Source organism: Streptomyces sp. NPDC003035 (assembly GCF_042888285.1).
In the GTDB taxonomy this organism is placed as follows: domain Bacteria; phylum Actinomycetota; class Actinomycetes; order Streptomycetales; family Streptomycetaceae; genus Streptomyces.
The window spans coordinates 113,656-155,628 of record NZ_JBIAPJ010000005.1 but is presented as its reverse complement, the minus strand read 5'-3'; the positions used below and the strand labels follow the sequence as shown (position 1 = coordinate 155,628).

Annotated in this window: 56 protein-coding genes (1 of these 56 only partly in view); 40 read left to right on the top strand and 16 right to left on the bottom strand. The window is 68.9% G+C overall.

The genetic code is table 11. The features are described from left to right. Positions 1–132 precede the first annotated feature (132 nt). The 5 genes from ACFYV5_RS17360 to ACFYV5_RS17340 form a co-directional block, all read right to left on the bottom strand. Positions 133–735, bottom strand: coding sequence for a phage tail protein (locus ACFYV5_RS17360; protein ID WP_355105077.1), 603 nt, complete (start codon positions 733–735; stop codon positions 133–135). A gap of 126 nt (positions 736–861) precedes the next feature. Beyond that, positions 862–1,269 (bottom strand): hypothetical protein, encoded by a 408-nt coding sequence (locus ACFYV5_RS17355; RefSeq protein WP_355105079.1) that lies wholly within the window; start codon positions 1,267–1,269, stop codon positions 862–864. A 736-nt stretch (positions 1,270–2,005) separates the two neighbouring features. Continuing rightward, the gene (locus tag ACFYV5_RS17350; protein ID WP_355105081.1) at positions 2,006–2,212 is read right to left on the bottom strand and encodes a hypothetical protein; all 207 of its coding nucleotides are present in this window, start codon (positions 2,210–2,212) and stop codon (positions 2,006–2,008) included. Beyond that, positions 2,206–2,925, bottom strand: coding sequence for a hypothetical protein (locus ACFYV5_RS17345; RefSeq protein ID WP_355105083.1), 720 nt, complete (start codon positions 2,923–2,925; stop codon positions 2,206–2,208). Before ACFYV5_RS17345 ends, ACFYV5_RS17350 begins: the two co-directional genes overlap by 7 nt. Beyond that, positions 2,918–3,250 carry a WhiB family transcriptional regulator gene (locus ACFYV5_RS17340; protein WP_355105085.1) on the bottom strand — a complete coding sequence of 111 codons (333 nt, stop codon included), beginning with the start codon at positions 3,248–3,250 and terminating at the stop codon, positions 2,918–2,920. The genes ACFYV5_RS17345 and ACFYV5_RS17340 overlap by 8 nt, the downstream gene beginning before the upstream one ends. A gap of 229 nt (positions 3,251–3,479) precedes the next feature. Here ACFYV5_RS17340 and ACFYV5_RS17335 point away from each other — a divergent pair, with 229 nt between their 5' ends. The 5 genes from ACFYV5_RS17335 to tuf all read left to right on the top strand — a co-directional run bounded on the left by ACFYV5_RS17335 (position 3,480) and on the right by tuf (position 9,077). After that, positions 3,480–3,929, top strand: a complete 450-nt coding sequence (locus ACFYV5_RS17335; RefSeq protein ID WP_355105087.1) for a helix-turn-helix transcriptional regulator — start codon at positions 3,480–3,482, stop codon at positions 3,927–3,929. Between the two features lie 790 nt (positions 3,930–4,719). Beyond that, positions 4,720–5,091: a 30S ribosomal protein S12 gene (gene rpsL, locus ACFYV5_RS17330; protein WP_003948652.1), complete on the top strand. Its 372-nt coding sequence runs from the start codon at positions 4,720–4,722 to the stop codon at positions 5,089–5,091. Positions 5,092–5,093: 2 nt separating this feature from the next. Beyond that, positions 5,094–5,564, top strand: a complete 471-nt coding sequence (gene rpsG / locus ACFYV5_RS17325; RefSeq protein ID WP_003966970.1) for a 30S ribosomal protein S7 — start codon at positions 5,094–5,096, stop codon at positions 5,562–5,564. A gap of 39 nt (positions 5,565–5,603) precedes the next feature. Beyond that, on the top strand, positions 5,604–7,733 hold the full coding sequence (fusA, locus tag ACFYV5_RS17320; protein ID WP_355105089.1) for an elongation factor G: 2,130 nt from the start codon (positions 5,604–5,606) through the stop codon (positions 7,731–7,733). A gap of 150 nt (positions 7,734–7,883) precedes the next feature. Beyond that, positions 7,884–9,077, top strand: coding sequence for an elongation factor Tu (gene tuf, locus ACFYV5_RS17315; RefSeq protein WP_355105091.1), 1,194 nt, complete (start codon positions 7,884–7,886; stop codon positions 9,075–9,077). A gap of 94 nt (positions 9,078–9,171) precedes the next feature. On the opposite strand, the gene ACFYV5_RS17310 is transcribed toward tuf, so the two are convergent. The 5 genes from ACFYV5_RS17310 to ACFYV5_RS17290 all read right to left on the bottom strand — a co-directional run bounded on the left by ACFYV5_RS17310 (position 9,172) and on the right by ACFYV5_RS17290 (position 14,761). After that, positions 9,172–11,127, bottom strand: coding sequence for a PIG-L family deacetylase (locus tag ACFYV5_RS17310; protein WP_389169119.1), 1,956 nt, complete (start codon positions 11,125–11,127; stop codon positions 9,172–9,174). A 366-nt stretch (positions 11,128–11,493) separates the two neighbouring features. Beyond that, positions 11,494–12,330: an RNA repair domain-containing protein gene (locus ACFYV5_RS17305; protein ID WP_389169117.1), complete on the bottom strand. Its 837-nt coding sequence runs from the start codon at positions 12,328–12,330 to the stop codon at positions 11,494–11,496. 50 nt (positions 12,331–12,380) lie between these two features. Beyond that, complete coding sequence (locus tag ACFYV5_RS17300) at positions 12,381–13,229, bottom strand: hypothetical protein (RefSeq protein ID WP_389169115.1); 849 nt, start codon at positions 13,227–13,229, stop codon at positions 12,381–12,383. Positions 13,230–13,270: 41 nt separating this feature from the next. Beyond that, positions 13,271–14,098 carry a helix-turn-helix domain-containing protein gene (locus tag ACFYV5_RS17295; RefSeq protein ID WP_389169114.1) on the bottom strand — a complete coding sequence of 276 codons (828 nt, stop codon included), beginning with the start codon at positions 14,096–14,098 and terminating at the stop codon, positions 13,271–13,273. A 204-nt stretch (positions 14,099–14,302) separates the two neighbouring features. Beyond that, on the bottom strand, positions 14,303–14,761 hold the full coding sequence (locus ACFYV5_RS17290; RefSeq protein WP_389169112.1) for an ATP-binding protein: 459 nt from the start codon (positions 14,759–14,761) through the stop codon (positions 14,303–14,305). 140 nt (positions 14,762–14,901) lie between these two features. On the opposite strand from ACFYV5_RS17290, the gene ACFYV5_RS17285 reads away from it, so the two are divergent. From ACFYV5_RS17285 to ACFYV5_RS17270, 4 genes are all read left to right on the top strand, one after another. Next, a complete protein-coding gene (locus ACFYV5_RS17285; protein WP_389169110.1) occupies positions 14,902–15,768 on the top strand; it encodes a helix-turn-helix domain-containing protein in 867 nt (288 codons plus the stop codon). Beyond that, on the top strand, positions 15,765–15,956 hold the full coding sequence (locus tag ACFYV5_RS17280; protein WP_389169108.1) for a DUF397 domain-containing protein: 192 nt from the start codon (positions 15,765–15,767) through the stop codon (positions 15,954–15,956). Before ACFYV5_RS17285 ends, ACFYV5_RS17280 begins: the two co-directional genes overlap by 4 nt. A gap of 103 nt (positions 15,957–16,059) precedes the next feature. Beyond that, positions 16,060–17,184 carry a hypothetical protein gene (locus ACFYV5_RS17275; RefSeq protein WP_389169106.1) on the top strand — a complete coding sequence of 375 codons (1,125 nt, stop codon included), beginning with the start codon at positions 16,060–16,062 and terminating at the stop codon, positions 17,182–17,184. Positions 17,185–17,218: 34 nt separating this feature from the next. Continuing rightward, positions 17,219–18,133, top strand: coding sequence for a hypothetical protein (locus ACFYV5_RS17270; protein WP_389169104.1), 915 nt, complete (start codon positions 17,219–17,221; stop codon positions 18,131–18,133). Here ACFYV5_RS17270 and ACFYV5_RS17265 read toward each other — a convergent pair. From ACFYV5_RS17265 to ACFYV5_RS17245, 5 genes are all read right to left on the bottom strand, one after another. Then, positions 18,114–18,851, bottom strand: a complete 738-nt coding sequence (locus tag ACFYV5_RS17265) for a toxin glutamine deamidase domain-containing protein (RefSeq protein WP_389169102.1) — start codon at positions 18,849–18,851, stop codon at positions 18,114–18,116. The genes ACFYV5_RS17270 and ACFYV5_RS17265 overlap by 20 nt on opposite strands. A 17-nt stretch (positions 18,852–18,868) precedes the next feature. After that, a complete protein-coding gene (locus ACFYV5_RS17260; protein ID WP_389169947.1) occupies positions 18,869–19,888 on the bottom strand; it encodes an ADP-ribosylglycohydrolase family protein in 1,020 nt (339 codons plus the stop codon). A 455-nt stretch (positions 19,889–20,343) separates the two neighbouring features. Beyond that, positions 20,344–22,632 carry a putative T7SS-secreted protein gene (locus ACFYV5_RS17255; RefSeq protein WP_389169100.1) on the bottom strand — a complete coding sequence of 763 codons (2,289 nt, stop codon included), beginning with the start codon at positions 22,630–22,632 and terminating at the stop codon, positions 20,344–20,346. Next, positions 22,632–23,333 carry a hypothetical protein gene (locus ACFYV5_RS17250; protein ID WP_389169098.1) on the bottom strand — a complete coding sequence of 234 codons (702 nt, stop codon included), beginning with the start codon at positions 23,331–23,333 and terminating at the stop codon, positions 22,632–22,634. Before ACFYV5_RS17250 ends, ACFYV5_RS17255 begins: the two co-directional genes overlap by 1 nt. Next, positions 23,330–23,743, bottom strand: coding sequence for an SseB family protein (locus tag ACFYV5_RS17245; RefSeq protein WP_389169097.1), 414 nt, complete (start codon positions 23,741–23,743; stop codon positions 23,330–23,332). The genes ACFYV5_RS17250 and ACFYV5_RS17245 overlap by 4 nt, the downstream gene beginning before the upstream one ends. 830 nt (positions 23,744–24,573) lie before the next feature. On the opposite strand from ACFYV5_RS17245, the gene rpsJ reads away from it, so the two are divergent. From rpsJ to truA, 31 genes are all read left to right on the top strand, one after another. Next, on the top strand, positions 24,574–24,882 hold the full coding sequence (rpsJ, locus tag ACFYV5_RS17240) for a 30S ribosomal protein S10 (protein WP_003948644.1): 309 nt from the start codon (positions 24,574–24,576) through the stop codon (positions 24,880–24,882). Positions 24,883–24,895: 13 nt separating this feature from the next. After that, on the top strand, positions 24,896–25,540 hold the full coding sequence (gene rplC / locus ACFYV5_RS17235; protein ID WP_260229398.1) for a 50S ribosomal protein L3: 645 nt from the start codon (positions 24,896–24,898) through the stop codon (positions 25,538–25,540). 4 nt (positions 25,541–25,544) lie between these two features. Beyond that, entirely contained in the window at positions 25,545–26,195 is a 651-nt protein-coding gene (gene rplD / locus ACFYV5_RS17230) for a 50S ribosomal protein L4 (protein WP_355105119.1), read from the top strand. Then, positions 26,195–26,518 (top strand): 50S ribosomal protein L23, encoded by a 324-nt coding sequence (gene rplW / locus ACFYV5_RS17225; protein WP_355105121.1) that lies wholly within the window; start codon positions 26,195–26,197, stop codon positions 26,516–26,518. Before rplD ends, rplW begins: the two co-directional genes overlap by 1 nt. Positions 26,519–26,557: 39 nt before the next feature. Continuing rightward, positions 26,558–27,394: a 50S ribosomal protein L2 gene (gene rplB, locus ACFYV5_RS17220; protein ID WP_355105123.1), complete on the top strand. Its 837-nt coding sequence runs from the start codon at positions 26,558–26,560 to the stop codon at positions 27,392–27,394. 12 nt (positions 27,395–27,406) lie between these two features. Beyond that, a complete protein-coding gene (rpsS, locus tag ACFYV5_RS17215; RefSeq protein ID WP_015035577.1) occupies positions 27,407–27,688 on the top strand; it encodes a 30S ribosomal protein S19 in 282 nt (93 codons plus the stop codon). Between the two features lie 43 nt (positions 27,689–27,731). Then, a complete protein-coding gene (gene rplV, locus ACFYV5_RS17210) occupies positions 27,732–28,079 on the top strand; it encodes a 50S ribosomal protein L22 (RefSeq protein WP_058848120.1) in 348 nt (115 codons plus the stop codon). Next, on the top strand, positions 28,079–28,927 hold the full coding sequence (gene rpsC, locus ACFYV5_RS17205; protein ID WP_017239578.1) for a 30S ribosomal protein S3: 849 nt from the start codon (positions 28,079–28,081) through the stop codon (positions 28,925–28,927). The genes rplV and rpsC overlap by 1 nt, the downstream gene beginning before the upstream one ends. A gap of 5 nt (positions 28,928–28,932) precedes the next feature. Continuing rightward, a complete protein-coding gene (gene rplP, locus ACFYV5_RS17200; RefSeq protein ID WP_015035580.1) occupies positions 28,933–29,352 on the top strand; it encodes a 50S ribosomal protein L16 in 420 nt (139 codons plus the stop codon). Further along, complete coding sequence (rpmC, locus tag ACFYV5_RS17195; protein ID WP_028797851.1) at positions 29,352–29,576, top strand: 50S ribosomal protein L29; 225 nt, start codon at positions 29,352–29,354, stop codon at positions 29,574–29,576. Before rplP ends, rpmC begins: the two co-directional genes overlap by 1 nt. After that, positions 29,576–29,857 (top strand): 30S ribosomal protein S17, encoded by a 282-nt coding sequence (gene rpsQ / locus ACFYV5_RS17190; protein WP_352188389.1) that lies wholly within the window; start codon positions 29,576–29,578, stop codon positions 29,855–29,857. The genes rpmC and rpsQ overlap by 1 nt, the downstream gene beginning before the upstream one ends. A 100-nt stretch (positions 29,858–29,957) precedes the next feature. Further along, positions 29,958–30,326, top strand: a complete 369-nt coding sequence (gene rplN / locus ACFYV5_RS17185; protein ID WP_003956455.1) for a 50S ribosomal protein L14 — start codon at positions 29,958–29,960, stop codon at positions 30,324–30,326. A 2-nt stretch (positions 30,327–30,328) separates the two neighbouring features. Further along, positions 30,329–30,640: a 50S ribosomal protein L24 gene (gene rplX, locus ACFYV5_RS17180; protein WP_015035583.1), complete on the top strand. Its 312-nt coding sequence runs from the start codon at positions 30,329–30,331 to the stop codon at positions 30,638–30,640. Then, the gene (rplE, locus tag ACFYV5_RS17175) at positions 30,640–31,197 is read left to right on the top strand and encodes a 50S ribosomal protein L5 (RefSeq protein WP_260229393.1); all 558 of its coding nucleotides are present in this window, start codon (positions 30,640–30,642) and stop codon (positions 31,195–31,197) included. The genes rplX and rplE overlap by 1 nt, the downstream gene beginning before the upstream one ends. 5 nt (positions 31,198–31,202) lie before the next feature. Continuing rightward, on the top strand, positions 31,203–31,388 hold the full coding sequence (locus tag ACFYV5_RS17170) for a type Z 30S ribosomal protein S14 (protein ID WP_003948630.1): 186 nt from the start codon (positions 31,203–31,205) through the stop codon (positions 31,386–31,388). 211 nt (positions 31,389–31,599) lie between these two features. Beyond that, positions 31,600–31,998 (top strand): 30S ribosomal protein S8, encoded by a 399-nt coding sequence (gene rpsH / locus ACFYV5_RS17165; RefSeq protein WP_006347222.1) that lies wholly within the window; start codon positions 31,600–31,602, stop codon positions 31,996–31,998. A gap of 20 nt (positions 31,999–32,018) precedes the next feature. After that, a complete protein-coding gene (gene rplF / locus ACFYV5_RS17160; protein WP_355105129.1) occupies positions 32,019–32,558 on the top strand; it encodes a 50S ribosomal protein L6 in 540 nt (179 codons plus the stop codon). Between the two features lie 3 nt (positions 32,559–32,561). Then, positions 32,562–32,945, top strand: a complete 384-nt coding sequence (gene rplR, locus ACFYV5_RS17155) for a 50S ribosomal protein L18 (protein ID WP_351793016.1) — start codon at positions 32,562–32,564, stop codon at positions 32,943–32,945. A 45-nt stretch (positions 32,946–32,990) separates the two neighbouring features. Then, a complete protein-coding gene (rpsE, locus tag ACFYV5_RS17150) occupies positions 32,991–33,593 on the top strand; it encodes a 30S ribosomal protein S5 (RefSeq protein WP_017239585.1) in 603 nt (200 codons plus the stop codon). Further along, on the top strand, positions 33,593–33,775 hold the full coding sequence (gene rpmD / locus ACFYV5_RS17145; protein ID WP_005313525.1) for a 50S ribosomal protein L30: 183 nt from the start codon (positions 33,593–33,595) through the stop codon (positions 33,773–33,775). The genes rpsE and rpmD overlap by 1 nt, the downstream gene beginning before the upstream one ends. Before the next feature lies 1 nt (position 33,776). Then, on the top strand, positions 33,777–34,232 hold the full coding sequence (rplO, locus tag ACFYV5_RS17140) for a 50S ribosomal protein L15 (protein ID WP_355105132.1): 456 nt from the start codon (positions 33,777–33,779) through the stop codon (positions 34,230–34,232). 211 nt (positions 34,233–34,443) lie between these two features. Next, on the top strand, positions 34,444–35,763 hold the full coding sequence (gene secY, locus ACFYV5_RS17135; RefSeq protein WP_355105134.1) for a preprotein translocase subunit SecY: 1,320 nt from the start codon (positions 34,444–34,446) through the stop codon (positions 35,761–35,763). Next, the gene (locus tag ACFYV5_RS17130; protein WP_355105136.1) at positions 35,763–36,410 is read left to right on the top strand and encodes an adenylate kinase; all 648 of its coding nucleotides are present in this window, start codon (positions 35,763–35,765) and stop codon (positions 36,408–36,410) included. The genes secY and ACFYV5_RS17130 overlap by 1 nt, the downstream gene beginning before the upstream one ends. A 96-nt stretch (positions 36,411–36,506) precedes the next feature. Continuing rightward, positions 36,507–37,343 carry a type I methionyl aminopeptidase gene (gene map / locus ACFYV5_RS17125; protein WP_389169091.1) on the top strand — a complete coding sequence of 279 codons (837 nt, stop codon included), beginning with the start codon at positions 36,507–36,509 and terminating at the stop codon, positions 37,341–37,343. Between the two features lie 173 nt (positions 37,344–37,516). Beyond that, positions 37,517–37,738 (top strand): translation initiation factor IF-1, encoded by a 222-nt coding sequence (infA, locus tag ACFYV5_RS17120; RefSeq protein WP_003956442.1) that lies wholly within the window; start codon positions 37,517–37,519, stop codon positions 37,736–37,738. A 62-nt stretch (positions 37,739–37,800) separates the two neighbouring features. Next, positions 37,801–37,914, top strand: a complete 114-nt coding sequence (gene rpmJ / locus ACFYV5_RS17115) for a 50S ribosomal protein L36 (RefSeq protein WP_003956441.1) — start codon at positions 37,801–37,803, stop codon at positions 37,912–37,914. Between the two features lie 184 nt (positions 37,915–38,098). After that, on the top strand, positions 38,099–38,479 hold the full coding sequence (gene rpsM, locus ACFYV5_RS17110) for a 30S ribosomal protein S13 (protein ID WP_355105138.1): 381 nt from the start codon (positions 38,099–38,101) through the stop codon (positions 38,477–38,479). A 66-nt stretch (positions 38,480–38,545) separates the two neighbouring features. Beyond that, a complete protein-coding gene (gene rpsK, locus ACFYV5_RS17105) occupies positions 38,546–38,950 on the top strand; it encodes a 30S ribosomal protein S11 (protein ID WP_003956432.1) in 405 nt (134 codons plus the stop codon). A 146-nt stretch (positions 38,951–39,096) separates the two neighbouring features. After that, positions 39,097–40,119 (top strand): DNA-directed RNA polymerase subunit alpha, encoded by a 1,023-nt coding sequence (locus ACFYV5_RS17100; RefSeq protein WP_003966937.1) that lies wholly within the window; start codon positions 39,097–39,099, stop codon positions 40,117–40,119. A gap of 135 nt (positions 40,120–40,254) precedes the next feature. Further along, positions 40,255–40,737 (top strand): 50S ribosomal protein L17, encoded by a 483-nt coding sequence (gene rplQ, locus ACFYV5_RS17095; protein ID WP_389169088.1) that lies wholly within the window; start codon positions 40,255–40,257, stop codon positions 40,735–40,737. 195 nt (positions 40,738–40,932) lie between these two features. Further along, positions 40,933–41,790, top strand: a complete 858-nt coding sequence (gene truA, locus ACFYV5_RS17090; protein WP_389169086.1) for a tRNA pseudouridine(38-40) synthase TruA — start codon at positions 40,933–40,935, stop codon at positions 41,788–41,790. Here the strand turns inward: truA and ACFYV5_RS17085 are convergent. Further along, positions 41,761–41,973, bottom strand: the final stretch of a protein-coding gene (locus tag ACFYV5_RS17085) for a hypothetical protein (RefSeq protein WP_389169084.1). It continues 714 nt past the right edge of the window; the window shows 213 of its 927 coding nt (coding positions 715–927); its start codon lies off the right edge, out of view — the gene reads right to left on this strand; it ends in the stop codon at positions 41,761–41,763. The genes truA and ACFYV5_RS17085 overlap by 30 nt on opposite strands.

Here is a 41,973-nt window from a genome sequence, read left to right as displayed (position 1 = left end):
CCCCTGGGGTGGGGGGGCGGGGGGTTTCCCGTCTCCGGGGTGTTTTTTTTTTTTTTTTTTTGTTTGTTTTTTTTTTGGGGGGGGGGGGGGGGGGGGGGGGGGGGGGCCCCCCCCGCCCCGGGTGGAGAGGGATCAGACGGTCGCGGAGTACTGGTTGTCCTTCATGATGAAGGTGGCCAGCGGCTTGCCGTCGCCGTTCGACATGGCGGAGAAGGTGACGCCCAGCTGGGACGCCGCCTTACGGGCCAGCTTGATGTCGTCGGAGGCGGTGACCTGACCGCGCGGGATGATGAAGCGGTACGTGACCGCGGTGGTGCCACCGGCCTTGACGTCGGTGAACTCCAGGCCGAGGGCGCGCACGTCGGCGTACGGACGCTCGGCGATCTCGTAGCGGTAGGTGTCGACCGCCGGGGTCGGCTCCAGCGCGACCTTGCCGCCGCCCATGAAGAACGGCAGCGTGTCCTCGTTGAACTGCAGCATCGAGAACTTCAGCGACAGGTCACGAGCCGAGTAGATGTAGTGGACCGGAGAGACCGACTGCCACGAGTCGATGGCCTCCAGCTTGTCCTTCTTCGAGAAGGTGACGCCGTCACCGGTGGTGAAGCCGAGGTCCGTCCAGTCCTTCCAGTCGGTGGCGGAGTCGGTACCGAACGCCGGCACCGCGGTGCCGACCTTGGCGACGAAGAGCTTGCCTACGCCTGCGACGCGGATCTCGGCCGAGTTGTTTCCTGCCATGGTGGGTTTCTCCTTGGGATGGGGTGAGGGCGCCGCCCCGGGCATCTGGCCCGGGTACGGCAAAGGCCCCGCCAGTTGGCGAGGCCTGGTCTGTGGGGTGAGCGTCCGTCAGGGAGCCGGACCGGATCAGAAGACGCTCAGGGAGAGCTGGATCACGCAGAGGTAGCGGTTGGCGCCGCGGTAGAGGTAGTCGGGCAGCCAGCGCGGCCCGTCCATCTCCTCCACGTCGTGCACCTGGTTGACGCCGATCTGCTTGCCGATGGTGGCGAGCAGCGAGCGCCGGGCCGCGTTGGCGAGGACGTGGGCCGCGTTCTTGGTCGGCCCGTACACCTCGAACTCGATCAGCGGCTTGTCGACGTGCAGATCACCGATCCAGGCACCGCCGCGGCGGTTCACCAGGACGGCGCTCTGCGTGCCGTCGAAGCCGGCCGGCGCCTGCACGGCGACCGTGACGCCGGCCAGGGCCGGGTCGGCCTTGAGGACGTCGACGACCAGCTTCTCGACGTCTGGGAAAGCACTCGGGGGAGTGGTCATGACGGTTCTCCTCGAAGAGGGATGGCGGGAGGGGGTGCCGCCCGGGGCGCTCGACGCGGGCGAGGGGGAAGGGGGCGCGGAGCGCTCCCGGACGGCGAACGGCGAAGCCTGTGGCCCGTGTTGCGGGCACAGCTCCGCCGCTGCACCAACTGTGACAGAGAGCGTGCGCGCACGCAACTAATTCGGGGACCGGGTTCTGGACGGGCCCGGGCGGGGCCCGCGCCGCGGGTCCGGCACGGTTTGGCGGCCGGAGGGTTCCCGAGGTGTGCGATGACTGGGCGACGGGCGGTGCGCCATGGCCCGGTCCGTCCGAGGGAGCGCCGCTGCGGGGGCGGTGGGTCGGCGTGCAGCGCGCCACGCCACGCCAGGGCCGACGGCCTGCGCCGCGGCAGGGCCCGCCCGAGAGTGTGCGTCGCCTCGGGGCGGCGGGCCGTACGCCGACGGCGGGCGTGCACGCGCGCGCTCCTCGCGAACGACGGCCCGCGCGCGTCGCGCGGGCTCGCGAAGTCCCCGCCGGTCTCCCCGACCTCGCCCACCCTCCGGCCGCGCGCCCTCCGCCCGCGCCCGTGCCTCCTCGAACCGGCCCGTCGCGATCAGCGCGCGGACGCGCCCGCGCGCGACGGCTGCGGTACGTGTGGAGCGCCGGGTTGCTCGGCCGCGCTGACGTCCCGCGCTCCCGGTACGACAGAACGCCCCCTGTCCGGAGAGGACAGGGGGCGTTCCTGGTGGCAGGGGATCAGACGGAGAGACCTGGGCGGCGGCGGGCCGCACGCTCCGCGGCGAAGACGTCCTCCAGACGGAAGAGTTGGGCGCGGCCCGCCTTGCCGGCCGCCCGCAGATGGCCCAGCTGGACCCACTTGCGGATCGTCGCCGGCGCGACGCCGGCCTCCTCGGCCGCGAGCGGGCCCGGGATCAGCGCCGGCAGGGACAGGGACTTCAGCACGGGGTCTCCTCCATCGCGGCTTCGAGTTCCTCGGTACGGCAGCCCGCCGCATCCGCCAGTTCGCCCCACTCCGCTTCCGGCCACAGGTGGCGGTACGCCGGGTCGTCCTGGCAGCCGCAGTCCTCCACCGTGCAGGTGCAGGCCGGGTTCACACAGAGCACGGCCCGCCGGTCCGGGAAGGCCCGCAGCGACACCGAGTCGCACCAGGGGCAGCGCCCCGACACCCGTACGACCGGCTCCGTGTCGCCGAGCGTGCGGGCACAGCGCCGCGCCATCCGGCGCAGCTCGTCGCGCACGTGCCGGGCCAGATCGGGGTCGGCCGCGACGTCGTCGAGCAGCGCGACGATCCGCCGGAGCCGCTCGATCACCTGCGCCCTCGCCGGCCGGGGCAGGCCGAGCCGCGCCCGTACCGCCTCCTCCAGCTCCACCACGCCGTCGGTGATGTCACGGATGGCGTCGGAGATGTGCAGCCGGATCGGCGCGGCGCCGTGGCCAGGGACGACCAGGCCGTGCCGCTGCTGGAGGAGGAGGGCCTCGCGGCGCTCCTCACGGATGAGCTCGTCCCGGGCCGGGGAGGGCGCGGCGGGCGCGGTGCCGACGGGGGAGCGGCGGCCGGGCGCCAGCTCCTCGGAGAGCTCGGGGAACTGGCGGACCAGCGAGGCCGTCCACAGGGCGATGTCCGTGAGGACGCTGTCGATGGCGCGGTCAGACACGGACGCTCCCAGCGGAGGATGAGGCGGCGGGGGCGGCGGAGGCGGTGCCGGGCGCGGGGAGCGGCGTCGTACGAGACGCGGTGCCCACCCCCGTACGCGATTCCGGGACCGGGCGGCCGTTGCGCCACAGGCGGCCCGCGCAGACGCCGTCGAAGAAGCTCTCCGCCGGTGCGACCGCCTCCTCGCACTCGCGGCGGACGAGACAGTTCGTGCAGGCGCGCAGCGCCGGGGCCGCCTGCTTCGCGCGGCGGGCGAAGACGACGGCCGGGGAGAGGTCGGCGCATGCGGCGGCGGCCTGCCAGGCGGGGGAGTCGAGTGGAAGCAACGTGTACTCCAGGTCCGGGGCCCATGGGCGCCCGCGGGGCCTGTGGGGTCCCTGGGGCTCAGGAGGCCGATGTGTTCGGCGGCGAGCCAGCGTGACATGTTGCGTGCGGGCGCGCAACAAACATGTGGAGACCTCTTTACGGATTCGACACGATTGCGCACTGGAAACCACGTAATTCCGTGCGCGCAAGCACGCTAGAGTGAGGCGCCTGGAGAGTGAGGAGCGGTACATGACCACTCGTGGGCTGGATGAATTCGCAGGCTGGGTCGAAGGCCTGATGAGAGCGCGCGGCTACGACATCGACAGCCCGCGTGGCGGCGGGAAGTCGCGGATCGCGGACGAGGCGGGAGTCCACCGCGCCGCCGTGACCCGACTGCTGCAGCGGCAGAGCATGCCCGACCTGGAGACCATGCGCAGGATCGCCCCGCTCCTCGGGGTGTCCGTCCGCGACATGCTCATCCGGTCCGGCCGGGTGACCCCGGAGGAGCTGCCGCTGGCGGAGGATCTGCTGCCGCCGAACGACTGGCAGCCGACCATGGAGGACTTCGCGCGCTGGCTCGGTGTCCCCGACGAACGGCTCGGGGTCTTCGTCAAGGTGGTGAACCAGTTCCTGGAGCCCGACGCGGACGACGCGGAGGGCGGGGAGCGGGCCGAGGGGCGTCGCGCCGCGCGGGACTGACCCGGGCCGGGTGGGGCCCGGGTCCGGTCGTGGGGGAGAGCCGAGGTGATGTCCACCCGGCTCTTCGGTGCGTCCGGCCGCGAGTCGGACCTGTCCCGCGAGCCGGCGCCGGCCCGGCGACCCGCACCCGGGCCCGGCCCGGTGACGCTGGACCCGGGCTCGGACCCAGGAACCCGGGCTCGGACCCAGGAACCCGAGCTCGGGCCCGCACTCCGCCCCGAGCCCGCGCCAGGCCAGGCGTGGCCCGGCGACCCGGGCTCGGACCCAGGCCCCGACTAGGACCGCGAGCGGACGCCAGGCCCGGTCCGGCGGCCCCGCCTCGGCCTCGCACCCAGGCCCGACTCGGCCCCGCGCCAGGCCCCGCGAGCGGACGCCAGGCCCAATCCGGCGGTCCCGACTGGCACCCGCACCCACGCCCCGCGAGCGGAGCCACGCCCGGTCCGGCGGCCCCGCCTCGGGCCCGCCTCCAGGTCCCGACCCACGCCCGCACTCACGCCCCGAGCCCGCGCCAGGCCCCGCCCGCCGTCCTCCGAGGTCCGCCCCGCTTCGGGGCCCGTGGGCATTTGTTTTGACCGGAGTCCATGCGATAGGTACGCTCAGACCTTGTGCCTGGGGTGTGCCTGGGCTCGTGTGCGTGTCCTCAACCGCACGGCGAGTTCGTCAACGGCCACCGCAATCTGCGCTTTTTCCGCCCTCGGCGGAGGTCCGCAGTATTCGACACACCCGACCGCGTGGGTCGGTGCTGAGTTTCAGGTTAGTTTGACGACGGCACACAGAAACCGGAGAAGTAGTGCCTACGATCCAGCAGCTGGTCCGGAAGGGCCGGCAGGACAAGGTCGAGAAGAACAAGACGCCCGCACTCGAGGGTTCCCCTCAGCGTCGCGGCGTCTGCACGCGTGTGTTCACGACCACCCCGAAGAAGCCGAACTCGGCCCTCCGTAAGGTCGCGCGTGTGCGTCTGACCTCCGGTATCGAGGTCACGGCCTACATCCCGGGTGAGGGTCACAACCTGCAGGAGCACTCCATCGTGCTCGTGCGTGGTGGCCGTGTGAAGGACCTGCCGGGTGTTCGTTACAAGATCATCCGCGGTTCCCTCGACACGCAGGGCGTCAAGAACCGTAAGCAGGCTCGCAGCCGCTACGGCGCCAAGAAGGAGAAGTAAGAATGCCTCGTAAGGGCCCCGCCCCGAAGCGCCCGGTCATCATCGACCCGGTCTACAGCTCTCCTCTTGTCACCTCGCTGATCAACAAGATCCTGCTGGACGGCAAGCGCTCCACCGCCGAGCGCATCGTCTACGGCGCCATGGAAGGCCTCCGCGAGAAGACCGGCAACGACCCGGTCATCACGCTGAAGCGCGCCCTCGAGAACGTGAAGCCGTCCCTCGAGGTCAAGTCCCGCCGTGTCGGTGGCGCCACCTACCAGGTGCCGATCGAGGTCAAGCCCGGTCGCGCCTCCACCCTCGCGCTCCGCTGGCTCGTGGGTTACTCCCGCGCCCGTCGCGAGAAGACCATGACCGAGCGCCTCATGAACGAGCTCCTCGACGCCTCCAACGGCCTCGGTGCTTCGGTCAAGAAGCGTGAGGACACGCACAAGATGGCCGAGTCCAACAAGGCCTTCGCGCACTACCGCTGGTAGTCGCACCCCACATCGAGACCGAGAGAAGACTGAAGCCTTATGGCTACCACTTCGCTTGACCTGGCCAAGGTGCGCAACATCGGCATCATGGCCCACATCGACGCGGGTAAGACGACCACCACCGAGCGGATCCTGTTCTACACCGGCGTTTCGTACAAGATCGGTGAGGTCCACGACGGCGCCGCCACGATGGACTGGATGGAGCAGGAGCAGGAGCGCGGCATCACCATCACGTCCGCCGCGACGACCTGCCACTGGCCGCTCGAGGACGTCGACCACACGATCAACATCATCGACACCCCGGGTCACGTCGACTTCACCGTCGAGGTGGAGCGTTCGCTCCGCGTCCTCGACGGCGCCGTGACGGTGTTCGACGGTGTGGCCGGTGTGGAGCCCCAGTCCGAGACCGTTTGGCGTCAGGCGGACCGCTACGGCGTCCCGCGTATCTGCTTCGTCAACAAGCTCGACCGGACCGGCGCCGAGTTCCACCGCTGCGTCGACATGATCGTGGACCGCCTCGGCGCCGTCCCGATCGTCATGCAGCTCCCCATCGGTTCCGAGATGGACTTCCAGGGTGTCGTGGACCTCGTCCGCATGAAGGCCCTGGTCTGGTCCGCGGAAGCGACCAAGGGCGAGATGTACGACGTCGTCGACATCCCGGCCACGCACACCGAGGCCGCTGAAGAGTGGCGCGGCAAGCTGGTCGAGACCGTCGCCGAGAACGACGAAGAGATCATGGAGCTCTTCCTCGAGGGCCAGGAGCCCACCGAGGAGCAGCTGTACGCCGCGATCCGTCGTATCACCATCGCCTCCGGCAAGGGTGGCGGCGAGAAGACGATCACCCCCGTCTTCTGTGGCACCGCGTTCAAGAACAAGGGCGTTCAGCCCCTGCTCGACGCGGTCGTGCGCTACCTCCCCTCGCCCCTGGACGTCGAGGCCATCGAGGGCCACGACGTCAAGGACGCCGAGGTCGTCGTCAAGCGCAAGCCGTCCGAGGACGAGCCGCTCTCCGCGCTCGCCTTCAAGATCGCGAGCGACCCGCACCTCGGCAAGCTCACCTTCGTCCGGATCTACTCCGGTCGCCTGGAGGCCGGCACCTCGGTGCTGAACTCCGTCAAGGGCAAGAAGGAGCGCATCGGCAAGATCTACCGCATGCACGCGAACAAGCGTGAGGAGATCGACTCGGTGGGCGCCGGCGACATCGTCGCCGTCATGGGCCTGAAGCAGACCACCACCGGTGAGACGCTGTGCGACGAGAAGAACCCGGTCATCCTGGAGTCCATGGACTTCCCGGCGCCGGTCATTCAGGTCGCCATCGAGCCCAAGTCCAAGGGTGACCAGGAGAAGCTGGGTGTCGCCATCCAGCGTCTCGCGGAGGAGGACCCCTCCTTCCAGGTTCACTCGGACGAGGAGACCGGCCAGACCATCATCGGTGGTATGGGCGAGCTTCACCTCGACATCCTCGTCGACCGTATGCGTCGCGAGTTCAAGGTCGAGGCGAACGTCGGCAAGCCGCAGGTCGCGTACCGCGAGACGATCCGCAAGGCCGTCGAGCGCGTGGACTTCACCCACAAGAAGCAGACCGGTGGTACCGGTCAGTTCGCCAAGGTGCAGATCGCGATCGAGCCCATCGAGGGCGGCGACGCCTCGTACGAGTTCGTGAACAAGGTCACCGGTGGCCGCATCCCGAAGGAGTACATCCCTTCGGTCGACGCCGGTGCGCAGGAGGCCATGCAGTTCGGCATCCTGGCCGGCTACGAGATGACTGGCGTCCGCGTCATCCTTCTCGACGGTGCCTACCACGAGGTCGACTCGTCCGAGCTCGCGTTCAAGATCGCCGGTTCGCAGGCCTTCAAGGAGGCCGCGCGCAAGGCTTCCCCCGTCATCCTTGAGCCCATGATGGCCGTTGAGGTCGTCACGCCCGAGGACTACATGGGTGAGGTCATCGGCGACATCAACTCCCGCCGTGGTCAGATTCAGGCCATGGAGGAGCGCAGCGGCGCTCGCGTCGTGAAGGGCCTCGTGCCTCTTTCGGAGATGTTCGGCTACGTCGGAGACCTCCGCAGCAAGACCTCGGGTCGCGCAAGCTACTCGATGCAGTTCGACTCCTACGCCGAGGTTCCCCGGAACGTCGCCGAGGAGATCATCGCGAAGGCCAAGGGCGAGTAACTCTCCCAAGTTCACGCTTTAGGCTTGACACCAGTCGCCGGGGCTCAGCCCCCGAAACCCGAGGAACGGGCCCCGGCGACTGGCATCCCAGCAAAGATCACCTGGCGCCGATGAGTAAGGCGTACAGAACCACTCTCCAGGAGGACCCCCGTGGCGAAGGCGAAGTTCGAGCGGACTAAGCCGCACGTCAACATCGGCACCATCGGTCACATCGACCACGGTAAGACGACCCTCACGGCCGCCATTACCAAGGTGCTGCACGACGCGTACCCGGACCTGAACGAGGCCTCGGCCTTCGACCAGATCGACAAGGCTCCTGAGGAGCGCCAGCGCGGTATCACCATCTCCATCGCGCACGTCGAGTACCAGACCGAGTCGCGTCACTACGCCCACGTCGACTGCCCCGGTCACGCGGACTACATCAAGAACATGATCACGGGTGCGGCGCAGATGGACGGCGCCATCCTCGTGGTCGCGGCCACCGACGGCCCGATGCCGCAGACCAAGGAGCACGTGCTCCTGGCCCGCCAGGTCGGCGTTCCGTACATCGTCGTCGCCCTGAACAAGGCCGACATGGTGGACGACGAGGAGATCCTGGAGCTCGTCGAGCTCGAGGTGCGTGAGCTCCTCTCCGAGTACGAGTTCCCGGGCGACGACCTGCCGGTCGTCAAGGTCTCGGCGCTCAAGGCGCTCGAGGGCGACAAGGAGTGGGGCCAGTCGGTCCTGAACCTGATGGCCGCCGTCGACGAGGCGATCCCGCAGCCCGAGCGTGACGTCGACAAGCCGTTCCTGATGCCGATCGAGGACGTCTTCACGATCACCGGTCGTGGCACCGTCGTCACCGGTCGTATCGAGCGTGGTGTCCTCAAGGTCAACGAGACCGTCGACATCGTCGGTATCAAGACCGAGAAGACCACCACCACGGTCACCGGCATCGAGATGTTCCGCAAGCTGCTCGACGAGGGCCAGGCCGGTGAGAACGTCGGTCTGCTCCTCCGTGGCATCAAGCGCGAGGATGTCGAGCGCGGCCAGGTCATCATCAAGCCCGGCTCGGTCACGCCGCACACCTCGTTCGAGGCCCAGGCGTACATCCTGTCGAAGGACGAGGGTGGCCGTCACACCCCGTTCTTCAACAACTACCGCCCGCAGTTCTACTTCCGTACCACGGACGTGACCGGCGTCGTGACCCTCCCCGAGGGCACCGAGATGGTCATGCCGGGCGACAACACCTCCATGACCGTCGAGCTGATCCAGCCCGTCGCCATGGAGGAGGGCCTGAAGTTCGCCATCCGTGAGGGTGGTCGGACCGTGGGCGCCGGCCAGGTCGTCAAGATCAACAAGTAATTGTCGATCGCTTGACCTGTGCCGCTCCTGACGGAGCGTCATAAGAGGGCCCCCGGCCCGCCGTTCGCGGCGGACCGGGGGCCCTCGTCGTTTCCTACAGCTGCGGCGCCGCGACCGGCCGCCACAGCCACGGATGCGCGTCGGCGCCGAGACCCACGGCCACCGGTCCGCCCGGTCCGCCCGGTCCGCCCGGTACGAGACACAGCGCCGCCGCCTGCACGGGCGCCGCTCCCTGCGTACGGGTCCAGAGCCGGCCGCCCCGTCGCAGCTGGATCCGCCCGCGCAGGTCCCTGCCGAGCAGCACCGTCCCGTCGGCGTCCGCCGCGGCGGCCACGGGGCCGTACCCGTCGAAGGACGCGTTCCCGCCGCTCGCGCTCGACAGGAGCGCCTTGTCGGCGGGCCTCCGGTAGTACACCCCCACGCCCCGGGCGGCCGGGACGGCGGAGACCGGGTCGCCGGCCAGGGGCAGCGGATCGGCGAGCCTGCCGTCGATCCAGTGCGCGACGGACTCCCGGCCCGCCGCCAGGACATGGATCCGGCCGGAGCCGTCGACCACGGCGTTCAGCCCGTCCTGCACCTCGACGCCGCCCTCCAGGACCCGCCACGCGCTCCAGTCGCCGTCGGCCTCCCGTACCCGCGTCGACACTCCCTTGTCCGCGTCGCGTACGAAGAGATGGACCCGGCCGTCGCGAGCGGTCACCGCCACCGGCACGCCGATCCTGCGCCCCCGGTCGTCGCCCCGCTCCGGATTGCCGAGGCCCCGCCACGCGAGGAACGGCCCGCCGGGGGAGCGCTGCTCCAGGAGGACAACCTCCCGCCTGTTCGGGCCGCCATGGCCCCCGAGCGCGGCGAACCGCACCCCGAAGAGCAGGACCCGCCCGTCGGGAAGCGTGGCAGAGCCCAGCGCGGGCGCGAGCGGCCCGCCGCCGAGGTCCTCCGGCTCGCCCCACAGGCCCGAGCCCCGCTCCGTCTCCCGCCAGCGGACGGCACGCAGCCCGAGCACCCCGTAGGCGTCGAGCCGCCCGTCGGGCCGGGTGACGACGGCCGGACCGGTCCCCGGCCAGCGGTGGTGGGTGGCCCGCACCCAGCCCTTCTTGTTGGTCAGGGGCCGGTCCCCGCCGACGCCGTAGTCGCCGCAGCCCGAGGGGTTGCCGCACTCCCAGGACGGATCGCCGCCGTACGGGACGAGATGCCCGGCCTTCTCCTTGAGGACCTGGGGCGGGAGGTTCTTGGGCCAGTGGCGGTTGTAGTAGCCACGGAAGGCGGTCGCGACGAACGCCGGTATCGTCCCCCCGCTCCGGGCGGTGCCGGCGACCCAGCGGATCAGCGCCTCCCAGGAGAAGCAAGCGACGGCGGTGTGGTCGCCGTGGTCGGAGTAGCCGGGCTGCTCGCTGTCGCGCTTGCGGGTCGCCTCGTCGCTGAGCTGGATGTCGGGGTCCGGGTCGAGGGTCTGGACGACGGTCGGCCGGTAGCGGTCGAGGAGACCCACGAGCACGTCGACCAGCTGGTCGTGGTCGTAGGTGTCGGAACGGTCGACGGGGGAGCCCGCGGAGAGATGCGCGCGCAGTTCGAGGGCGCGGTCGTGCCACAGGGCGGGCAGGGCCATGTAGCGCCGTGAGGTGTGCATGGGCAGATTGAGGAAGATCAGCTCGACCCGGCGGCCGTTGTGCACGAGCGTGTCGATCTCGGCCCGGCGCCCGCCGTGGAGCGTGACGACGCCCTTCTGCCAGGGGGCGAACATGTCGAGCCCGAGGAGCGTCGCGTACGCCTGGCGCAGGCCCTGGTGGCGGGCGGAGGAGTAGGCGGCCCGGTCGGGCGGCGTCTCCGGCATCCCGGCGACGCGGTTGCGGCCCGTGTGCTCGCCGGCGGTCACGTAGACGGAGACGAGCGGGACACCGGCGTCGAGCATCCGCTGGGTGTCCGGATTCATGAAGTACAGGTCGTCGTCCGGGTGCGCGGCGAACTGCATCAGCTGCGCGCGCCGCGTACGGGCGATCGGCATCCCCGGCGCGGGGTCCGCGGTGGGCCCGGCCCGCCGCGGAGAGGGCACGGAGCACCCGGCGAGGGCTGCCGCTCCCAGGGCCGCGGCTGCGGCGGCCGACGCGAGAACGGTGCGTCGACGAGCGGGCGCACCCGTCCTGGGCTCGCGTATGTGATCCACTGCTGCTTCCCCCGTGCTGCCAACCGGTCCCGATGAGTCCCCGAAGCCGCGGACGGCCTGGTCGAGGCCGAGATCCGCGCCTAGCTAGACGGCTCGGGGGCGCCGCGGGTTGTGCGGCGGCGCGCACTTCGCGCGGGCGGCCGCGAGGTGCCGCCGGGGCCTTGGGGCCGGCCTCAGACCCGTACGACCGCAGCAAGGACCTCGACGAGCTGCCGCAGAAGTGCGGGACGAGCACGCGCAACTGAGTCGTCCTGCTCAGGTACGGCCCTCGGTGTCGTCCTCGTCGGCCCACCGCACCTCGCCCGTACCGAGCGCCACTGTCGCCCGTATCCGCATCGGGCCGTCCTCGCGGCGGGACAGGAGCACCAGCTCGGCGACCCGGGCCGTCGCGCTGCCGAGCAGGGCTTCGGAGGTCGTGGCGAGCAGGTGGGGGTCGCGGGTGCGGCCGAGGGAGAGATGCGGGGTGAAGCCCTTGGCCCGGCCTCCGCAGAGCGGGAAGCGCGCCTCCAGGCCCTCCCGGAGCCGGGCCCAGGGCGCCTCGCCGGCCGCGCACGGGTCGAGCCAGACCGTGGCGTCCTCGCGGTGGCCGAACCAGTGGACGCCCGCGAGCCGGGCCCGGAACGGCGGCGTCCGCCGCGCCGCCGCGGCCACCAGCGGGGCGGCCCGCTCGAAGTCGGACTCGGGTACGAAGCCGAAGAGGACGTTGACGTGCGGGGGCCAGCGGTGGATCTGGCGGTCGTGCACCCGGCGGATGTGCTGGATGGCGGGCCACAGCCGCCGCGGCGGGATCCAGGCCACCGCCGTACGGTTCGTCGGGGCTACGGCCAGGATCTCCCCGGGCGGCACGACCTCGCCCTCGACCGCCACGATCTCCCCGAGCCGGTCCACCCCCGTCGCCCGGTCCCAGACCAGCTCCCCGTCGGCCTCGAAGAACAGCACCCGGTGCCAGGGGATCTCCCCACCCGGTACGAAGTCGGGCAACGCCACCCGCTTCGGCGGGGCCCCGCGCTCGGCGATCCCCATCACGAAGCGCTCCGGATCGAAGCGGGGATCCCACAGCACCCGGTGGTAAATCTCGTCACTGGTATGCATGACGGTGCGCCTCCCCGGGAACGGACGCACGGTCCGCGCCCGGGGTCCGATTATTCGGCGGACGCGGGGGCCTCGTCGGCGAACAACTCCTCGGCATGGACGGCCGTGATGGCGCGGTCGAACCACCGGTCGAGAGTGTCGGAGTCGGTGCAGCCGCTGATCCGCTGTGCCATGACCTCGGGGACGGGGACGCCCCGCCCGGCGAGCAGGCGGAGGACCGACTCGGCCTTTCCTTCGGCTTCGCCGTCGGCCTTGCCCTTGAGATAAGTCTCCTCGACGAGAGTGCCTCGGCCGGGAAAGAAGCTGCCCACCATCAAGTTCCTCCAGGTCTTCCTGGCCGGGGTGTCACCCAGACCGATCTCCAGCAGTTCCGCGTAGTACGAGAGGGAATCGGGGTCAGCCGAACCCAGGGCTTCTGCCAGTGCTTCCAGTATCGCCGGAGCCTGCTGATCCCGGCCATGAGTCATGGCCGAGAACGCGGCCATCGCGAGGTTCCGCGATGCTTCGGCGGGGTCGGTGATCACCGGCACGTTGTCCGGGCCGAGGACAAGGGGACGGGTGGTGAGCGAGGTCCAGTGGTCGACACCGATGGTGAAGGGACCGGCCGCCCACCGGGCGGTGCCTCGGTCTTGGCAGACGACGAGGAGCAGCGCCGGGACGCCGTACTTCGCGTGCAGGTACGCGAGGTAATAGGTCCAGCTCGACGCCTTGTCCGGGTCGCGCCGGCCCTGGGCCTCGATGGCGAGCAGAAACCCGTCGCGGTCGGACGGCTCGACGCGCAGCACGCTGTCCACGCGCCGTTCGAGGGGCCGTAATTCGGTGGTGTCCGGGGTGAGCACCTCGATGGATGCCTTGGGCGGCAGCCGCACACCGAGGATCCGGAAGACCGGGGCCAGCAATTCCGAGTGAAGCCCGACGGATTGTCGTTCGGGGCCGCTGGTCAGGCGGCAGGTGCCTCGGAGGCGGTGCGGCAGTCGCGGCAGCGGCCGGGTTCGGGGGAGCGGAAGGGGCGGTCGCAGCCGTCGCAGTCCTGGAAGGGGGCCAAGGCCTGCGGTCCGGGCGGTAGTGGGGGCGGGAGGAGTGCGACCAGGCGGTGGGCGAGGAGCCCGGCTGGATGGACCAGATCGTCCGGGAGGGTCGCGGCGAGGGTGCGCACGATGGCGTCAGGGGCCGCGCCGCGTTCCAGCCAGGTGACGACGCCGGGGGCGAGGCGGCGGATGTCCCGCTCGGCGAGGAGGAGCCGGGGCTCGTGGAGGCGGAGGCGAGCGAGCAGGTCGGCGGCGGGCTGATGAGCCTGGGGGAGCGGGGGCGGGGGTGACGCAGCCGGGGTTACGGGGCGGGGTGCGGGTTTCGGCGGGCGCGGCGGAGCCGGGGGCGGGGTGGCCGGGGGCTCGGGGGACTCCGGGGGCGTCTCCGGTTCGGGGTCGAGTTCAGCCCCCGGCCGGTTGTACGAGATCGTGCGTGGGGCGAGGCGTCCGGTGGGCAGTCGCTCGATGAACCGCTTCAGGTAGCCGTGGTCCTCCAGCTCCCGCATGGCGGCCGCGATCCGGAACTCGCTCTCCGGGAACTTCGCGGCCAGGACCTTGACCCCGACAGGCGTTCCGGCGGGCAGCGACTGGATGTGGACGGAGAGCCCGATCGCGATCAGCGAGAGCTCGTCGTGCTGAGCGAGGTGGTTGCCGACGACCGTGTAGCGGGTCGTGTGCCGGACGTTGACGTGAATGAGCCCGGAGGCGCGCGAGGGCGCGCTAGGCTGCGAGTAAGCCATCAGGAAGCGCTACTTCCGTGGTGGTCAGGCCCTCGATCGGGAGTGCAAGTCCCGGCCGAGGGCCGACGCATGTCTGAGGTGGTCGGCGTGAGCATATGCCAGGCAACCGGCCCCAAATCCAGCCCAGTTGGCACAGATCACCCGTGTGAGTGACGGGTGATCGCGGGGAGGCTGGAGGGGTGGGGTGGGTACTTTCCCTGGTACTTAAGTCTTTTCCGTCGTGGGCCGCCGGGTCGCGGTCGGCCGCGACGCGGTGCCGATTTCCGCCCAGACCGTCTTGCGCGGGACGGGCCCGGACGTGACGCCCCACCGGTCCGCGAGCGCCTCGACGATCAGGAGCCCGCGCCCCGACGCCGCGTCCGTCGGCCGGCCGGCGACGGGGAGCCGGTCACCCCGCGTGTCCGTGACCTCGATGCGGAGTACGGCGTCCGACGCGAGGAGCGCCAGCCGGAAGTCCCGACCCGGGACGCGGCCATGGGTCACGGCGTTCGCCGCCAGCTCGGCGACGACCTGGGCCGCCGCCTCGGCCACGGCCGTCAGCTCCCACGAGCGCAGCTGCTCGACGGCCAGGAGCCGGGCGAGCCGGGCGCCCCGCCGCGTAGCGGAGAGCTGGATTCCGAACTGGCGTACAGACGCCAAGAGTTGGGTTCGTTCCTGATTCATGTCACTCAGAGTGGCGAGCTGTGCGTACGCTGCCCAGCGAACATGCCCTTACGTACGGTGACTGTCCCGAGACTGTCCGGCCTTGTCCCGGCTGTCCGGGGTGGCCTCTCGGGTAAGGGCGGCTGAGGAGGTGGGCGCGCATGGGCGTGGACGGTGTGGACAGTGCGGGGACGGAAGAGCCGGGCTGGGAGGTCGACCCCGAGGACGAGTCGGGAGCGGCCGTCGTGGCGACGGTGGGCCGCCAGATCAAGCTGTGGCGGGAGACGAAGGGCCTGCGGGCGGCGGAGTTCGGCGACCTGGTCGGGTACGGCGAGGACATGATCCGCAAGATCGAGCGCGGGGCCCGGATCCCGCGACCGGAGTTCCTGGACAAGGTGGACCACGTGCTCGGCGCGGGCGGGCTCGTCGCGGCGATGAAGAAGGACGTGGTGGAGGTCCGGTACCCGAAGAAGGTTCGGGACCTGAAGAGACTGGAGGCGCGAGCGGTCGAGTTCTGCCTGTACGGCACGCACAACATCAACGGGCTCCTCCAGACCGAGGAGTTCGCGCACGCGCTGCTTCGAACCTGGCGCCCGGCGTACGGGCCGGAGGAGTTGGAGCGCCTTCTGGCGGCGCGCATGGCGCGTCAGTCGATCTTCGACAGGTCACCTGGTCCCGAGTTCAGCTTCGTCCAGGAAGAGACCACGCTGCGGCGCCCCATCGGGGGGAGAATGGTGCTGCGGCGACAGCTCGAACGACTTCTGGAAGTAGGGGAGTTGCCGAACGTGGAGATCCAGGTGATGCCCACCGCGCACGCCGGTCATCCTGGGACGGCCGGGCTGATCGAGGTGCTGAAGTTCGGGGACGGCACCGCCGTGGGGCGCGCGGACGGCGACTTCAACGGTCGTCCGGTGTCCGATCCCAAACGGCTCCGGATCTTGGAGCTTCGCTATGGCATCATCCGGGCACAGGCTCTCACTCCGGGGGAGTCGCGGGCCTTCATCGAACAACTGCTGGGAGAGACATGATCCGCAAGCCTGAGCTGGAGTGGTTCAAGAGCAGCTACAGCAGCAGCTCCAACGGCGAAGACTGCGTCGAGGTCGCCACCACCCCCGGTACGATCCACGTCCGCGACTCCAAGGTCGCCGAAGGCCCCCGTCTCGCCTTCGCCCCCGGCGCCTGGGCCGGCTTCGTCTCGTACGCCTCCGAGGGCTGAGCGCACGCAGGTCGCGGAAGGATCAACAAACCCGACCTGCCCGAGTCCTTCGACACGCCCCATGAAACCCTCCTGACCGCAAGCATGATCAGGGGTGGGGAACATGAGCGAAAAGGACCCGTCGGTCTCCGACGAGGAATGGGCCGCGTTCGTCGAGGCGGCGAGGAAGGACGGGGTCGGCGTCGGCCCCGCCCCGAAGGCCCGCCGTCGGCGGTTCGGGCGACGGGAGGCCGCCTCGCAGGGGCAGCCCGAGGGGTGGCGTACCGGGCCCGCCTGGCAGGAGATGAAGGGCCGTAGCAAGGCCAGGCGCCAGGTGAAGGGCGTCGTCGGGATCACCCTGGCCGCCGGTCTCCTGCTGCTCGCCCTGCGTCCGGACCTGATCACCGACCGGCTCCCCGTGGGTCTGGGCGGCGCGGAGGACACGCCTCTTGCCGCCGAGACCGCACGGCCTACCGAGGCCCCGGCGCGGGAGATGCTCCCGGACCGCCCGACGCCGGAAGAGCCGTTCAAGGGCTCGCCGGCCCTCCGCTGGGCCGACGGGGCGGCCGGGATCCAGGTGCCCCAGGCGGCGGCGGTCGGCTGGATGTCGAAGGACCAGGTCGCGGCCGCGCTGAAGCGGACCAAGGAGTTCCTCGTGGCGGCCAACCTCGACCCGGCCGTGATCCAGGGCGGGAAGCCCGAGGCGGCGCTCAGGCTGCTCGATCCACAGCAGTCAGATCTCCGCCCCCGGCTGGAGAAGGCGCTGGCCACGCCCACCGCGGAGAACGACCCGACGCACGTGTTCAGCCGCTTCGACCCGGCCGAGGTGCGGCTCGTGGGCTCCGTGGTGAAGACCCGCGGGCGGATGACCGTGGAGAAGGGCACGGGGAAGGACGCTGGAACGGTTCTGATCCACACCGACTACACGTTCGTGTACCCCGTCGTGAAGACCCGGCCGGGCTTCGACGCGGTGGAGCGGACGATTGTCCGGCGCGTGATCACGTTCTCGCTCGCGGACCCCGCGAGGTACCGGGTCAGCCGGGGCACGCTGGGCGTGAACAGCTGGGATACCAACGTCGGGAACAGCGAGTGCGAGTCGTCCGAGGACGGCTACTTCCACCCCACGTTCGCCGAGGACCGCTCGGCCGCCCCCGTTCCGACGGAATCGGGCCCCCTCGTGGACCCGTACGACCGCAGCAAGAGCCCGGACGACCTGCCGCATGAGTGCGGCACGGTCTCCAGAAGCTGACCACGGCCAGGAAGACGGAAGGGGAGGGAACGGCATGTCCATCGAACCGACGGACTTCGTCGCCCGGCTGCGCGCGGAGCAGGAGGACCCGGAGCGGAAGGACGCCCTGCGTCGTGAGCGGGCGCAACGCCCACGCAGGGCCGTGTTCGCCGGCATCGCGGGCGCTCTGGTTCTCGGTGGCATCGGCGCCTGGCTGGCGGGCGCGACACCGTGGGAACGGCAGCCCGTGGACGAGGGGCCGCCCACCGTCGCCGCGCCCTTCCGGGGCTCCCCGGCAGCCTCATGGGCGGACGGAGCCGCCGGTATCGAGCTGCCGGAGGCCCGGGCCGTGAACGGCATGACCCGGAACCAGGTGGCCGACGCGCTGAACAAGGCCAAGGAGTTCCTCGTGGCCGCGAACCTCGACCCCGCGACGCTCCGGGGCGAGAAGACACCGCCGGCCCTGTACATGCTGGACTCCTTCGAGGGGACCCGGGACGAGATCCAGGACTCGCTCAACCGGCCGAGCAAGGACCGGGACCCGTTGTGTCTCTTCACCCGGTTCGACCCGGCCGAAGTCCGACTGGCCGGGTCGGTGATCAAAACCCGTGGACGGATGACCTTCGAGTCGCCGCGGCCCGGGGAGGTGCTGGTACACGCCGAATACAGCTTCGTCTACCCGCTGGTGCGGGTGGGACCCGGTGCGGACCGGGTGACGCGGGTCGTCATGGACCGCGAGATCACCTTCGGGGTCTATGACGCGTGGGAGTACGAGACCATCCCCGGCTCTCTCGTACCGGTGCAGTACCAGTACGTCGGCTTCAACGTCCCGCGCGACGACGCCGACGGATTCCTGCGTCCAGGGTTCGGGGGAGAAGGGCTGACACCCGGGCGCGGGGTCGATCCCTACGATCTGGACCGGAAGCTCGCCGACCTTCCGGCGGGAGACTTCACGATCTCCCGGGTGTGACGCGTTCCGCACCGGTGCCGCTACTCGGGAGCGCCCGGAGCAGGACCAGCTCGCGGATGTGTGAGGTGTCCAGGACGGCCAGGGAGCCTGTGACGCCGTCCAGGAGGACGACCTGGCCGTTGTTGTTGTGGGCGTAGAGGAGGTTGCCGGTCGCCTCTTGGCCGCCGGCCTCACGGCGTACCCACACCAGCCCGCGGGTGTCCGGGCCCGGGCTGTGGAGGGCCCTGATCACGTCGTTCCAGTCGTCCGCCGGTACGTGCGTGAAGCCGGGGAAGTACCGACGGTTCAGCCGGTCCCACCAGCCCGGGGCCTCATGGGCGGGGCTCCAGGGCAGGGCGACCGACCGGTGGCCGCCGAGCGCGGAATGCACGGCGGCGACGCAGCCGCGGGCATTGATACGGCGCGCCTGGTTCCGGACGCGGCCGGCGGCCTCGCGTGACGGTGCCGGTTCCAGGTCCGCCAGCGGGGCGCTGGGGGCGGGGTGGAACGGGGAACTGCCGTCCTTGGGCACGACGAGCGAGGCCGCGAGCATCGGCGAGCGGGGGTATCCGGGCTGGGGGAGGACCTGGCAGGAGAGCAACCAGGCGGTGTCGGTCTCGTGCACCGGGTGCGGCACGGCGAGCTCGACGAGCCCGCCGTAGGTCGTGCCGAGCCAGGCGGTCGCCTGCCGGGTGGGGTGCGGCGCCCTGGCGGGGGCCGGGCGCGGCTCCGTGTCCATGTCTTCCACTTCGGTACTCAGTCCCAGATCTGGCTGAGGGCACGAATGCGGTCTTCGTACTCCAGCACCTCGGTCCACTCGTGCAGCCAGTAGTGGGTTCCGTGCTTGGCCCCGGCGAACGCTCCGGCGAGGGCGGCGATGGAGTCGGAGTCCCCTGACGAGTGCGCTCCTCGCATGATCGATCCGCGAGCATCGCCCTTGACGAGGAGGAAGCAGTACAGGGCCGTCGCCAGGGCTTCCTCGGCGACCCAGCCGGCCCCGACGGCCTCGCTGGGGTCCCTGTCCATGACCGGTGCGCGCAGGGCCTCGGTCACCTTGTCGAGGGCGCGCAGACATTCGTCCCACCCGAACGCGATGTACGACGCGGGGTCGGGCGCTCCCGCCTTGCGCCACAGATCTCCGAGCCAGTCGGCGTGGTACGTGTGCCGGGACTCCAGGGCGTACGCGCGCAGTTGGGGAAGGAGGTCGTCCAGGGCGCAGCCCTGGAGGATGAGCCAGACGGCGTGGGCTGTCAGATCGCTCGCGGCGAGCGCGGTCGGGTGGCCGTGCGTCATGGCCGCCTGGAGCTGTGCGATGCCCGCGCGCTGCTCGGCTGTCAGGCCGGGTACGAGGGCGACGGGCGCCACGCGCATGTTCGCGCCACAGCCCTTGGAGCTGATGACCGTGGCGTCCTGCCACGGGAGACCGCGCTCCAGTGCGGCACAGGCGTTCAGGCACGTCTGCCCGGGGGCGCGGTTGTTGTCCGGGGAGCGCAGCCAGGCCACGAGGTGCTTGCGCAGGGCCGCCTCGACCCGGGCAGGGGTGACGGGCTGCGCCGCTCCCCAGGCCCCTTCTGTCGCCCGGGGACTCGTGGTGACGTCGGCCAGGGCTTCCGCGACGGCCAGCGTCATCTGGGTGTCATCGGTTACCCGCACGACATCGCCTGCGGAGAGCGGCATCTCCATCTTGTGCCAGGGGCCGAACGCGGCCGTGATCTGTTCCATGGTGAGGAACTCGGTGGGGTAGCCCATGGCATCACCGAGTGCGAGGCCGAGCAGCACCCCGCGCGCGGCTCTCCACGGGCGCTCCTTGGGGGGCCATCCGGCGAGGTCTCTGACGGCGGCAGAGCTCGGTGCCTCGGCGATCGAGCCCGGCACGATGTGGCTGTGGGAGGGCGGGTTCCGGGTCAGCTCGGCCAGCGCTTCGGACGGAGCGAGGCCACGGGCCTTGGCGTCACGCAGGCGCTCGATCCACCCGTCACCCTGGTTGGGGTCGACCCTTCGGGGGACGAAGTGCGCGGCCGCGTCCTTGTCGTTGATCCACACATAGCCGATCACCGTGCCGCTGTCGGCCGCCACGGTGACGTATTGCACGGGTTCGCTGCTTGCCGCAGCGTATTCCGCGGGGCCCCCCGTCTGAGTCACCGGACCGTAGTCCAAGGTGTGCGGAGGGGTCGTCCGCTTGATGAAGCGGAACTCTCCCCTTTGTTCGACGATCATTCGCTGTACCTTCCTCAGCCCCGGGGCAGGACTTCCCCGTAGATGTGCCACTGGCCGCTCTCGTCCTCGAAGGCCCGTGTCACCTTGTAGCTCGTGCCGCGTCCGAGCAGGAGCTCCCGCTCACCCATGCCGTAATGGCTCACCTTCTCCATCCAGAGGGCGTCGGTTCCCTCGGGGACGCGGAGGTGGAGAATGCCCGGCTTGCCCTCGAAGGCCCCTACCGGGTGATCACCGAGGGAGGTGGACATGTAGCCGGGATCGGTCTCCGTTCTCCCGACCAGGTCCCCGGGGTGATCGACACCGTAGTGGCTCACCCCTTGCCCACGGACGACCATCACGTCCTCGGGCAGAGGGCGTCCGGCGAGAGCCCTGTCGACCTCGTCGATGTTACGGAGGACGTCAGGGGTGCCGAGGTCGCCATTTCCTCGGAGGTATCCGTTCATCTCCTTGTACGTGGCATACCCCGGGTCCGCGTCTCCCCAATGGTCGTCCGTGTAATCGAGGAGCGACTTCTTGGTCGGTTCGGGAAGGTTGCTCGCGTAGTCGTTCCACTGGTCCCGTCCGTACGCGATCGCGTCATTGCTGTCGGGCCAGGAAACCGCACCGTCGTTCAGTTCGCCGGCCGCGACCTGGTGCTTCTGATCCACCCCGAGGTCGCCGAACTCGTCCGCCGAAACGTGTGGTTCGTACTGGAAGCCATTGTCGGCGTGCCCGCCCGGCCCGTCATTGACCCCCTGGATCTCCGGATACTGATCGTCCAGGAAATCCTGGGCCGTCTTGCCGTCCACCGAATCCGCGTGGACGGCCCCTTCTCCCACGTTGTCCGTGGACTGGGCCAGACCGTCCCAGTCCTTCGGCGGGGCCGCGTTGTCGGCGGCGCCCGTCGGGGTGGAGGGCGGGGCCGCGTTGTCCCCATAACCAGCCGGGGTCGAGGGGGTGGCGTTGTCGGCGAAACCCGTCGGGGGGTGGGTGGGGGTGGGCGCGTTGTCGATCGTCCAGCCCGGGGGGAGCTGCGAGACCGCGTTGTCGGTCGCGCCGGCCGGCGGCCACTGCGGGGTCATCGCGTCCGGCAACCCCGTCGGCGGGGTGCCGGTGGCGTTGTCGCCGTACTTCAGGCCGTTCCGCGTCACCGGGTTCGTCGCCGCCGCCTCCAGGCCCTCCCTGGCCGCGACCCGCAGGCCGCCGGTGGCGAAACCCGTGCCCTTCGTGCCGAAGAGTTCCGGGATGAGGCGGCCGAGGAACTCGGCCGGGTCCTTCTTGAAGCCCTCGACCACGGCCGTCACGACGCGCTCGGGGTGGGCCACCGTGGAGACCAGGCCGGAGAGCGTCATCGAGACGTTCTGCATGTACGCGGCCGGGTGCGTCAGGTTGTACGGGTCGGCCGGGTTCAGACCGCGGACGAAGTTGAGCAGGCCCGCCGTTCCCTTGAGGACGCCGCCCACCACATGGGTCATCTCCGTGTTGTACGCCATGTATCCGTCGACGAGGTTGTCGCCGAGGCGATTGAGCGGCGGAGGCTCGGCCGGGGCGTGGGCCAGGGCCTTCTCCACCCGGGACTGGGCGTCCGTCGCGGCGGTGTTCCGCTGCTCGCGGGCCTGGGCTAGCAGCGCCTTGGCCTCCTCGACGAGCGCCTTCGCGGCCTCCTCCGCCCTGACGGCCTCGGGGCTCTTGGCGGCGTCCGGGTCCTTGGAGGCCGCGACCGCAGCCTTGACCTCCCCCTCGGCGCGCTTGCCCCGGCGGTACATGTCGATGGCTTCGGACGCCACGTTCTGCGCCCACTTCACGGTGTGCGCGTACGCCTCGAGGCCGGCGGCGGCCTCCTCGCACGCGTCCGCCGCGTGCAGCCACTTCGTGGGGTGCAACCCGAACTTCTCGCGGAAGGCGTTGCCTGCCTCGCCCTTCCAGCGCGAGGAGTCGACCTTCCTCATGCCCTGGCCGACCTGCTCGAAAGCGGCCCGGAAGTCCTTCAGGTGCGCCGCGCTCTCAAGGATCTTCGTGGCGTTGCCGCGGACGAGCTCGTTCGCCTCCTCGGTCTGGCCGAGCTGCTTCTCGCCGGGGGTCGCCCCCAGATCCGACGCGACGCCGTCACCCCAGTCGGTGACCACGTCGGCGGCCCCGTGCAGACCGTACGAATCGAGGCGATCGCCGGCCTTGTCGGTCGCCCAGTCGACGGTCTCGCCCAGCGCCTTCTTGCCGGAGTCGATGCCGTCCTCGATGGCGCCGAGGCCCTCGTTGATGCCTCCCTCGATGCCCTTGCCCAGGTCACTGAGGCCGTTGCCGATGTCGTCGAGCAGGCCGCCCATCAGCCCTGGTCACCCCTCTGCTGCTGGGGCGGCACGCCCTGCTGCTGTTGCTGCTGCTGGGCGGCGGCGGCCCGCTCCTCCGCCGAGGGCCCGAACATGTCGTCGAGCGCCGCCTCGTACTGCGCGTCGGTGACGCCGGCCACCGAGGCCGCGTTCTGCGGGCCCAGGCCGGGCAGACCGACCGTCTGGGAGGTGGCCAGATCGCGCCCGGCGTCCTTCCAGCCCTGCGCCGAGTTGGCGCGTGCCTCGTCGAAGGACTCCTTGCTGTAGTCCACGCCGCCGAGGTACCCGGACGTGGCGATGTCGCCCCAGCCCTGCTTCGTGACCTCGTCCTCGGACGCGTACGGATTGCCGATGGCCGCATTGGCCACGATCTTGAACGTGCCCTCCAGGTACTGCTCGGCCTCGTGGTACTTACCGGCCGACAGGCCCGTCGCCACGGCGAACATGTTCCCCTCGCTGATCAGCGAGCGCACACCCCACTCCCAGCGCTCGCAGAACGACGAGAACGTCCCGGTCAGCCCTTCGTGGCCCAGCTCCAGGCCGGAGAGGGCGATCTCGCCGAAGCCGCGCCCTTCCGCCGCCATGCTGTCCATGCCGAGCTCCTTCAGCTCGCCAAGGGCCAGCGTCAGGCCGTTCGTGACCTCGTTCAGCCCGGCCGTGGCCAGGTCCTTGCCGGCCTCGCCCCCGCCGCCACTCATCGTGCCGTCCCCCACTCGTCCGCTCCCGTGACGTTTCTGTCCACCGCCGCCGCGTCCGGTACGACCCCGGCCACCGGCGGGAACAGCACCGCGTGCTCCGGGCCGTCCGCCGCGTCCAGGGCCACCCCGCAGGGCACACCCGCGCTCGGCACGGCCACGTCGAGCAGCCGCGCCCCGAGCACCGTCTCGTACTCCCACTCCGCGCCGCCCTCGCCCCGGGCGACGGCGTACCGGGCCAGCGCCGACTCGTCGGAGAACGCGAGGATCCACCGCACGCCGCCGAAGTCGACGGTCAGCCAGCCCCGGTCCCGGCGCGGCACGACCACCGCCGTCGTACGGAAGAGCTCCAGGACCGCTGCGAACTCGCGCCGCCGGGCCTCCGCCTCCGCGTCCAGCGGCACATCCGGCACACCCGGCTCGCCCGGGCGATGCGCACCGGGGGACCAGGGCGACGGGGCGGCCCCGCGCGTGTCAGGGGGAGGGGGAGGTGGCGGAGACCACCCCGCGGGCGAGGGGCCGGGCGCGGGAACAGGCGCCGCCGCGTCGGCCGCCCTCCCCGGCCCGCCCTGAGGTTCGACGGGCATGTCTGCGAAGTCAGCGAGCCGTGTCCGCCGTACCGGCGTGTCCGAGCCGCCCCCGAGATCGTTCACCGCGCCACCTTGGCACAGCCGCAGCGGCCGAAACCAGTCGCGCGGCAGCAATCCACACATGCCCGGCATGTCGTGCGGGCGCCTGCGGAGATGGTGTGGGGGCCATGTGTACGCGGGTGAAGCGGCCGGGGAGGTCGGCACCCAGGTCCGCGCCCGCGCCGTCCGGCGGCGGGTGGGGGGCGTGTCGCACCCCAGGTTTGATCTCCATCACGTCCGGGGTACTCTCTTCGGCCCGATTGGCCACCACAGCATCCCGTATGGCAGACTGTCGGGGTTGCTCGGTTGAGTGCCGATGCTGCGCGCCTCCCGTCGGGAGGACCTGAAGCGAGTCCCACAGTACTCGTCGCTCCTTCTCAGGAGCGGACGTACGGGAATCTTCGGGGAAGCGTCAGCGGGGTGCCGACCAGGCACTCGGTGGGTGTTTCGCCCCCGACTCGCGGTCATGGTGACCGCACCCCCTTGGTTGGGAAGTCCTCAGGGATTTCTGCGTAGAGGGAGTGCGACACGCCCGACCGCGTGGGTCGGAGGTGGAGGTTATGAGAGCCCCCGAGTCCAGAGCGTTAACCAAGACAAAGGACTACTGAGTAGCCATGGCGGGACAGAAGATCCGCATCCGGCTCAAGGCCTACGACCACGAGGTCATCGACTCCTCGGCGAAGAAGATCGTCGAGACGGTGACGCGCACTGGTGCGTCGGTCGCGGGCCCGGTGCCGCTGCCCACTGAGAAGAACGTGTACTGCGTCATCAAGTCGCCGCACAAGTACAAGGACTCGCGCGAGCACTTCGAGATGCGCACGCACAAGCGCCTCATCGACATCCTCGACCCCACGCCGAAGACGGTTGACTCGCTCATGCGCCTCGACCTCCCGGCGGGCGTCGACATCGAGATCAAGCTCTGAGGTGACGCGCGAGATGGCTAAGAACATCAAGGGCATCCTGGGCGAGAAGCTCGGCATGACGCAGGTCTGGGACGAGAACAACCGGGTCGTCCCGGTGACCGTCGTCAAGGCCGGCCCCAATGTCGTGACCCAGGTGCGTACGAACGACATCGACGGCTACGAGTCGGTCCAGATCGCCTTCGGCGAGATCGACCCGCGCAAGGTGAACAAGCCCCTCAAGGGTCACTTCGCCAAGGCCGACGTCACCCCGCGCCGTCACCTTGTGGAGCTCCGCACCGCTGACGCCTCCGAGTACACGCTCGGCCAGGAGATCACCGCCGAGCTCTTCGAGGCCGGTGTGAAGGTCGACGTCACCGGTAAGAGCAAGGGCAAGGGCTTCGCCGGTGTCATGAAGCGCCACAACTTCCGTGGTGGCAAGGCCTCCCACGGTGCCCACCGCGTGCACCGCAAGCCCGGTTCGATCGGTGGCTGCGCCACCCCGGGCCGTGTCTTCAAGGGCATGCGCATGGCCGGCCGTATGGGCAACGAGCGCGTGACCACCCAGAACCTGACCGTTCACGCCGTTGACGCGGAGAAGGGCCTGCTCCTGATCAAGGGTGCGGTTCCTGGTCCGAACGGCGGCCTCGTCCTGGTCCGCACCGCGGCCAAGGGGGCCTGAGGATATGAGCACCATTGACATTCTGTCGCCCTCCGGCGACAAGACCGGGACCGTCGAGCTCCCGGCCGAGATCTTCGAGGCCAAGATCAGCATCCCGCTGATCCACCAGGTCGTCGTCGCGCAGCTGGCCGCCGCCCGTCAGGGCACGCACAAGGTCAAGACGCGTGGCGAGGTCCGTGGTGGTGGCAAGAAGCCGTACCGCCAGAAGGGCACCGGCCGCGCCCGTCAGGGTTCGACCCGCGCCCCCCAGTTCGCCGGTGGTGGCGTCGTGCACGGTCCCGTGCCGCGTGACTACTCGCAGCGGACCCCCAAGAAGATGAAGGCCGCCGCCCTCCGCGGTGCCCTCTCCGACCGGGCGAACCACTCCCGCATCCACGTCGTCTCCGGCGTGGTCGAGGGTGGCATCTCCACCAAGGCCGCGAAGACGCTGTTCGGCAAGATCTCGGAGCGCAAGAACCTGCTCCTGGTCGTCGAGCGCTCCGACGAGGCCGCGTGGCTGTCCGCTCGCAACCTGCCCCAGGTCCACATCCTGGAGCCGGGCCAGCTGAACACGTACGACGTGATGCGATCCGACGACGTGGTCTTCACCCAGGCCGCTCTCGAGTCCTTCGTGTCTGGCCCCAAGGCCGAGACCACCGAAGGGAGCGAGGCCTGATGTCCGAGGCCACGATCACCAGCAAGACCTTCACGGACCCGCGTGACATCCTCGTCAAGCCGGTTGTTTCCGAGAAGAGCTATGCCCTGCTGGACGAGAACAAGTACACGTTCATCGTCGCGCCTGGCTCGAACAAGACCCAGATCAAGCAGGCCGTCGAGGCGGTCTTCTCGGTCAAGGTCACCGGGGTCAACACGATCAACCGTCAGGGCAAGCGCAAGCGCACCCGCACCGGTTTCGGCAAGCGCGCCAACACCAAGCGCGCCATCGTGACCCTTGCCGAGGGCAACCGTATCGACATCTTCGGCGGCCCGACCTCCTGACGGAGGTCGAGTCGTCCGGAATCGGACGAGGACTGAGAAATGGGAATCCGCAAGTACAAGCCGACTACGCCGGGCCGTCGTGGCTCCTCCGTAGCCGACTTCGTCGAGATCACGCGGTCCACGCCGGAGAAGTCGCTGGTTCGCCCTCTGCACAGCAAGGGCGGCCGTAACAACACCGGCCGGATCACCGTGCGCCACCAGGGTGGTGGCCACAAGCGCGCCTACCGCGTGATCGACTTCCGTCGTCACGACAAGGACGGCGTGCCGGCGAAGGTCGCTCACATCGAGTACGACCCCAACCGCACCGCGCGCATCGCGCTGCTCCACTACGCGGACGGCGAGAAGCGCTACATCATCGCCCCGCGTGGCCTCGCGCAGGGTGACCGGGTTGAGAACGGCCCCGCGGCCGACATCAAGCCCGGCAACAACCTGGCCCTCCGCAACATCCCGGTCGGTACCACGATCCACGCGATCGAGATCCGTCCCGGCGGTGGCGCCAAGTTCGCCCGTTCCGCGGGTGCCTCCGTGCAGCTGCTGGCGAAGGAGGGCACGATGGCCCACCTTCGTATGCCGTCCGGCGAGATCCGTCTCGTCGACGCCCGCTGCCGCGCCACCATCGGTGAGGTCGGCAACGCCGAGCAGTCGAACATCAACTGGGGCAAGGCCGGCCGCAAGCGCTGGCTGGGCGTTCGCCCGACCGTTCGCGGTGTGGCGATGAACCCGGTCGACCACCCGCACGGTGGTGGTGAGGGCAAGACCTCCGGTGGTCGCCACCCGGTCTCCCCGTGGGGTCAGAAGGAGGGTCGTACTCGCTCGCCGAAGAAGGCTTCGAGCAAGTACATCGTCCGCCGCCGCAAGACGAACAAGAAGCGCTAGGAGCGGGTTTAGATGCCGCGCAGTCTCAAGAAGGGACCCTTCGTTGACGGCCACCTCGTGAAGAAGGTGGACGCTCAGAACGAAGCCGGTACCAAGAACGTCATCAAGACCTGGTCCCGTCGCTCGATGATCATCCCGGCCATGCTCGGCCACACGATCGCGGTGCACAACGGCAAGACCCACATTCCGGTGTTTGTCACCGAGTCGATGGTCGGCCACAAGCTCGGCGAGTTCTCGCCGACGCGCACCTTCCGGGGTCACGTGAAGGACGACCGGAAGTCGAAGCGCCGCTAGTAGCGGGGTGGAATCGACCATGACAGACACTGGAAGGACAACCATGGAAGCCAGGGCCCAGGCGCGGTACATCCGCGTCACGCCCATGAAGGCCCGCCGAGTGGTGGACCTTATCCGTGGCATGGACGCCACGGAGGCTCAGGCGGTCCTGCGTTTCGCCCCGCAGGCCGCGAGCGTGCCGGTTGGCAAGGTGCTGGACAGCGCCATCGCCAACGCTGCACACAACTACGACCACAGTGACGCCTCTTCGCTGTTCATCAGCGAGGCGTACGTGGATGAGGGCCCGACCCTGAAGCGGTTCCGTCCGCGTGCTCAGGGCCGTGCCTACCGGATCCGTAAGCGGACCAGCCACATCACCGTGGTCGTCAGCAGCAAGGAAGGAACCCGGTAATGGGCCAGAAGGTTAACCCGCATGGGTTCCGGCTCGGCATCACCACGGACTTCAAGTCCCGCTGGTACGCCGACAAGCTGTACAAGGACTACGTCAAGGAAGACGTCGCCATCCGTCGGATGATGACGTCCGGCATGGAGCGCGCCGGCATCTCGAAGGTTGAGATCGAGCGCACCCGTGACCGCGTGCGGGTGGACATCCACACCGCGCGTCCCGGCATCGTCATCGGCCGCCGTGGCGCCGAGGCCGACCGCATCCGCGGCGACCTCGAGAAGCTGACGGGCAAGCAGGTCCAGCTGAACATCCTCGAGGTCAAGAACCCCGAGATGGACGCTCAGCTGGTTGCTCAGGCCGTTGCCGAGCAGCTCTCCTCCCGCGTCTCCTTCCGTCGCGCCATGCGTAAGAGCATGCAGGGCACGATGAAGGCCGGCGCCAAGGGCATCAAGATCCAGTGCGGCGGTCGCCTCGGCGGCGCCGAGATGTCCCGCTCGGAGTTCTACCGCGAGGGCCGCGTGCCCCTGCACACGCTCCGCGCGAACGTCGACTACGGCTTCTTCGAGGCCAAGACCACCTTCGGTCGCATCGGCGTGAAGGTCTGGATCTACAAGGGCGACGTCAAGAACATCGCCGAGGTCCGCGCCGAGAACGCTGCGGCCCGTGCGGGTAACCGCCCGGCCCGTGGTGCCGGCGCTGGCGACCGTCCCGCCGGCCGTGGTGGCCGCGGTGGCGAGCGTGGCGGCCGCGGCCGCAAGCCGCAGCAGCAGTCCGCGCCGGCTGCCGAGGCCCCCAAGGCCGACGCTCCCGCCGCCGCTGCCGCTCCGGCTGAGAGCACCGGAACGGAGGCCTGACCGAAATGCTGATCCCCCGTAGGGTCAAGCACCGCAAGCAGCACCACCCCAAGCGCTCGGGTATGAGCAAGGGTGGTACGCAGGTTGCGTTCGGCGAGTACGGCATTCAGGCCCTCACGCCGGCGTACGTGACCAACCGCCAGATCGAGGCGGCTCGTATCGCGATGACCCGCCACATCAAGCGTGGCGGCAAGGTCTGGATCAACATCTACCCGGACCGCCCGCTGACCAAGAAGCCTGCCGAGACCCGCATGGGTTCCGGTAAGGGTTCGCCGGAGTGGTGGATCGCGAACGTCAAGCCCGGTCGGGTGATGTTCGAGCTGTCCTACCCGAACGAGAAGATCGCGCGCGAGGCCCTGACCCGTGCGGCCCACAAGCTGCCGATGAAGTGCAAGATCGTCAAGCGCGAAGCAGGTGAGCTGTGATGACCGCCGGTACCAAGGCGTCCGAGCTGCGCGAGCTGGGCAACGAGGAGCTTGTCGCCAAGCTCCGCGAGGCCAAGGAAGAGCTGTTCAACCTCCGCTTCCAGGCGGCGACGGGCCAGCTCGAGAACCACGGGCGGCTCAAGTCCGTCCGCAAGGACATCGCGCGGATCTACACCCTGATGCGTGAGCGCGAGCTGGGCATCGAGACGGTGGAGAGCGCCTGATGAGCGAGAGCAACGTGACTGAGAAGACCGAGCGCAACGCCCGCAAGGTCCGTGAGGGCCTGGTCGTCAGCGACAAGATGGACAAGACCGTCGTCGTCGCCGTCGAGGACCGCGTCAAGCACGCGCTGTACGGCAAGGTCATCCGCCGTACGAACAAGCTCAAGGCTCACGACGAGCAGAACGCTGCCGGCGTCGGCGACCGCGTCCTCCTGATGGAGACCCGGAAGCTGTCGTCGACGAAGCACTGGCGTGTCGTCGAGATCCTCGAGAAGGCCAAGTAATTACCTGAGGGGTTTCCCTCAGGTCAGTTCCGCCAGGCTCGGCGAGGGGTTCCGGTAACGGACCCCTCGCCGGGAACCGGCAGACAATCAGGAGATAGACGTGATCCAGCAGGAGTCGCGACTGCGTGTCGCCGACAACACTGGTGCCAAGGAGATCCTTTGCATCCGTGTTCTCGGTGGCTCCGGTCGCCGCTACGCGGGCATCGGTGACGTCATCGTCGCCACCGTCAAGGACGCGATCCCCGGTGGCAACGTGAAGAAGGGTGACGTCGTCAAGGCGGTCATCGTTCGCACCGTCAAGGAGCGCCGCCGCCAGGACGGCTCGTACATCCGCTTCGACGAGAACGCCGCTGTCATTCTCAAGAACGACGGCGACCCTCGCGGCACCCGTATCTTCGGCCCCGTGGGCCGTGAGCTGCGCGAGAAGAAGTTTATGAAGATCATCTCGCTCGCGCCGGAGGTGCTGTAAGCATGAAGATCAAGAAGGGCGACCTGGTCCAGGTCATCACCGGTAAGGACAAGGGCAAGCAGGGCAAGGTCATCACGGCCTTCCCCCGCGAGAACCGCGTCCTGGTCGAGGGTGTCAACCGGGTCAAGAAGCACACCAAGGCCGGCCCCTCGCAGGCTGGTGGCATCGTCACGACCGAGGCGCCGGTCCACGTCTCCAACGTCCAGCTGGTCGTTGAGAAGGACGGCAAGAAGGTCGTCACGCGCGTCGGTTACCGCTTCGACGACGAGGGCAACAAGATCCGCGTTGCCAAGCGGACGGGTGAGGACATCTGATGGCTACCACCACCACTCCGCGTCTCAAGACGAAGTACCGCGAGGAGATCGCGGGCAAGCTGCGTGAGGAGTTCTCGTACGAGAACGTCATGCAGATCCCCGGCCTCGTCAAGGTCGTGGTCAACATGGGTGTGGGCGACGCCGCCCGCGACTCCAAGCTGATCGAGGGCGCCATCCGCGACCTCACCACGATCACCGGTCAGAAGCCGGCCGTCACCAAGGCCCGCAAGTCCATCGCGCAGTTCAAGCTGCGTGAGGGTCAGCCGATCGGTGCGCACGTCACCCTCCGTGGCGACCGCATGTGGGAGTTCCTCGACCGCACCCTGTCGCTCGCGCTTCCGCGCATCCGCGACTTCCGTGGTCTGTCCCCCAAGCAGTTCGACGGGCGTGGCAACTACACCTTCGGTCTCACGGAGCAGGTCATGTTCCACGAGATCGACCAGGACAAGATCGACCGTGTCCGGGGTATGGACATCACCGTGGTCACCACGGCGACCAACGACGCTGAGGGCCGTGCCCTTCTCCGTCACCTCGGCTTCCCGTTCAAGGAGGCGTAAGCGAGATGGCGAAGAAGGCTCTCATCGCGAAGGCTGCCCGCAAGCCCAAGTTCGGCGTGCGCGGCTACACGCGCTGCCAGCGCTGTGGTCGTCCCCACTCCGTGTACCGCAAGTTCGGCCTGTGCCGCGTGTGCCTTCGTGAGATGGCTCACCGTGGCGAGCTGCCGGGCGTGACCAAGAGCTCCTGGTAATCCCCGTACTTCTGGGGTAACCGGAGTCTCTCGGTAAGCAGAGGGTTGGCAGAGGCCCACCTCTCCATGGCTTAGGCTAGGAGGGTTGGGCGTCTGCCGCCCGTACGACTTACTACGCCGTAGGTCCCCGCGCCGCACCCGTCCCGCCCCTGTGTGGGGAGAGGGATGGCGCATACAGGAAACCCCGGCGAGAGAGGCCGAAGGCCAATTCATGACCATGACTGATCCGATCGCGGACATGCTGACTCGTCTGCGTAACGCGAACTCGGCATACCACGACTCTGTGACCATGCCGCACAGCAAGATCAAGTCTCACATCGCGGAAATCCTCCAGCAGGAGGGCTTCATCACGGGCTGGAAGGTCGAGGACGCCGAGGTCGGCAAGAACCTCGTTCTCGAGCTCAAGTTCGGTCCGAACCGTGAGCGCTCCATCGCGGGCATCAAGCGGATCTCGAAGCCGGGCCTCCGGGTTTACGCGAAGTCCACCAACCTGCCGAAGGTTCTCGGCGGCCTGGGCGTGGCGATCATCTCCACGTCCCACGGCCTCCTGACCGGCCAGCAGGCGCAGAAGAAGGGCGTGGGTGGGGAAGTCCTCGCCTACGTCTGGTAGTCGGGAACGGAGGAATAGCTATGTCTCGTATCGGCAAGCTCCCCATCCCGGTTCCCGCCGGCGTGGACGTCACCATCGATGGCCGCACGGTCACGGTCAAGGGTTCCAAGGGCACCCTGAGCCACACCGTTGCCGCCCCCATCGAGATCGTTAAGGGCGAGGACGGCGTTCTGAACGTCACCCGTCCGAACGACGAGCGTCAGAACAAGGCCCTTCACGGCCTGTCCCGCACGCTGGTGGCCAACATGATCACCGGTGTGACCCAGGGGTACGTGAAGGCGCTCGAGATCAGCGGTGTCGGTTACCGCGTGGCCGCGAAGGGCTCCAACCTGGAGTTCCAGCTCGGCTACAGCCACCCGATCCTGATCGAGGCGCCCGAGGGAATCTCGTTCAAGGTCGAGTCGCCGACCAAGTTCTCGGTCGAGGGCATCGACAAGCAGAAGGTCGGCGAGGTCGCGGCGAACATCCGCAAGCTGCGGAAGCCCGACCCGTACAAGGCCAAGGGCGTCAAGTACGCCGGCGAGGTCATCCGCCGCAAGGTCGGAAAGGCTGGTAAGTAAGCCATGGCATACGGTGTGAAGATCGCCAAGGGCGACGCTTACAAGCGTGCCGCCAAGGCACGCCGCCACATCCGCATCCGCAAGAACGTGTCGGGTACGGCGGAGCGTCCGCGCCTCGTCGTGACGCGTTCGAACCGCGGTATCACCGCTCAGGTCATCGACGACCTCAAGGGTCACACCCTTGCGTCCGCGTCGAACCTGGACGCGTCGATCCGTGGTGGCGAGGGTGACAAGTCGGCGCAGGCCAAGCAGGTCGGCGCTCTCGTCGCCGAGCGCGCCAAGGCCGCGGGTGTCGAGACTGTCGTGTTCGACCGTGGTGGCAACAGGTACGCCGGGCGCATTGCCGCTCTGGCTGACGCCGCCCGCGAAGCCGGGCTGAAGTTCTAAGCCCCGGTTCCGGGACTAACGGACGTAACAGAGAGAGGTAATCCAATGGCTGGACCCCAGCGCCGCGGAAGCGGTGCCGGTGGCGGCGAGCGGCGGGACCGGAAGGGCCGCGACGGTGGCGCTGCCGCCGAGAAGACCGCGTACGTTGAGCGCGTTGTCGCGATCAACCGCGTCGCCAAGGTTGTCAAGGGTGGTCGTCGCTTCAGCTTCACCGCGCTGGTCGTGGTGGGCGACGGTGACGGCACCGTAGGTGTCGGTTACGGCAAGGCCAAGGAAGTTCCCGCGGCCATCGCCAAGGGTGTCGAGGAAGCCAAGAAGAACTTCTTCAAGGTTCCGCGCATCCAGGGCACCATCCCTCACCCGATTCAGGGCGAGAAGGCCGCGGGCGTCGTCCTGCTCAAGCCGGCTTCCCCCGGTACCGGTGTTATCGCCGGTGGCCCGGTGCGTGCCGTGCTCGAGTGCGCCGGCGTTCACGACATCCTGTCGAAGTCGCTCGGCTCCGACAACGCGATCAACATCGTGCACGCGACCGTGGCGGCCCTCAAGGGCCTGCAGCGTCCCGAGGAGATCGCGGCTCGCCGTGGTCTGCCGCTCGAGGACGTCGCCCCCGCGGCTCTGCTTCGTGCGCGTGCGGGAGCGGGTGCGTAATGGCTCGCCTCAAGATCACGCAGACGAAGTCGTACATCGGCAGCAAGCAGAACCACCGCGACACGCTGCGTTCGCTCGGGCTCAAGCGCCTGAACGACGTGGTCGTCAAGGAGGACCGCCCCGAGTTCCGCGGAATGGTTCACACCGTCCGCCACCTCGTGACGGTCGAGGAGGTCGACTGACATGGCGGAGAACAACCCGCTGAAGGTCCACAACCTCCGTCCCGCCCCGGGCGCCAAGACCGCGAAGACCCGTGTGGGTCGTGGTGAGGCGTCGAAGGGTAAGACGGCCGGTCGTGGTACGAAGGGCACCAAGGCCCGTTACCAGGTTCCGGAGCGCTTCGAGGGCGGGCAGATGCCCCTCCACATGCGTCTCCCGAAGCTCAAGGGCTTCAAGAACCCGTTCCGCACCGAGTACCAGGTCGTGAACCTGGACAAGCTCGCCTCGCTCTACCCGCAGGGTGGCGAGGTCACGGTGGCCGATCTGGTCGCCAAGGGTGCGGTTCGTAAGAACCAGCTCGTCAAGGTGCTCGGCGCCGGCGAGATCTCCGTGGCGCTGCAGGTGACGGTCGACGCCGTCTCCGGCTCCGCCAAGGAGAAGATCGCCGCCGCGGGCGGCACCGTCACCGAGCTCGTCTGAGACGACTCGATGGCCTGAACATCCGACCGGGGATGCCTCCCAAAAGGGGCATCCCCGGTTGGTCGTTCCTAGGGGGGCATGTCCGCCGGTAAGGTGGCGTGCACTGTCTATGCTCCGTGCGGTATGCCCGCACGGTTTTTGACCGGTATCTATTCGTCGAACCTCAAGACCGTCACCTCTGGCGCATGGCGCGGGGGTCGCAGGAGGCACCGTGCTCACCGCGTTCGCCCGGGCGTTCAAGACGCCCGACCTGCGCAAGAAGCTGCTCTTCACGCTCGGCATCGTGGTGCTGTACCGGCTCGGGGCACACATCCCCGTACCCGGTGTCAGTTACCAGGCCGTCCAGCAGTGTGTGGACCAGGCGAGTCAGGGCAACAACTCCCTGTTCGGCCTGGTGAACATGTTCAGTGGCGGGGCGCTGCTGCAGATCACCATCTTCGCGCTCGGCATCATGCCGTACATCACGGCGAGCATCATCCTGCAGCTGCTGACCGTCGTGATCCCGCGTCTGGAAGCCCTGAAGAAGGAGGGGCAGTCCGGTACCGCGAAGATCACGCAGTACACGCGGTATCTGACGATCGCCCTCGCCATCCTCCAGGGCACCGGTCTCGTCGCCACGGCCAAGAGCGGTGCGCTGTTCAGCGGCTGCACGGTGGCCAACCAGGTCGTCCCGGACCCGTCGATCTTCACCATCACCACGATGGTCATCACGATGACCGCCGGTACCGCCCTCGTCATGTGGCTCGGTGAGCTCATCACCGACCGCGGCATCGGCAACGGCATGTCGATCCTGATGTTCATCTCCATCGCCGCCGGCTTCCCGGGCGCGCTGTGGAAGATCAAGGTCGAGGGTGACCTGGCCGACGGCTGGATCGAGTTCGGCACCGTGATCCTCGTCGGATTCGCGATGGTCGGCCTCGTGGTCTTCGTCGAGCAGGCCCAGCGGCGCATCCCGGTGCAGTACGCGAAGCGGATGATCGGCCGCAGGTCCTACGGCGGAACGTCCACTTATATCCCTCTGAAGGTGAACCAGGCAGGTGTGATTCCTGTCATCTTCGCCTCGTCGCTGCTCTACATCCCGGCCTTGATCGCCCAGTTCTCGAACTCCACCGCGGGCTGGAAAACCTGGATCGAAGCCCACTTCGTCAAGGGTGACCACCCCTACTACATCGCGACGTACTTCCTCCTGATCGTGTTCTTCGCCTTCTTCTACGTGGCGATCTCGTTCAACCCCGAGGAAGTTGCCGACAACATGAAGAAGTATGGTGGCTTCATCCCGGGTATCCGGGCTGGTCGACCTACTGCCGAGTATCTGAGCTACGTGCTCAACCGGATCACTTGGCCGGGCTCGCTGTATCTGGGTCTGATCGCTCTTGTGCCGACGATGGCGTTGGCAGGCTTCGGTGGCGCCAATGCCAACTTCCCCTTCGGTGGGACGAGCATCCTCATCATCGTGGGTGTGGGGCTGGAGACCGTGAAGCAGATCGAGAGCCAGCTCCAGCAGCGCAATTACGAAGGGTTCCTCCGCTGATGCGAATCGTCCTCGTCGGACCGCCCGGTGCGGGCAAGGGCACGCAGGCCGCGTTCCTTGCCAAGAACCTGGACATTCCGCACATCTCCACGGGTGACCTGTTCCGCGCCAACATCAGTCAGGGCACGGAGCTGGGCCTCAAGGCCAAGGCGTACATGGACGCCGGCGACCTTGTCCCGGACGAGGTGACCATCGGGATGGCCAAGGACCGGATGGAGCAGCCGGACGCCGTCAACGGTTTCCTGCTGGACGGGTTCCCGCGGAACGTGGCCCAGGCCGAGGCTCTGGACGCCGTCCTCAAGGCCGAGGACATGCAGCTGGACGCGGTCCTGGACCTGGAGGTCCCCGAGGACGAGGTCGTGAAGCGGATCGCGGGTCGCCGCATCTGCCGCAACGACAGCGCGCACGTCTTCCACGTCACGTACACCCCGCCGAAGGCCGAGGGCGTGTGTGACGTGTGCGGCGGTGAGCTCTACCAGCGCGACGACGACTCCGAGGAGACCGTCCGCCGGCGCCTGGAGGTCTACCACACCCAGACCGAGCCGATCATCGACTACTACCGGGCGCAGAACCTGGTCGTGACGATCCAGGCGCTCGGCAAGGTGGACGAGGTCACCGCGAAGGCGATGGCCGCGCTCAAGAAGTAACCCCGGTTGGTTCGATACGGCCGCGGTGCCCCTCGGGGCGCCGCGGCCGTATCGTTGTTCTGTCCCGTGTACACGCAAGGAAAGGCCCCCGCCACGATGGTGCAGATCAAGACCCCCGAGCAGATCGCGAAGATGCGCGAGGCGGGGCTGGTCGTCGCCGCCATCCACGCGGCGACCCGCGAGGCCGCCGTGCCGGGCGCCACGACGAAGGACCTGGACGAGGTCGCCCGCAAGGTGATCGCCGACCACGGGGCGAAGTCGAACTTCCTCGGGTACGGCGGCTTCCCCGCGACGATCTGCACCTCGGTGAACGAGGTCGTCGTCCACGGCATCCCGGACGAGAAGACCGTCCTCAAGGACGGCGACATCATCTCCATCGACGCCGGCGCGATCATCGACGGCTGGCACGGCGACGCCGCGTACACGGCGTTCGTGGGCACGGGGCACGCTCCGGAGCTGATCGAGCTCTCCCGGGTCACCGAGGAGTCGATGTGGGCCGGCATCGCCGCGATGAAGAACGGCAACCGGCTGGTGGACATCTCGCGGGCGATCGAGACGTACATCCGCCGCCAGCCGAAGCCCGGCGGCGGCAAGTACGGCATCGTCGAGGACTACGGCGGCCACGGCATCGGCACCGAGATGCACATGGACCCGCACCTGCTGAACTACGTCTCCCGCAAGCGCGGCAAGGGCCCGAAGCTGGTCCCCGGCTTCTGCCTGGCGATCGAGCCGATGGTCTCGCTCGGCACGCCGCACACGGAGGTCCTCGGCGACGACTGGACGGTCGTCTCGACGGACGGCACCTGGTCCTCGCACTGGGAGCACTCGGTGGCGCTGACGGAGGAGGGCCCGCTGGTCCTGACGTCCCCGGACGGCGGTAAGGCGAAGCTCGCGGAGCTGGGCGTGACGGCGGCCCCGGATCCCCTGGTGTAACGCGGCCGAAGCTGCGTCGCGGCTCCTGGCGTAACGATCTCCGGGGGTGGGCATTCTTCCCGGATTCGTCTTTTCCAGGGGCCTGGCGTAGACTGATGCGTCGGCTCTCGTGTACCCGTGTGTCCGCACCCGGAGCGAGAGTCGATCAAGGTAGCCGATTCGAAAGGCGAAGCGTGGCCAAGAAGCAAGGTGCCATCGAAATCGAGGGCACCGTGATCGAGTCCCTCCCGAACGCCATGTTCAAGGTGGAACTCCAGAACGGTCACAAGGTCCTCGCGCACATCTCCGGCAAGATGCGGATGCACTACATCCGAATCCTTCCGGACGACCGGGTCGTCGTGGAGCTCTCTCCGTACGACCTGACGCGTGGCCGGATCGTCTACCGCTACAAGTAGATCTTGCCCGCACCCCGCCTCCGCGCGCGGGTGGTGGCACTGACCCGGAGAACCTCACACCCATGAAGGTCAAGCCGAGCGTCAAGAAGATCTGCGACAAGTGCAAGGTGATCCGCCGTCACGGCCGGGTCATGGTCATCTGCGACAACCTGCGCCACAAGCAGCGCCAGGGCTGACGCACGCCGACCGACCTGCATTTCGCAGTTCTTCGCGCGACGCAAGCAACGTACATACGCAGAGCCCGCCCAGCCCGCAAGGGTCGGCGGCACCTCCGGCGGGGGCCGGGGACCCGACCTGTACCTCATACGGCAGCTCGGGAGCGGCTCTGTGGCAGACCCCCGAACACACAGGAGCCATTGAATGGCACGCGTTTCCGGTGTTGACATCCCGCGCGAAAAGCGTGTGGAGATCGCACTCACCTACGTCTTCGGTATCGGGCGCACCCGGTCCAAGGAGATCCTCGCCTCCACCGGCGTGAACCCGAACACCCGCGTTCGTGAGCTGGCCGAAGAGGACCTGGTCAAGATCCGCGAGTACGTGGACGCCAACCTCCAGACCGAGGGCGACCTCCGCCGCGAGATCCAGGGCGACATCCGCCGCAAGATCGAGATCCAGTGCTACCAGGGCATCCGCCACCGTCGCGGCCTCCCGGTGCACGGTCAGCGCACGAGCACCAACGCGCGTACCCGCAAGGGCCCGCGTCGCGCCATCGCCGGCAAGAAGAAGCCGGGCAAGAAGTAGTCCTCAGCGGACGCTTGACCACGCGGTCTTCGCTGTAGGACCGACCACCTCCCGTAGGAGATATAGATGCCCCCCAAGGGTCGTCAGGGCGCTGCCAAGAAGGTGCGCCGCAAGGAAAAGAAGAACGTCGCTCACGGCCACGCGCACATCAAGAGCACGTTCAACAACACGATCGTCTCGATCACGGACCCCTCGGGCAACGTGATCTCCTGGGCCTCCGCCGGCCACGTCGGCTTCAAGGGCTCGCGCAAGTCCACCCCGTTCGCCGCGCAGATGGCCGCCGAGTCGGCCGCTCGCCGCGCGCAGGAGCACGGCATGCGCAAGGTCGACGTCTTCGTCAAGGGTCCGGGCTCCGGCCGCGAGACCGCGATCCGCTCCCTCCAGGCCACGGGCCTCGAGGTCGGTTCGATCCAGGACGTCACCCCCACGCCGCACAACGGCTGCCGTCCGCCGAAGCGTCGTCGCGTCTGACGCTCTCGCGTCTGTCGCACGACCGGTGACGGTCCGAGTGTCCGGGCGGTACGTCCCTTTCGGGGGCCGTGCCGCCCGTACCCTTGCAGTACGCAGTACCTGTCGGACGTCAAATAGTGGGCGTCCACAACCGAAGGATTCACACCATGCTGATCGCTCAGCGTCCCTCGCTGACCGAAGAGGTCGTCGACGAATTCCGCTCGCGGTTCGTCATCGAGCCCCTGGAGCCGGGCTTCGGCTACACGCTCGGCAACAGCCTCCGCCGTACGCTCCTCTCCTCGATCCCGGGTGCGGCGGTCACGTCCATCCGTATCGACGGTGTCCTGCACGAGTTCACCACCGTGCCGGGCGTCAAGGAGGACGTCACCGACCTCATCCTGAACATCAAGCAGCTGGTCGTCTCCTCGGAGCACGACGAGCCGGTCGTGATGTACCTGCGCAAGCAGGGCCCCGGCCTGGTCACCGCTGCTGACATCGCCCCGCCGGCCGGTGTCGAGGTGCACAACCCCGACCTGGTGCTCGCCACGCTCAACGGCAAGGGCAAGCTGGAGATGGAGCTGACCGTCGAGCGCGGTCGCGGCTACGTCTCCGCCGTGCAGAACAAGCAGGTGGGCCAGGAGATCGGCCGTATCCCGGTCGACTCCATCTACTCGCCGGTGCTCAAGGTCACGTACAAGGTCGAGGCGACCCGTGTCGAGCAGCGCACCGACTTCGACAAGCTGATCGTCGACGTCGAGACCAAGCAGGCCATGCGCCCGCGTGACGCCATGGCGTCGGCCGGTAAGACCCTGGTCGAGCTGTTCGGTCTGGCGCGCGAGCTCAACATCGACGCCGAGGGCATCGACATGGGCCCGTCCCCCACGGACGCCGCCCTCGCCGCCGACCTGGCGCTGCCGATCGAGGAGCTCGAGCTCACCGTTCGTTCGTACAACTGCCTCAAGCGTGAGGGCATCCACTCCGTGGGTGAGCTCGTGGCGCGCTCCGAGGCCGACCTGCTCGACATCCGCAACTTCGGTGCGAAGTCGATCGACGAGGTCAAGGCGAAGCTGGCCGGCATGGGCCTGGCCCTCAAGGACAGCCCGCCCGGATTCGACCCGACCGCCGCGGCGGACGCCTTCGGCGCCGACGACGACGCGGACGCGGGTTTCGTGGAGACCGAGCAGTACTGAGAACTCGGGCCTCATGGCCCGTACTCCGGGACCGCCCCTGGCGGGGCGCGTCCCGGATCTCCGACGGGTAACCGCCCGCTCGGACACTGACATCGGTACCTCATACGGCCGGTGCAGATCACAAGGAGAAACACCATGCCGCGTCCCGCCAAGGGTGCCCGTCTCGGTGGCAGCGCCGCTCACGAGCGTCTGCTGCTCGCCAACCTGGCGAAGTCCCTCTTCGAGCACGGCCGCATCACCACGACCGAGGCCAAGGCCCGCCGCCTGCGTCCGGTCGCCGAGCGCCTGATCACCAAGGCGAAGAAGGGCGACATCCACAACCGTCGCCTGGTGCTGCAGACGATCACGGACAAGGGCGTCGTCCACACGCTCTTCACCGAGATCGCCCCGCGCTACTCCGAGCGCCCGGGTGGCTACACCCGTATCACCAAGATCGGCAACCGTCGTGGCGACAACGCCCCGATGGCCGTGATCGAGCTGGTCGAGGGCGAGATCGCCAAGAAGGCGACCGTCGCCGAGGCCGAGGCCGCCACCAAGCGTGCGGTCAAGGAGGCTGACGAGGCCAAGGTCGAGGAGACCGCTACCGAGGCTCCGGCCGAGGAGACCAAGGAGGCGTGAGCCCCTGGTCCCCGCACGCGCGGGGATGACCCGGTCGAGGAGACCAAGGTCGAGGAGGCCGCGGCCTGCTCCCCGCCCGCGCGGGGGTGATCTGCCTCAGCCGCGCTCGTGGCTGAAACGCCGAACGGACGGGCCCGTACCCCCAGGGGTACGGGCCCGCTCCCGTGTTCTGAGGGCTTTGAGAGGATGTATCGCGTGAGCGACGACGTGCAGGCCGGATTCGTACGCATCCGGCTCGACCTGTCCTACGACGGCAAGGACTTCTCCGGCTGGGCCAAGCAGGCCCGCGGACAGCGGACCGTCCAGGGCGACATCGAGGACGCCCTGAGGACGGTGACCCGGTCCAAGGAGACGTACGAGCTGACCGTCGCCGGTCGCACCGACGCCGGTGTGCACGCCCGGGGTCAGGTCGCCCACGTCGATCTGCCCGTCGAGCTGTGGGCCGAGCACCAGGACAAGCTGCTGCGGCGGCTCGCCGGGCGCCTCTCGCACGACGTGCGGGTGTGGAGGCTCACCGAAGCCCCCAGCGGGTTCAACGCGCGCTTCTCCGCCATCTGGCGTCGCTACGCCTACCGCGTCACCGACAACCCCGGCGGTGTCGACCCGCTCCTGCGCGGCCACGTCCTGTGGCACGACTGGGCCCTCGACATGGACGCCATGAACGCCGCCGCCGAGGCCCTCGTGGGCGAGCACGACTTCGCCGCGTACTGTAAGAAGCGCGAGGGCGCCACCACCATCCGTACGCTCCAGGAACTGCGCTGGGAGCGGCGGCCGGGCGGGATCCTCGAAGCGACCGTGAAGGCCGACGCCTTCTGCCACAACATGGTCCGCTCGCTGGTGGGCGCGCTGCTGTTCGTCGGCGACGGGCACCGGCCGGTCGAGTGGCCGGGGAAGGTCCTCGCGGCGGGCGTACGGGACTCGGCCGTGCACGTCGTGCGCCCGCACGGGCTCACCCTCGAAGAGGTCGGCTATCCGGCCGACGAGCTCCTGGCCGCCCGGAACCTGGAGGCCAGGAACAAGCGGTCACTCCCCGGGAGCGCCGGCTGCTGCTGAGGCCTGGGCGCGGCCGCGGGCATAGATCTGGTTGAAGGAGAACGTGCCCAGGTCGTCGCTGGCCTGGTAGACGGCCTCGTCCGCCTCGGTGACCTTCTTGCCGTTCGTGAAGCCCGCCTGGGTGAAGTACGCGTACCGGCCGATCGAGTTCGAGCGGCGCAGACAGACCGTCGCCCGGCAGAA

Excerpts from the sequence above, each read along its gene's own strand:
- ACFYV5_RS17360 (WP_355105077.1), bottom strand. The coding sequence starts at position 735 with ATGGCAGGAAACAACTCGGCCGAGATCCGCGTCGCAGGCGTAGGCAAG.
- ACFYV5_RS17355 (WP_355105079.1), bottom strand. The coding sequence starts at position 1,269 with ATGACCACTCCCCCGAGTGCTTTCCCAGACGTCGAGAAGCTGGTCGTC.
- ACFYV5_RS17335 (WP_355105087.1), top strand. The coding sequence starts at position 3,480 with ATGACCACTCGTGGGCTGGATGAATTCGCAGGCTGGGTCGAAGGCCTG.
- rpsG (WP_003966970.1), top strand. The coding sequence starts at position 5,094 with ATGCCTCGTAAGGGCCCCGCCCCGAAGCGCCCGGTCATCATCGACCCG.
- fusA (WP_355105089.1), top strand. The coding sequence starts at position 5,604 with ATGGCTACCACTTCGCTTGACCTGGCCAAGGTGCGCAACATCGGCATC.
- ACFYV5_RS17305 (WP_389169117.1), bottom strand. The coding sequence starts at position 12,330 with ATGCATACCAGTGACGAGATTTACCACCGGGTGCTGTGGGATCCCCGC.
- ACFYV5_RS17295 (WP_389169114.1), bottom strand. The coding sequence starts at position 14,098 with ATGGCTTACTCGCAGCCTAGCGCGCCCTCGCGCGCCTCCGGGCTCATT.
- ACFYV5_RS17290 (WP_389169112.1), bottom strand. The coding sequence starts at position 14,761 with ATGAATCAGGAACGAACCCAACTCTTGGCGTCTGTACGCCAGTTCGGA.
- ACFYV5_RS17285 (WP_389169110.1), top strand. The coding sequence starts at position 14,902 with ATGGGCGTGGACGGTGTGGACAGTGCGGGGACGGAAGAGCCGGGCTGG.
- ACFYV5_RS17280 (WP_389169108.1), top strand. The coding sequence starts at position 15,765 with ATGATCCGCAAGCCTGAGCTGGAGTGGTTCAAGAGCAGCTACAGCAGC.
- ACFYV5_RS17275 (WP_389169106.1), top strand. The coding sequence starts at position 16,060 with ATGAGCGAAAAGGACCCGTCGGTCTCCGACGAGGAATGGGCCGCGTTC.
- ACFYV5_RS17270 (WP_389169104.1), top strand. The coding sequence starts at position 17,219 with ATGTCCATCGAACCGACGGACTTCGTCGCCCGGCTGCGCGCGGAGCAG.
- ACFYV5_RS17265 (WP_389169102.1), bottom strand. The coding sequence starts at position 18,851 with ATGGACACGGAGCCGCGCCCGGCCCCCGCCAGGGCGCCGCACCCCACC.
- ACFYV5_RS17255 (WP_389169100.1), bottom strand. The coding sequence starts at position 22,632 with ATGGGCGGCCTGCTCGACGACATCGGCAACGGCCTCAGTGACCTGGGC.
- ACFYV5_RS17250 (WP_389169098.1), bottom strand. The coding sequence starts at position 23,333 with ATGAGTGGCGGCGGGGGCGAGGCCGGCAAGGACCTGGCCACGGCCGGG.
- rpsJ (WP_003948644.1), top strand. The coding sequence starts at position 24,574 with ATGGCGGGACAGAAGATCCGCATCCGGCTCAAGGCCTACGACCACGAG.
- rplC (WP_260229398.1), top strand. The coding sequence starts at position 24,896 with ATGGCTAAGAACATCAAGGGCATCCTGGGCGAGAAGCTCGGCATGACG.
- rplD (WP_355105119.1), top strand. The coding sequence starts at position 25,545 with ATGAGCACCATTGACATTCTGTCGCCCTCCGGCGACAAGACCGGGACC.
- rplW (WP_355105121.1), top strand. The coding sequence starts at position 26,195 with ATGTCCGAGGCCACGATCACCAGCAAGACCTTCACGGACCCGCGTGAC.
- rplB (WP_355105123.1), top strand. The coding sequence starts at position 26,558 with ATGGGAATCCGCAAGTACAAGCCGACTACGCCGGGCCGTCGTGGCTCC.
- rpsS (WP_015035577.1), top strand. The coding sequence starts at position 27,407 with ATGCCGCGCAGTCTCAAGAAGGGACCCTTCGTTGACGGCCACCTCGTG.
- rplV (WP_058848120.1), top strand. The coding sequence starts at position 27,732 with ATGGAAGCCAGGGCCCAGGCGCGGTACATCCGCGTCACGCCCATGAAG.
- rpsC (WP_017239578.1), top strand. The coding sequence starts at position 28,079 with ATGGGCCAGAAGGTTAACCCGCATGGGTTCCGGCTCGGCATCACCACG.
- rplP (WP_015035580.1), top strand. The coding sequence starts at position 28,933 with ATGCTGATCCCCCGTAGGGTCAAGCACCGCAAGCAGCACCACCCCAAG.
- rpmC (WP_028797851.1), top strand. The coding sequence starts at position 29,352 with ATGACCGCCGGTACCAAGGCGTCCGAGCTGCGCGAGCTGGGCAACGAG.
- rpsQ (WP_352188389.1), top strand. The coding sequence starts at position 29,576 with ATGAGCGAGAGCAACGTGACTGAGAAGACCGAGCGCAACGCCCGCAAG.
- rplX (WP_015035583.1), top strand. The coding sequence starts at position 30,329 with ATGAAGATCAAGAAGGGCGACCTGGTCCAGGTCATCACCGGTAAGGAC.
- rplE (WP_260229393.1), top strand. The coding sequence starts at position 30,640 with ATGGCTACCACCACCACTCCGCGTCTCAAGACGAAGTACCGCGAGGAG.
- ACFYV5_RS17170 (WP_003948630.1), top strand. The coding sequence starts at position 31,203 with ATGGCGAAGAAGGCTCTCATCGCGAAGGCTGCCCGCAAGCCCAAGTTC.
- rpsH (WP_006347222.1), top strand. The coding sequence starts at position 31,600 with ATGACCATGACTGATCCGATCGCGGACATGCTGACTCGTCTGCGTAAC.
- rplF (WP_355105129.1), top strand. The coding sequence starts at position 32,019 with ATGTCTCGTATCGGCAAGCTCCCCATCCCGGTTCCCGCCGGCGTGGAC.
- rplR (WP_351793016.1), top strand. The coding sequence starts at position 32,562 with ATGGCATACGGTGTGAAGATCGCCAAGGGCGACGCTTACAAGCGTGCC.
- rpsE (WP_017239585.1), top strand. The coding sequence starts at position 32,991 with ATGGCTGGACCCCAGCGCCGCGGAAGCGGTGCCGGTGGCGGCGAGCGG.
- rpmD (WP_005313525.1), top strand. The coding sequence starts at position 33,593 with ATGGCTCGCCTCAAGATCACGCAGACGAAGTCGTACATCGGCAGCAAG.
- rplO (WP_355105132.1), top strand. The coding sequence starts at position 33,777 with ATGGCGGAGAACAACCCGCTGAAGGTCCACAACCTCCGTCCCGCCCCG.
- ACFYV5_RS17130 (WP_355105136.1), top strand. The coding sequence starts at position 35,763 with ATGCGAATCGTCCTCGTCGGACCGCCCGGTGCGGGCAAGGGCACGCAG.
- map (WP_389169091.1), top strand. The coding sequence starts at position 36,507 with ATGGTGCAGATCAAGACCCCCGAGCAGATCGCGAAGATGCGCGAGGCG.
- rpmJ (WP_003956441.1), top strand. The coding sequence starts at position 37,801 with ATGAAGGTCAAGCCGAGCGTCAAGAAGATCTGCGACAAGTGCAAGGTG.
- rpsM (WP_355105138.1), top strand. The coding sequence starts at position 38,099 with ATGGCACGCGTTTCCGGTGTTGACATCCCGCGCGAAAAGCGTGTGGAG.
- rpsK (WP_003956432.1), top strand. The coding sequence starts at position 38,546 with ATGCCCCCCAAGGGTCGTCAGGGCGCTGCCAAGAAGGTGCGCCGCAAG.
- ACFYV5_RS17100 (WP_003966937.1), top strand. The coding sequence starts at position 39,097 with ATGCTGATCGCTCAGCGTCCCTCGCTGACCGAAGAGGTCGTCGACGAA.
- rplQ (WP_389169088.1), top strand. The coding sequence starts at position 40,255 with ATGCCGCGTCCCGCCAAGGGTGCCCGTCTCGGTGGCAGCGCCGCTCAC.